52 protein-coding genes, 2 tRNA genes and 1 pseudogene (1 of these 55 only partly in view) are annotated in these 55,932 nt (G+C 66.2%); 27 read left to right on the top strand and 28 right to left on the bottom strand.

Annotation, left to right across the window (positions count from 1 at the left end; translation table 11 throughout):
* Positions 1-398: the 5' portion of a LysE family translocator gene (locus OC446_RS17790; protein WP_262030363.1), read on the bottom strand. Its footprint begins 229 nt before the window's first position; the window shows 398 of its 627 coding nt (coding positions 1-398); it begins with the start codon at positions 396-398; its stop codon lies off the left edge, out of view.
* Between the two features lie 188 nt (positions 399-586).
* Between OC446_RS17790 and OC446_RS17785 the strand changes: the two genes are divergently transcribed.
* A complete protein-coding gene (locus OC446_RS17785) occupies positions 587-2,368 on the top strand; it encodes an ABC transporter ATP-binding protein (protein ID WP_262030358.1) in 1,782 nt (593 codons plus the stop codon).
* Positions 2,369-2,496: 128 nt separating this feature from the next.
* Here the strand turns inward: OC446_RS17785 and OC446_RS17780 are convergent, their stop codons facing one another.
* The gene (locus tag OC446_RS17780; RefSeq protein ID WP_262030357.1) at positions 2,497-3,219 is read right to left on the bottom strand and encodes a fused DSP-PTPase phosphatase/NAD kinase-like protein; all 723 of its coding nucleotides are present in this window, start codon (positions 3,217-3,219) and stop codon (positions 2,497-2,499) included.
* Positions 3,220-3,585: 366 nt separating this feature from the next.
* Between OC446_RS17780 and OC446_RS17775 the strand changes: the two genes are divergently transcribed.
* From OC446_RS17775 to OC446_RS17735, 9 genes are all read left to right on the top strand, one after another.
* Positions 3,586-3,867 carry an acyl carrier protein gene (locus tag OC446_RS17775; protein WP_009490841.1) on the top strand — a complete coding sequence of 94 codons (282 nt, stop codon included), beginning with the start codon at positions 3,586-3,588 and terminating at the stop codon, positions 3,865-3,867.
* A 199-nt stretch (positions 3,868-4,066) separates the two neighbouring features.
* Complete coding sequence (locus OC446_RS17770) at positions 4,067-4,528, top strand: 3-hydroxyacyl-ACP dehydratase FabZ family protein (protein WP_262030356.1); 462 nt, start codon at positions 4,067-4,069, stop codon at positions 4,526-4,528.
* Positions 4,528-5,652 (top strand): beta-ketoacyl-ACP synthase, encoded by a 1,125-nt coding sequence (locus OC446_RS17765; protein WP_262030355.1) that lies wholly within the window; start codon positions 4,528-4,530, stop codon positions 5,650-5,652. Before OC446_RS17770 ends, OC446_RS17765 begins: the two co-directional genes overlap by 1 nt.
* Before the next feature lie 10 nt (positions 5,653-5,662).
* Positions 5,663-6,943, top strand: a complete 1,281-nt coding sequence (locus tag OC446_RS17760) for a beta-ketoacyl-ACP synthase (protein WP_262030354.1) — start codon at positions 5,663-5,665, stop codon at positions 6,941-6,943.
* 3 nt (positions 6,944-6,946) lie between these two features.
* The gene (locus OC446_RS17755) at positions 6,947-7,693 is read left to right on the top strand and encodes an SDR family NAD(P)-dependent oxidoreductase (protein WP_262030353.1); all 747 of its coding nucleotides are present in this window, start codon (positions 6,947-6,949) and stop codon (positions 7,691-7,693) included.
* Between the two features lie 79 nt (positions 7,694-7,772).
* Positions 7,773-8,483 (top strand): hypothetical protein, encoded by a 711-nt coding sequence (locus OC446_RS17750; RefSeq protein WP_262030352.1) that lies wholly within the window; start codon positions 7,773-7,775, stop codon positions 8,481-8,483.
* Between the two features lie 360 nt (positions 8,484-8,843).
* Positions 8,844-9,866: a zinc-binding dehydrogenase gene (locus OC446_RS17745; RefSeq protein ID WP_262030351.1), complete on the top strand. Its 1,023-nt coding sequence runs from the start codon at positions 8,844-8,846 to the stop codon at positions 9,864-9,866.
* Positions 9,867-9,992: 126 nt separating this feature from the next.
* A complete protein-coding gene (locus OC446_RS17740; RefSeq protein WP_262030350.1) occupies positions 9,993-10,925 on the top strand; it encodes a lipid A biosynthesis lauroyl acyltransferase in 933 nt (310 codons plus the stop codon).
* A 56-nt stretch (positions 10,926-10,981) separates the two neighbouring features.
* Positions 10,982-11,737, top strand: a complete 756-nt coding sequence (locus OC446_RS17735; RefSeq protein WP_262030349.1) for a DUF1223 domain-containing protein — start codon at positions 10,982-10,984, stop codon at positions 11,735-11,737.
* A 41-nt stretch (positions 11,738-11,778) separates the two neighbouring features.
* On the opposite strand, the gene OC446_RS17730 is transcribed toward OC446_RS17735, so the two are convergent.
* Genes OC446_RS17730 through OC446_RS17720 form a run of 3 tightly spaced genes read right to left on the bottom strand, consistent with a single transcriptional unit; the run spans position 11,779 to position 13,819 of the window.
* The gene (locus OC446_RS17730) at positions 11,779-12,390 is read right to left on the bottom strand and encodes a TPM domain-containing protein (RefSeq protein WP_262030348.1); all 612 of its coding nucleotides are present in this window, start codon (positions 12,388-12,390) and stop codon (positions 11,779-11,781) included.
* Complete coding sequence (locus tag OC446_RS17725) at positions 12,391-13,209, bottom strand: TPM domain-containing protein (RefSeq protein ID WP_410055089.1); 819 nt, start codon at positions 13,207-13,209, stop codon at positions 12,391-12,393.
* A gap of 4 nt (positions 13,210-13,213) precedes the next feature.
* Positions 13,214-13,819, bottom strand: coding sequence for a LemA family protein (locus OC446_RS17720; RefSeq protein WP_410055088.1), 606 nt, complete (start codon positions 13,817-13,819; stop codon positions 13,214-13,216).
* Positions 13,820-13,965: 146 nt separating this feature from the next.
* On the opposite strand from OC446_RS17720, the gene OC446_RS17715 reads away from it, so the two are divergent.
* Positions 13,966-14,607: a LysE family translocator gene (locus OC446_RS17715; protein WP_262030346.1), complete on the top strand. Its 642-nt coding sequence runs from the start codon at positions 13,966-13,968 to the stop codon at positions 14,605-14,607.
* A gap of 285 nt (positions 14,608-14,892) precedes the next feature.
* On the opposite strand, the gene OC446_RS17710 is transcribed toward OC446_RS17715, so the two are convergent.
* The 5 genes from OC446_RS17710 to OC446_RS17690 form a co-directional block, all read right to left on the bottom strand.
* Positions 14,893-15,378 carry a hypothetical protein gene (locus tag OC446_RS17710; RefSeq protein WP_262030345.1) on the bottom strand — a complete coding sequence of 162 codons (486 nt, stop codon included), beginning with the start codon at positions 15,376-15,378 and terminating at the stop codon, positions 14,893-14,895.
* Positions 15,375-15,791 (bottom strand): hypothetical protein, encoded by a 417-nt coding sequence (locus tag OC446_RS17705; RefSeq protein WP_262030344.1) that lies wholly within the window; start codon positions 15,789-15,791, stop codon positions 15,375-15,377. Before OC446_RS17705 ends, OC446_RS17710 begins: the two co-directional genes overlap by 4 nt.
* Positions 15,792-15,913: 122 nt before the next feature.
* Positions 15,914-17,227, bottom strand: coding sequence for a 23S rRNA (adenine(2503)-C(2))-methyltransferase RlmN (rlmN, locus tag OC446_RS17700; protein WP_262030343.1), 1,314 nt, complete (start codon positions 17,225-17,227; stop codon positions 15,914-15,916).
* Positions 17,228-17,502: 275 nt separating this feature from the next.
* Complete coding sequence (locus tag OC446_RS17695) at positions 17,503-18,198, bottom strand: hypothetical protein (protein WP_262030342.1); 696 nt, start codon at positions 18,196-18,198, stop codon at positions 17,503-17,505.
* Between the two features lie 301 nt (positions 18,199-18,499).
* Positions 18,500-18,847 carry a YkvA family protein gene (locus tag OC446_RS17690; RefSeq protein ID WP_410055090.1) on the bottom strand — a complete coding sequence of 116 codons (348 nt, stop codon included), beginning with the start codon at positions 18,845-18,847 and terminating at the stop codon, positions 18,500-18,502.
* A 120-nt stretch (positions 18,848-18,967) separates the two neighbouring features.
* On the opposite strand from OC446_RS17690, the gene OC446_RS17685 reads away from it, so the two are divergent.
* Positions 18,968-19,753, top strand: coding sequence for an SDR family NAD(P)-dependent oxidoreductase (locus tag OC446_RS17685; protein ID WP_262030341.1), 786 nt, complete (start codon positions 18,968-18,970; stop codon positions 19,751-19,753).
* A gap of 6 nt (positions 19,754-19,759) precedes the next feature.
* Here OC446_RS17685 and OC446_RS17680 read toward each other — a convergent pair whose 3' ends face one another.
* The 7 genes from OC446_RS17680 to OC446_RS17650 form a co-directional block, all read right to left on the bottom strand.
* Positions 19,760-20,164 carry a GFA family protein gene (locus OC446_RS17680; protein ID WP_262030340.1) on the bottom strand — a complete coding sequence of 135 codons (405 nt, stop codon included), beginning with the start codon at positions 20,162-20,164 and terminating at the stop codon, positions 19,760-19,762.
* 3 nt (positions 20,165-20,167) lie between these two features.
* Positions 20,168-20,476 carry a 4a-hydroxytetrahydrobiopterin dehydratase gene (locus OC446_RS17675; RefSeq protein ID WP_262030339.1) on the bottom strand — a complete coding sequence of 103 codons (309 nt, stop codon included), beginning with the start codon at positions 20,474-20,476 and terminating at the stop codon, positions 20,168-20,170.
* Positions 20,477-20,535: 59 nt separating this feature from the next.
* Positions 20,536-21,552 carry a YeiH family protein gene (locus OC446_RS17670; protein WP_262030338.1) on the bottom strand — a complete coding sequence of 339 codons (1,017 nt, stop codon included), beginning with the start codon at positions 21,550-21,552 and terminating at the stop codon, positions 20,536-20,538.
* Between the two features lie 228 nt (positions 21,553-21,780).
* Entirely contained in the window at positions 21,781-22,371 is a 591-nt protein-coding gene (locus tag OC446_RS17665; protein WP_262030337.1) for a histidine phosphatase family protein, read from the bottom strand.
* A 36-nt stretch (positions 22,372-22,407) separates the two neighbouring features.
* Complete coding sequence (thpR, locus tag OC446_RS17660; RefSeq protein ID WP_262030336.1) at positions 22,408-22,944, bottom strand: RNA 2',3'-cyclic phosphodiesterase; 537 nt, start codon at positions 22,942-22,944, stop codon at positions 22,408-22,410.
* A 136-nt stretch (positions 22,945-23,080) separates the two neighbouring features.
* A complete protein-coding gene (locus OC446_RS17655; protein WP_262030335.1) occupies positions 23,081-27,904 on the bottom strand; it encodes an NAD-glutamate dehydrogenase in 4,824 nt (1,607 codons plus the stop codon).
* A gap of 117 nt (positions 27,905-28,021) precedes the next feature.
* Positions 28,022-28,363, bottom strand: coding sequence for a winged helix-turn-helix transcriptional regulator (locus OC446_RS17650; protein WP_009493677.1), 342 nt, complete (start codon positions 28,361-28,363; stop codon positions 28,022-28,024).
* Between the two features lie 95 nt (positions 28,364-28,458).
* Between OC446_RS17650 and OC446_RS17645 the strand changes: the two genes are divergently transcribed.
* Together OC446_RS17645 and OC446_RS17640 are read left to right on the top strand one after the other, a co-directional pair.
* On the top strand, positions 28,459-29,475 hold the full coding sequence (locus OC446_RS17645; protein WP_262030334.1) for a zinc-binding alcohol dehydrogenase family protein: 1,017 nt from the start codon (positions 28,459-28,461) through the stop codon (positions 29,473-29,475).
* A gap of 475 nt (positions 29,476-29,950) precedes the next feature.
* Positions 29,951-30,331 (top strand): DUF2794 domain-containing protein, encoded by a 381-nt coding sequence (locus tag OC446_RS17640; RefSeq protein WP_262030333.1) that lies wholly within the window; start codon positions 29,951-29,953, stop codon positions 30,329-30,331.
* 102 nt (positions 30,332-30,433) lie between these two features.
* On the opposite strand, the gene OC446_RS17635 is transcribed toward OC446_RS17640, so the two are convergent.
* Together OC446_RS17635 and OC446_RS17630 are read right to left on the bottom strand one after the other, a co-directional pair.
* Positions 30,434-31,678: an MFS transporter gene (locus OC446_RS17635; RefSeq protein WP_262030332.1), complete on the bottom strand. Its 1,245-nt coding sequence runs from the start codon at positions 31,676-31,678 to the stop codon at positions 30,434-30,436.
* 8 nt (positions 31,679-31,686) lie between these two features.
* Positions 31,687-32,223, bottom strand: a complete 537-nt coding sequence (locus OC446_RS17630) for a GNAT family N-acetyltransferase (protein WP_262030331.1) — start codon at positions 32,221-32,223, stop codon at positions 31,687-31,689.
* A 112-nt stretch (positions 32,224-32,335) separates the two neighbouring features.
* Between OC446_RS17630 and OC446_RS17625 the strand changes: the two genes are divergently transcribed.
* Positions 32,336-33,811: an MFS transporter gene (locus tag OC446_RS17625; RefSeq protein WP_262030330.1), complete on the top strand. Its 1,476-nt coding sequence runs from the start codon at positions 32,336-32,338 to the stop codon at positions 33,809-33,811.
* A 61-nt stretch (positions 33,812-33,872) separates the two neighbouring features.
* Here the strand turns inward: OC446_RS17625 and OC446_RS17620 are convergent, their stop codons facing one another.
* The 3 genes from OC446_RS17620 to OC446_RS17610 all read right to left on the bottom strand — a co-directional run bounded on the left by OC446_RS17620 (position 33,873) and on the right by OC446_RS17610 (position 38,179).
* Complete coding sequence (locus tag OC446_RS17620) at positions 33,873-34,655, bottom strand: Bax inhibitor-1/YccA family protein (protein WP_262030329.1); 783 nt, start codon at positions 34,653-34,655, stop codon at positions 33,873-33,875.
* A 229-nt stretch (positions 34,656-34,884) separates the two neighbouring features.
* Positions 34,885-37,473 (bottom strand): ABC transporter permease, encoded by a 2,589-nt coding sequence (locus tag OC446_RS17615; RefSeq protein WP_262030328.1) that lies wholly within the window; start codon positions 37,471-37,473, stop codon positions 34,885-34,887.
* 13 nt (positions 37,474-37,486) lie between these two features.
* Positions 37,487-38,179: an ABC transporter ATP-binding protein gene (locus tag OC446_RS17610; RefSeq protein WP_262030327.1), complete on the bottom strand. Its 693-nt coding sequence runs from the start codon at positions 38,177-38,179 to the stop codon at positions 37,487-37,489.
* Positions 38,180-38,250: 71 nt separating this feature from the next.
* Here OC446_RS17610 and OC446_RS17605 point away from each other — a divergent pair, with 71 nt between their 5' ends.
* The 3 genes from OC446_RS17605 to OC446_RS17595 all read left to right on the top strand — a co-directional run bounded on the left by OC446_RS17605 (position 38,251) and on the right by OC446_RS17595 (position 40,474).
* The gene (locus OC446_RS17605; protein WP_262030326.1) at positions 38,251-38,934 is read left to right on the top strand and encodes an arylesterase; all 684 of its coding nucleotides are present in this window, start codon (positions 38,251-38,253) and stop codon (positions 38,932-38,934) included.
* Positions 38,935-38,999: 65 nt separating this feature from the next.
* A complete protein-coding gene (locus OC446_RS17600) occupies positions 39,000-40,043 on the top strand; it encodes an aldo/keto reductase (protein WP_262030325.1) in 1,044 nt (347 codons plus the stop codon).
* A 110-nt stretch (positions 40,044-40,153) separates the two neighbouring features.
* Complete coding sequence (locus OC446_RS17595; RefSeq protein ID WP_262030324.1) at positions 40,154-40,474, top strand: heavy metal-binding domain-containing protein; 321 nt, start codon at positions 40,154-40,156, stop codon at positions 40,472-40,474.
* 7 nt (positions 40,475-40,481) lie between these two features.
* Here the strand turns inward: OC446_RS17595 and OC446_RS17590 are convergent.
* From OC446_RS17590 to acs, 3 genes and pseudogenes are all read right to left on the bottom strand, one after another.
* Positions 40,482-41,882: pseudogene (locus OC446_RS17590) on the bottom strand (MFS transporter); the annotation flags it as partial.
* A 183-nt stretch (positions 41,883-42,065) separates the two neighbouring features.
* Complete coding sequence (locus OC446_RS17585) at positions 42,066-42,572, bottom strand: L,D-transpeptidase (protein ID WP_262030322.1); 507 nt, start codon at positions 42,570-42,572, stop codon at positions 42,066-42,068.
* 126 nt (positions 42,573-42,698) lie between these two features.
* On the bottom strand, positions 42,699-44,657 hold the full coding sequence (gene acs, locus OC446_RS17580) for an acetate--CoA ligase (RefSeq protein WP_262030321.1): 1,959 nt from the start codon (positions 44,655-44,657) through the stop codon (positions 42,699-42,701).
* A 258-nt stretch (positions 44,658-44,915) separates the two neighbouring features.
* On the opposite strand from acs, the gene OC446_RS17575 reads away from it, so the two are divergent.
* From OC446_RS17575 to OC446_RS17565, 3 genes are read left to right on the top strand one after another with little or no spacing between them, the layout of a single operon-like run.
* On the top strand, positions 44,916-46,601 hold the full coding sequence (locus tag OC446_RS17575) for a calcium-binding protein (RefSeq protein WP_262030320.1): 1,686 nt from the start codon (positions 44,916-44,918) through the stop codon (positions 46,599-46,601).
* A 54-nt stretch (positions 46,602-46,655) separates the two neighbouring features.
* Positions 46,656-46,898, top strand: a complete 243-nt coding sequence (locus OC446_RS17570) for a hypothetical protein (RefSeq protein ID WP_262030319.1) — start codon at positions 46,656-46,658, stop codon at positions 46,896-46,898.
* Positions 46,899-46,909: 11 nt separating this feature from the next.
* Positions 46,910-47,533 carry a DUF1287 domain-containing protein gene (locus tag OC446_RS17565; RefSeq protein ID WP_262030318.1) on the top strand — a complete coding sequence of 208 codons (624 nt, stop codon included), beginning with the start codon at positions 46,910-46,912 and terminating at the stop codon, positions 47,531-47,533.
* Here the strand turns inward: OC446_RS17565 and OC446_RS17560 are convergent.
* From OC446_RS17560 to tsaD, 3 genes are all read right to left on the bottom strand, one after another.
* Complete coding sequence (locus OC446_RS17560) at positions 47,530-47,943, bottom strand: EVE domain-containing protein (protein ID WP_262030317.1); 414 nt, start codon at positions 47,941-47,943, stop codon at positions 47,530-47,532. The genes OC446_RS17565 and OC446_RS17560 overlap by 4 nt on opposite strands.
* A gap of 70 nt (positions 47,944-48,013) precedes the next feature.
* Complete coding sequence (locus OC446_RS17555) at positions 48,014-49,009, bottom strand: NAD(P)H-dependent glycerol-3-phosphate dehydrogenase (protein ID WP_262030316.1); 996 nt, start codon at positions 49,007-49,009, stop codon at positions 48,014-48,016.
* A gap of 177 nt (positions 49,010-49,186) precedes the next feature.
* Positions 49,187-50,242 (bottom strand): tRNA (adenosine(37)-N6)-threonylcarbamoyltransferase complex transferase subunit TsaD, encoded by a 1,056-nt coding sequence (gene tsaD / locus OC446_RS17550; RefSeq protein WP_262030315.1) that lies wholly within the window; start codon positions 50,240-50,242, stop codon positions 49,187-49,189.
* A 120-nt stretch (positions 50,243-50,362) separates the two neighbouring features.
* On the opposite strand from tsaD, the gene hemC reads away from it, so the two are divergent.
* The 6 genes from hemC (at position 50,363) to OC446_RS17520 (ending at position 55,838) form a co-directional block, all read left to right on the top strand.
* Positions 50,363-51,304, top strand: coding sequence for a hydroxymethylbilane synthase (hemC, locus tag OC446_RS17545; RefSeq protein ID WP_262030314.1), 942 nt, complete (start codon positions 50,363-50,365; stop codon positions 51,302-51,304).
* On the top strand, positions 51,301-51,999 hold the full coding sequence (locus tag OC446_RS17540; protein ID WP_262030313.1) for a uroporphyrinogen-III synthase: 699 nt from the start codon (positions 51,301-51,303) through the stop codon (positions 51,997-51,999). The genes hemC and OC446_RS17540 overlap by 4 nt, the downstream gene beginning before the upstream one ends.
* A gap of 176 nt (positions 52,000-52,175) precedes the next feature.
* Entirely contained in the window at positions 52,176-53,876 is a 1,701-nt protein-coding gene (locus OC446_RS17535) for a hypothetical protein (RefSeq protein ID WP_262030312.1), read from the top strand.
* Between the two features lie 15 nt (positions 53,877-53,891).
* Positions 53,892-55,493: a heme biosynthesis HemY N-terminal domain-containing protein gene (locus OC446_RS17530; RefSeq protein WP_262030311.1), complete on the top strand. Its 1,602-nt coding sequence runs from the start codon at positions 53,892-53,894 to the stop codon at positions 55,491-55,493.
* A 79-nt stretch (positions 55,494-55,572) separates the two neighbouring features.
* A tRNA-Thr gene (locus OC446_RS17525) sits at positions 55,573-55,648 on the top strand.
* A gap of 114 nt (positions 55,649-55,762) precedes the next feature.
* A tRNA-Ala gene (locus tag OC446_RS17520) sits at positions 55,763-55,838 on the top strand.
* Positions 55,839-55,932: the final 94 nt, after the last annotated feature.

Here is a 55,932-nt window from a genome sequence, read left to right as displayed (position 1 = left end):
AGGAAGGCGATGAAGAAGGTCAGGCCTTTCGGATTGAGCGCCGTGACGAGCCAGGCATGGCCGAGCATCCTGAGCGCGGATGTCGCATCCGTGCGTGGCTTGGCGTCGAGTGCTCCGCCGGCCCGCCAGAGCTTGATTCCGAGCCAGACGAGATAGGCGGCCCCCACCCATTTGAGCACCGTGAACAGGGTGGCCGAGGCGGCCAGCAGCGCTCCGAGGCCGAGGAGCGACAGGGTCATGGCGGTGAAATCCCCCAGGGCGACTCCGACCGCCATAGGCAGGGCGGTGCGCCAGCCCTGCCCGAGGGCATAGGACACGACCAGAAGGATGGTCGGCCCGGGGATGACGAGCAGCACGGCGGAGGCGGCCGTGAAGGCGAGCCAGGTTTCGAGCGTCATGGCGGATTCCAGTGCGACGATAACGCCATGCAGCCACGGAACGGCGGCTCTGTCGAGAGGGAAAGCAGGCCCGACCGGAAGCGGTACGGCCATATCCATCGATCTTCGGCCGGCGGAGGATTTGCCGCCCGGGGCCTTTGCGTGCTAACCGCGAACCTCACGAAATAAGAACTTCCTTAAGGCAGAGCATGGCCCGCAAGAGCCTCCTCCGGGGCGACACCCTTCCCTTGATCAGCCGCCTGTGGCGCGACTGGATGCGTCCGCACGCGAAGACCCTGGGCTTGGTTCTCCTGCTGGTGGCCCTGGTGTCGATCGCCACGGGATTCTATCCGGTCCTGATCAAGACCGCCTTCGACGCCTTCGAGACGAAGGACGCGCAGGCCATCCTGCTGGCGCCGCTGTTCGTGATCGCCGTCACCTCCGTGAAGGGCTTCTCGCTGCTCGCCCTGACGATCCTCACCAACAAGGTGGTGACGCGGATCGAGGCGGACATGCAGACGGCGCTCTACGGCCATCTGATCGAGGCCGATCTCGCCCAGATCGGGCGCGAGAGCCCGGCCGCCCTGACCCAGCGCTTCACCACGGATTTCGCTTTCATCCGGGAGGCGCTCACCCGTCTCTCGACGGTATTCCTGCGCGAAATCACGACGATCATTGCGCTGGTTGCCGCGATGCTCTGGATCGACCCGGTCCTGACCCTGGTGGCCGCCGTCATCGCGCCTTTCTTCGCCTATCCGGTGAACCAGATCGGCCGCAAGCTGCGCCGGGTCGCCGTCACGACCCAGGAGCAGACCGGCCTGATGGCGAGCCTCATCACCGAGAGTCTGGCCGGAACCCGCATCGCCAAGACCTACGGGCTCGAGCGCTACCTCAAGGCCAAGGCCGCCCGGACCTTCGACGACGTACGCGACCTCAAGATGAAGGCGGCCAATGCCCGCGGGCGGATGGATCCGATCCTGGAAACCGGCGGCGGCGTCGCCGTCGCTCTCGTGCTCATGCTGATCGGCCGCCGGATCATGTCCGGCGACAGCACGGTCGGCGACTTCACGGGCTTTGTCAGCGCCCTCGTCATGGCCGCGCAACCGATTCGGGCGCTCGGCAATCTGAACGCCATCGTCCAGGAGGCTGCTGCGGCGCTGCACCGAACCTTTACGGTGATGGATGAGACGCCCCGGATCCAGGACAAGCCCGGAGCCCGGCCGCTCGTGCTGGAAGGCGGCGAGATCCGCTTCTCGAACCTCACCTTCTCCTACGACGGCGAGGCGGTGGCGCTCGATCACGTCGATCTGGTGGCCGAAGCCGGCCAGACCACGGCCCTGGTGGGCCGCTCCGGCTCGGGCAAATCGACCCTCCTATCCCTCGTGCCGCGTCTCTACGACGTGAACCAGGGCGCCGTCCTGATCGACGGGCAGGACGTGCGGGACGTGACCCTGGCCAGCCTGCGTCGCGCCGTCGCGGTCGTGAGCCAGGACGTGATCCTCTTCGACGACACGATCCGGGCCAACATCGCTTTCGGGCGGCCGGATGCGACCGAGGAGGAGATCGTCGCGGCCGCCAAGGCCGCCGCGGCCCACGACTTCATCCTCAGGCAGCCGGACGGCTACTACACGTCCGTCGGTCCCGGCGGCGGACGCCTCTCGGGCGGCGAGCGCCAGCGCATTTCGCTCGCCCGCGCCTTCCTGAAGAACGCCCCGATTCTGCTGCTCGACGAGGCGACGAGCGCCCTCGATTCCGAATCGGAGCGCCTGGTCCAGGACGCGATCCGGCGCCTCATGAAGGGCCGCACCACCCTGGTCATCGCCCACCGCCTCTCGACCGTGCGCAACGCGGAAAAGATCGTCGTGATGGAAGGCGGGCAAATCGCCGAGACGGGCTCGCACGAGGCCCTGATCGCCCAGAGGGGCGCCTATGCACGCCTCCACCGCCTGCAGCTCTCCGACGACGAAGAGCCGAGCCTGGCGGTGTCGTAGGATCTGCCCACGCCACGTCATCACCGGGCTCGTCCCGGCTATCCCGATTCCGTGAAGCGCTGCGCTTTTCCGAACGAGATCACCGGGACGAGCCCGGTGATGACGTGGAGGGGCAAAACCCGGACCGCCTATTCCCGTCGCATGATCCTGTCGACCAGGAGGCTCGACCAGAAGCTCGGGCGGAAGTTCCGCTCCAGGGTCTCGGCATCGTACCGGGTCTCGATCCAGGTCAGGAACGGGATTCCCTGGGCCTCGCCCTCGCGGCGGTAGAGATCGAAGAACTCGTCGAGGATGCCCGTCTTCGAGAAGCGGAAATGGCCGAAGCGCACGGAGAGCTGGCGCTGGGCCTCGTCGATGGACTTGCCTTCGAACACGATGAGGTAGAGCGCCGCGACGAAGCCCGCCCGGTCGGCGCCCGATTTGCAGTGCAGGACGGCCGGGTACTCGATCGTGTCGAAGAATTCCTTGGCGGACAGCAGGGTTTCCCGGTCCGGCGCCCCGCGGGAGCGGACAACGAATTCCACCAGATGGATGCCGAGCCGCTCGCAGGCCTCCTTCTGGAGCTGCCAGGAGCCGTGCTCGCGGCCGCCGCGCAGGTTGATGATGGTGCGCACACCCTCGGCCTTGAGGGCGGCAATCTGATGCGGGGCGGGCTGGGCCGAGCGCCACAGGCGGTCGGTCACCCGGTGCTTGTTGAGGTAGAAGAGACGGAAAACCCCATGATCGGCCAGGAGCATGTGGGCCCAGGCGCGCAGGCGCCCGGACAAACCCTCGACGGGCCGGTCCCAGCGCGCGATGCGGGCCATGCGGCGTGCATAGCGGATTTCAGGCTTGAGGAACCGGTTGAACACGTCGATCCAAGCAATCTGTCGTCAATGTAAGATCATTCGGGTTTCGGCCGAAGGCGGCCCTTATCGGCGATGGGGGCAGAATAATCAATCGCATCTCCCTCAAGTAGTTGCCGCAGGCGGAAAAGAAGCCTCCGCACAATACCTTCCTCAAGGGTTGCGCCTCGAATAAATCCCGAAAGGACAAATCCACTTTTGGGTCCGATGCTCCCGGAATGCAACCAATCGGTTGCCGGTCTGCGGCCGGTCGTGTAAGGGGTGCGTTTCGAAACAACCCTCCTTGACGAGAAGAGCGGCTGGACACCGGGCCTTGAGAGCTTGCCGGCGCTGGATCGTTGAGACCAACAAGCAGTTCAGGAGAGCGGCGTCATGTCGTCCACCTTCGAGACCGTCGCCGGCATCATTTCAGAGACCGCCGATATCCCGCGCGAGCAGATCACCCCCGAGAGCCATGCCATCGAGGATCTCGGCATCGACTCCCTGGCCTTCCTCGACATCGCGTTCGCCATCGACAAGGCCTTCGGGATCAAGCTGCCGCTGGAGCAGTGGACGCAGGAAGTGAACGAGGGCAAGGCTCCCGCCGAGGAATACTTCGTCCTGAAGAACCTCGTGGCGCGCATCGACGCCCTCGTGGCCGCCAAGCAGGCCTAAAAAGACAAGCAAGCCATCCCGGCGGGCCGATTTTTCGATATGCTACCCTGGGATGGGAGGCGCGACGCAGCCCTCCTCCCCCTTGTGGGGAGGAGTTGGAGGTGGGGTGGTAGCGCCACGTTGATCCAGTTTTGCGCTGACACCCCCACCCCTAGCCCCTCCCCACAAGGGGGAGGGGGAACAGGTTCCGCAAGAGACAATGCGCCTCGAATATTTTGAAATGATCGACCGGGTGACCAGCCTCGACCGCGAGACGAAGCGGATCGAGGTGACCTCCACGGTGCCCATGGAAAGTCCTGTTTTCGAAGGGCATTTCCCCGGCCATCCCCTCGTGCCCGGCGTGCTCCTGACCGAGACCATGGCCCAGGCTTCCGGCTATCTCGTGCTCGGCCTCATGGGCTTCACCCACATGCCGTTCCTCATGGCCGTCGACAAGGCCCGCTTTCGCACCTTCGTCGGACCGGGTACGGTGCTCACCATCCAGGCCCAGCTGGAGCATGAGGGTTCGGGCTATGCCGTGACCAAGGCCAAGATCTTGGCCGAAGGCAAGCCGATCTGCGATGCGGAGCTGCGGTTCAGGATCATGCCTTTCCCCGAGGGCATGGACGGCCAGATGCGCGCCCAGGCGCGCCGCATCGGCCTTCTGGAGGAGACAGTTTGATGCGGGATGTGGTCATCACGGGAATAGGCCTCGTATCGGGTGCGGGCGAAGGCCTGGACGCCCATCTGGCGGCGCTCGCGGCCGGCGGCGCTCCGAACACGGATACGACGACCTTCGAGCCCTTCCCGGTCCATCCGGTGGTGGCGCTCGAATGGGACCGGCAGATCCCCAAGAAATCCGACCAGCGGCAGATGGAGGCCTGGCAGAGGCTCGGCTGCTACGCGGCGGGCCTCGCCCTGGATGCGGCCGGCGCGAAGGACGACGCAGCCCTGAAAGGCCGGATGCAGCTCATCGTCTCGGCCGGCGGCGGCGAGCGGGATTACGCGGTCGACGGGCAGATCCTCACGGGGCTGCGGCAGGCTAAAGATCCGGGCGTCTTCCTCAACGAGCGCCTCATGGGCGACCTGCGCCCGACCCTGTTCCTGGCGCAGCTGTCCAATCTCCTGGCCGGCAACATTTCCATCGTCCATGGCGTGACGGGCGCTTCGCGCACCTTCATGGGCGAGGAATCGAGCGGCGTGGATGCGCTACGCATCGCCCGGGAGCGGATCGCTTCGGGGCAGGACGATATTTTCCTCGTCGGCGGCGCCTACAATGCCGAGCGGGCCGACGTGCTCCTGATCTATGAAATGGGCGGCTTCCTCTGGAAGAAGCCCTATGCGTCCGTCTGGGAGCGCCCCGCCGAGGGCGGCGGCATGATCCTCGGTTCCGGGGCCTGCTTCCTGGTGCTCGAATCCCGCGAGCATGCGGAGGCGCGGGGCGCCAAGCCGCTCGCCGTCGTGGCGGGGATCGCGTCCGACCGCGCCCGCCGCCGGGCGGGCAGCGTCGAGGAAGCGCTCCACGCCCTGGCGAAGCAGCTCGGGGCGAAGCCCGACCTGGTGCTGTCCGGCGCTACTGGCATCAAGGACATCACGGAAGAGGAGCAGGCGGCCCTGAAGGACATCGCGCCCGGCGCGGCCGTCCATGCCACCGGCAATCTCGTCGGCCATACCATCGAAGCGCAGGCTGCCACCGGGGTGGCGCTCGCCGCAGGACTGATCGCCGAGGGGAAAGCCGGCGAGGCTCTCGTCACCTCCGTCGGCCATTGGCGCGGCGAAGGCGCCGTCCGGCTCACCAAGGCTTGAGGAGAAGGCAATGGCACTCCGCGACAGACAGGGCCGTCCCCTCGTCGCCGTCACCGGCATGGGCGTGGTCACGTCCCTCGGCCAGGGCAAGGACGATACCTGGGCGGCTCTGACGGCCGGCAAATCCGGCATCCACCGCATCAACCGCTTCCCGACGGAAGGCCTGCGCACCACGATCGCGGGTACGATCGACCATGTCGACGTGGAGCCCTTCTGCGCCCCCATGCTGTCCGAGCGCCTCGCCATGCTGGCGGCCGAGGAAGCCGTGGGCCAGTCCGGCCTCGCCCGGGAGGATTTTCCCGGGGCGCTGTTCATCGCGGTGCCCCCGGTCGAGATGGAATGGCCGCAGCGCCAAGCCCTGGCCGAGGCCTCGGGCCAGACCGGCGACATCACCTACAAGGATCTTCTGAAGGCGGCGGGTTCCGGCCGCTTCAAGCCCTGGCACGACCTCTTCATCTTCGGCACGGTGGCCGACCGGGTCGCCGACCGCTTCGGCACCCGAGGCTCGCCGATCTCGCTCTCGACGGCCTGCTCGTCCGGCGCCACGGCGATCCAGCTCGGCGTCGAGGCCATCCGGCGCGGCGAAGCCGATGCGGCCCTGTGCATCGGCACGGACGGCTCCGTGAATCCGGAATCTCTTATCCGCTTCTCCCTGCTCTCGGCGCTCTCAACCCAGAACGAGAACCCGGAAGCGGCCTCGAAGCCGTTCTCCAAGAACCGGGACGGCTTCGTCATGGGCGAAGGCGGGGCCGCCCTCGTGCTGGAAAACGCCGAGAGCGCGAAGGCGCGGGGCGCCACCATCCTGGGCTACGTGCTCGGCTGCGGCGAGAAGGGCGACGGCTTCCACCGCACCCGATCCTCGCCCGACGGTATGCCGGCCATCACGGCGATCCGCCAGGCCCTGGACGATGCGGGCGTTTCCCCTGAGGACATCGACTACATCAACGCCCACGGCACCTCGACGCCGGAGAACGACAAGATGGAGGCCATGAGCTGCACCGCCGTGTTCGGCGAGCGCATGGCGGGCCTTCCGATCTCCTCGAACAAGTCGATGATCGGCCACACGCTCACGGCCGCCGGCGCGGTCGAGGCGGTGATGTCGCTCCTGACCATGGCCACGGGCCGCATTCCGCCGACCATCAACTACCAGGTGCCCGATCCGGCGATCCCGCTCGACGTGGTGCCGAACGTGGCCCGCGACGCGAAGGTGAACTACGTGCTGTCGAATTCCTTCGGCTTCGGCGGCCAGAACACCTGCCTCGTCTTCGGGGCCGAGCCGAAAGGGGCTTAAACCATGACCCGGGTTCTGGTGACGGGCGGCGGCAAGGGTGTCGGCGCCGCCATCGTGCGGGCGCTCGCCGCCGCCGGCCACGATGTGGATTTCACCTACCGGTCCTCCGGCGAGGCTGCGAAGGCCTTGGCCGGCGAGCTGATGCAGGCCCATCCCGGCCGGAGCATCAAGGCCCATGAAGTCGATCTCGCCGACAAGGCCGCCCTGGAGGCCTTCTGCGAGACCATCGAGGGCGAGAGCTTCTTCGGCCTGGTGCACAATGCCGGCCAGCCCTACGACGCGCTTGCCGCCATGATGCAGCAGGACAAGGCCGAAGCCGCCATGCAGGTGAATTTCTGGTCCTTCACCCGCATCGCCAAGGCTCTCATGCGCGGCATGATCCGCGCCAAGGCGGGCCGAATCGTCGCCATCGGGTCGGTGGCGGCCCTTCAGGGCAATCCGGGCAATGCCGCCTATGCGGCCTCGAAAGGGGCGCTGATCTCCTATTGCCGCACGCTCTCCGTCGAGACCGCCAAGCGCGGCGTCACGGTCAACGTGATCGCGCCTGGCTTCATCGACACGGACATGATGGCGCCCTACGCGGCCTATCGCGACAACATGGAAAAACAGATCCCGGCCGGACGCTTCGCGAAGCCGGAGGAAATCGCGGGTCTCGCCGCCTTCCTCATGTCCGACCCCGCCGCCTACATCACCGGCACGGTGCTGCCGATCGACGGCGGCCTGACCTCGATGCTGGGCGTGCATCGGTAGGAATTCGCAATACTAGAGCGCTCGTCTAATCTCCAGTTTCATAAAGGGGGTTGGCATATCCTTTGAGAAAATTGGTTTAATGCTCTTCTATTTCCTGAACCGTATGTGGTTTGCTCTAAAGCGCTACTGTGCGCTCAAAAGAGAAGAAGCAAAACCTGTTATACTAAAAGATGTTTGGGGTATTTGGGAAAGCTATGAACCCACTGAAAACTTACAGTCGATTAAGTTGACGGATCGCCATCTTGCCTTGATCCGCCGAACTCGGTTCGGATGGAATATGGCGAATGATACAGTCGAGGTTGGAGCGCCCTGCGTAGATGCTTCTAGTCCCTATGGATCGGGAAATATCCTAAGCGACATTGCTGAGGTATTTGGCGCCGGTTCTCCGGCGGAACTCGCACTGCAGCATGCAAGGATGGCTGGTATCCTTAACCTCTTTTTTCAATCTGCACAGATCGACCCTGGCCATTACGATATTGGGGGCCAAGATTTCAATCTAACTACTGATCACATCATCCTTGCGCGTTGTCTTCCCTTCTTTTGGAAGGTTTCTGCCCCGAAATTGTTCAAGGCGGATCTTTGGCCAGTCCCATCCTGCGATCCCGTGCGCCCTTATGGGCTTTGTAGTTATTTCGAGCGTGACATGGCAGCCTGTCTAGGTTGGCTTGGTGAAGACGATAGCCGTGAACTAAGCGATGACGAGTTCTCGAAGCTAACTCAAATGCATACCGAGATGGCAGATGTGTTCCAGGTCATGGCTGCCTATGCTCGCATTGAGGCCGAAGTCTGACCCGTTCTCTAGCTTCTACTCAAAGACATTTGAGGAGCAATCTACCGTCGGAGAAAGAATCCGGGATGAATTTGACCTTTCTCTTGATCAGGGTCCGGGAGCCGAGATCGGCGCGAATGATCGGACGATGTCATCGTGGCAAAAGGCTCAAAACAGAATCACTCGCCTTTTCGCAGCTTGCCCTGGAAGTCGAGAGGGTTAACGAGCCTTGCATCGATTTGTGAGCCATACAAAACTTGTCATTCGTCTGCTCACACTTTAATCCGCCCAACGGATGTATCCGTTATGGCCGGGCTTGTACCGGCTATCCACGTCTAATCCCACTGAAAGATGTGGATTCCCGGAGTAGGATTTTTACCCATGCGCTCTCTCCAACTCTTCGGCGACCGTGATCTTCGCATCACCGAGATGGAAGCCCCGCCGCTGCCCGCCGCCGGGGAGGTGCAGGTCCGGGTCAAGGCGCTCGCCCTCAATTTTCTCGATGTCTGGGGCTTCCGCGGCATGGCCTTCGCCAAGCGCAAGATGCCGCAGGCGGTGGGCGTGGAGGCCGCGGGCGAGATCGCGGCCTTGGGCGAGGGCGTCACGCGCTTCAAGGTGGGCGATCCGGTGACCATGTACGGGGCCGAGACCTGCGGCCATTGCAGCGCCTGCCGCAAAGGTTGGGACAATCTCTGCGAGAACGTGGCCGGCATCATGGGCTTCCATATCGACGGCTTCGCCCGCGAGCTGATCAACCGGCCCGAGCGGCTCGTCATCCCGGTGCCGAAGGGCGTTTCCTTCGAGCAGGCGGCCTGCGCGCCCATCGGTTTCGGCACCGTCCAGCACATGCTGTTCGACAACGCCAAGCTGGAGCCGGGCGAGTCGATCCTCGTCCATGCGGGCGGCTCGGGGATTGGCACGGCGGCGATCAAGATGGCCAAGGCCATCGGCTGCACGGTCTACACGACCGTGGGTGACGACGAGAAGGGCGAGAAGGCCAAGGCCCTGGGGGCCGATTATGTGATCAATTACCGCACCGAGCGCTTCGAGGGCGAGGTGCGCCGCCTGACCAAGCGCAAGGGCGTCGACGTGGTGTTCGAGCATGTGGGCGCCGAGACCTGGAACGGCTCGCTGTTGTGCCTCAAGCGCGGCGGACGCCTCGTCACCTGCGGCTCGACGAGCGGCGTCTCCACCACCATGAACCTGATGCAGCTCTTTCAGCAGCAATACCGGATCTTCGGCTCCTTCGGCTGCCGGATCGAGAACATCGCCCAGTCGCTCGACAAGATGGCCGGCGGCATGACCCCGGTCATCGACGCTGTCTTCCCGCTCGACGAATTCCAGAAGGGCCTCGAGCGGCTCGAAGGCCGCAAGGTCTTCGGCAAGGTGATCGTGACGTTCTGACCTCATACAACCGGCCGCGTCATCACAGATCTTGACGAAACGGGCTCCCCGCGAAAAAGACGCGGGGCCTTTTCTTTTTCCAAGCCCGGCCTCTCGCCGGCTCTTCGCGCCAGGAACCGAAACGACGTGCACCAACCCCACCGCTCCCGCAACCTCGCCTCGCGACTGATCGGAACGGTCATGGTCGGCGTCGTGCGCGGCGTCTTCGCCTTCTCGCGGCTTCTGGGCCCGGAGCGCTCGGGCGCCGTGGGGGCTGCGCTCACCCGCACCTTCGGCCCGCTGCTGCGGGCGCACCGGACGGCGCTCGCCAATATCCGGGCGGTCTATCCGGAGAAGTCCGAGGCCGAGGTGAAGGCCCTGGCGCTCGCGGCTTGGGACAATCTCGGCCGCACGGGCGGCGAATATCCCCATCTCGGCCGCTTGTTCGATTTCGACCCGGACAGCACGGCGCCCGGCCGCACCGAGGTCGACGGCATCGATCACTTCCTCTCCCTGCGGGACGACGGCAAGCCCGGAATCATCTTCTCAGCCCATCTCGCCAATTGGGAGCTGCCCGCCATCTGCGCGGCGCGTTTCGGGCTCGACACCACGGCGGTGTTCCGCGCGCCCAACGATCCGGCCATCGCCCGCGTCCTGCACGAGATCCGCAGCGAGACCATGGGCAACCTGGAGGCGGCCCGCCAGGGCGCGGCCTTCGCCATGCAGGGCGCCCTGGAGAAGGGCGGCCATCTCGGCATGCTGATCGACCAGCATTTCACCCGCGGCGTGATCGTGAACTTCATGGGCCGCCCGGCCCTGGTGAACCCGATCCTCGGCAAGTTCGCCCGCCGCTTCGACTGCCCGGTTCACGGGGTGAGGGTCATTCGCCTGCCCAACCACCGCTTCCGCCTGCAGCTCACGCCGCCGCTCGACCTGCCCCGCGATCCCGACGGGCAGATCAACGTGCAGGGCGCCATGCAGGCCATGACCGCCGTAGTGGAGGAATGGGTGCGGGAATATCCGGAGCAATGGCTGTGGATGCACCGCCGCTGGCGGGTTCCGGCCAAAGCATCCGCTTAGATTCCCCTTCTCGGTCGACGCTCAACGTAACGTGAGTTTCCCTCAAGGTCGATTTCGTGTTCGATAGCGTCACCATGGCGTTCCGTTTGACACTGACTTTGGCGGCCCTCGGCCTTGCCGCTCTCCTTCAACCTGCTCTGGCGGAGCCGCCGCGTGCGGTCGTCGAGCTGTTCACGAGCCAGGGCTGCTCCTCCTGCCCGCCGGCGGACGAACTCCTGGTCGAGTATTCCCGCCAGCCGGACATCATCGCCCTGTCCCTGCCGGTGAATTACTGGGATTATCTCGGCTGGAAGGACACGCTCGCCCATGTAGCCTTCACCGAGCGGCAGAAGGCCTATGCCCATTCCCGCAGCGACCGGCAGGTCTTCACGCCGCAGATGATCGTCAACGGCAAGAAATCCTGCATCGGCTCCGACCGGGGCCAGATCGAGAAGGCCATCCAGGCGACGTCGAAGGGGCGCAAAACCCTGCCGGTGAACGTGACCGTCGACGAGCGGAACGGTCGTGTCACGATCCTCGTCGAGGAGACCCCGGACACGGCGCACCGGGCGGCCGAACTGTGGGTCCTGCCTGTCCTGAAGGCCCAGACGGTTCCGATCGAGCGCGGCGAGAACCGGGGCAAGACGATCACGTACGCCAATGTGGTGCGCGGCCTGAACCGCGTCGGGGAATGGCTCGGCGGCTCGGCCCGGTTCGAGGTGCCGCTCGAGACCGCCCGCAATGGCGGGGACGCTTACGTGGTGCTGCTCCAGAGCACCGATGCGGCCCGTCCCGGGATCATCCTGGGAGCCGCCAAGGGTCCGGGGCTCTAAGGCATCGGGCCCGCTTCCCACATTTGCGTGCGATGCTCTCGCTACGGCAGCACGATCACCTTGTTCGGCAGCTCGTCCACGTCGTCGAGGCGGGGCGGGGCGTGTTCCGCCAGGATCGCGCCGGTCCGTCGGATCGCCTGGAGGAGCCCTTCCGTCATTCGCCCATCCCGGATCGCGCCGGTCAGATCAGCCACGAGATCGGCCCAGATCTCCTCATCGACACGGTCCGAGATCCCCGTATCGGCCAAAACCTCTGCGTGATGCTCGGCGAGCGCCAGGTAGATCAGCACGCCGGTCTTCTCCCGGGTGCGGGTGAGCCCCCGGCGCAGGAACTCGCGCGAGGCCGCCTCGTGGCCCTGCGTCCGCTTGATGGAGCGCGGCACCAGGGCATAGCGCAGCCTGGGCCAGGAGAGGACGAGACTCAGGGTCAGAGCCACCGCGAGCTGGATCAGGAAGATCCGCGACGTGCTCACTCCTGTGAACCAGATCAGCGGCCAGGGGGTGACCAGGGCCGCGAGAAGCGCCCAGAGGAGCGGGAATTCGCGGTAATGGCCCGCCTGCTCGGCCAGCACGACCACGACCTCGCCGGAGGTGTCGTCCTCCACGTCGCTGATTGCCTGGGCGAGGCGCGCCTGATCGTCGGGTGAAATCATCTACCAGCTCCCTGAGGCGCCGCCGCCTCCCGACGAGCCGCCCCCTCCCGAGAACCCGCCTCCGCCGGACCAGCCACCGCCACCGCCGCCGGACCATCCGCTCCCGCCCGACCAGCCGCCGGGCGTGACGATCCAGGGACCACGGCGCCCCCGCCTGACGGCGCCGGCCCGGCCGGCGCCCATCATCCGCGAGATCAGGAAGAACAGGATCAGGAGGATGACGAAGGCGACGACGGGGTCGATGCTGGTGGTGTTGTCCTCGCGCACCTCGGCCCTCCGGTGCCATTCCTCCGCATCGCCGGTGAGGATCGACAGCATGGCATCGACGCCCGCACCGATGCCCCCGGCGAAATTGCCCTTCTGAAACTGGGGCGCAATGGCGGTCGTGATGATGACCTTGGACAGCGCGTCCGTCAGCGCCCCTTCCAGGCCGTAGCCGACCTCGATGCGGACCTTCCGCTCCTGCGGCGCCACCAGGAGCAGCGCGCCGTTGTTGTTCTTCTTCTGCCCGAGCTGCCAGTGTCGGAACAGGCGGTTGGCGTAATCCTCGATCGGGTAGCCTTCGAGGGAGCGCACGGTGGCGACCACCACCTGGTCGCTGGTCTTGTCCTCATGGGCCTTCAATTTGGCTTCCAGGGCCGACCGCTCCTCGGGCTTCAGGAGATTGGCCGCATCGACCACCCGGCCGGTGAGGGGAGGGAAGATCTGGGCGAGAGCCGGGAGGCTGGCGAGCAAGAGGATGAAAAGAAGCGACGCCATGAGGAGCGCCTGAACTCTCTCCCCCCTCGCGGGGGAAGGGAAAGACCGGGTGCTTCTCATCCGCTTAGAACTTCACCTCGGGCGGACGATCGGAGCCGGGCGTGGCGGTGAAGGTCTCCATGGGCTTGGCGTCCGGATAGACGATAGCGGCGATCCAGCGGCCGGGAATCGTGCGCAGCTCCGTGTTGTAGGCCTGCACGGTCGCGATGTAGTCGCGCCGCGCCACCGCGATGCGGTTCTCCGTGCCCTCGAGCTGGGATTGCAGGGCCAGGAAATTGGCGTTCGATTTCAGCTCCGGGTAGCGCTCGACGGTGGCGAGCAGGCGGCCGAGGGCACCGGACAGCTGGTTCTGGGCTTCCTGGAACTGCCGGAACTTCTCCGGGTCCGTGACCGTGGAGGCGTCGACCTGGATCTGCGTGGCCTTGGCGCGCGCTTCCGTCACCTGGGTCAGCACCTCGCGCTCCTGCTGGGCGAAGCCCTTCACGGTCTCGACCAGGTTGGGGATCAGGTCGGCCCGGCGCTGGTACTGGTTCTGCACCTCGCTCCAGGCGGCCTTGGCCTGCTCCTGCAGGGTCGGCACATTGTTGATTCCGCAGGCGGACAGCCCGAACGCCAGAAGCATGCCCGTGAGGGCGACGCGGATCCGGGTGGGTAAAAGCAGGGCCTTCATGACTGTCCTTCTCGCGATATGGTTCCATGAACCTTTGCCGGGATCAACAGATGGAGCAGAGGCGGCCTTTCAACAAGCGGCTTTTCGGTGGCCGTGCACACGCGATTGAGGCATGATCCGGCCGTTGCACCGCTCGGATCCGTCCCATGGCCTTCCTGCCCGATATAGGCACCCTGCTCACCTATACGCTCGCCGCGACCCTCCTGTTCATCACGCCGGGGCCGGATATGAGCCTGTTCCTGGCAAAAACCATGGCCGGCGGACGCCGGGCCGGCTTGGCCTCGATGCTGGGCGCGATGGCGGGGTGCGGCGTGCATACGCTGCTGGCGGCGCTCGGCCTCTCGGCCCTGCTGGCGGCCTCCGTCACGGCCTTCACGGTGCTGAAGATCGTCGGCGCCCTTTACCTGCTCTGGATGGCGTTCGACGCCGTGCGCAACGGCTCGGCCCTGCATGTGAAGGAGGAGGGGCGGGCGGAGGTTTCGTTCTGGAAGACCTTCTTCATGGGCGTGGGGATCAATCTCACCAACCCGAAGGTCGTCCTGTTCTTCGTGACCTTCCTGCCGCAATTCGTGGACGCGTCCGATCCGTATGCGGCCGACAAGCTGCTGTTCCTGGGCCTCTATTTCATCGTGCTGACCGCCCCCATGGGGGCGCTCCTGATCCTCGGGGCCGACAAGGTGATCGCGCTCCTGCGCGGGCACCCGAAGCTGATGCGGGGGATCGATTATTCCTTCGCCGGCCTGTTCTCGGCCTTCGCCATCAAGATCCTGACGGCGTCGGCGCGGTAGAGCATCGCGCGCAAACGTGGGAGCCGGTTTCACGTGGAAAGATGCGCAAAGCCAAAGCCTTGAAGCATCGAAGCTGACTTCGAATGCGCGTCCGATGCTTGCAGAGGGTGCATATGCGGTGGAGGAGCCCGCATCGTCCGATTGGACTAGGGCCTCACTCGTCCAACAAGCCTAATTGCGCGAGAAGCGATATCGATACACAGTATCAATACTGGCCCGACGGTCAGGTCCTCCCGAAACTTCGGGGGCGGTATGGGGGGCATGCCGCCTCCCTTTTCTTTTGCCTCATTGGTTCTTGGCGATAGGGACAGGACGGTCTGAGTTCCGTCCGACAATCGCCCAATAGACGAGGCCGGCGACGGCGCCCGTGAGGCCGAGGACGAGGCTCACATGCAACTCCGCCGGCGAGCCGACCCGCGCGGCGCCGCGCAGGATCCAGGGCACGGCGGCCGTGAGGATACCTGTTGCAAGCGTGTACCAGAGGAGGCTGCGCATCCCCAGCACCTCGCTGACGATGGCGATCATCAACGGCGGGAACACCAGCAGAGTGAACACGATCCGGCCTACGGCCAGGAACGCGTCCGTCACGACGGGCCCGGGGTCGTCCGCCGAGAACACCGCGTCCAGCAGGGACCAGAAGCCGACGAAGACCGTGTCCCCCGTCAGCATATTCATCACCGGATCGACGATGCTGGCGATGAGCAAGAAGGTGCCACTCGCCCCGATGGCGATGAGGAGCGCGAAGGGAATGAGGAGAAGCCAGCGGATCATAGAGAGGTTATAGGGCTTTTGCCCTCAGGTTTCTGCCGGATTGCGATCAGCCAATAGATCCAGCCGCAGATGGCGCCAGCGAGCATCCCCGCGACAGGGAATATCCAGTCATCCTTCTGAGCGATCAGAAGGAAGGGCGCGAGAAAGCTGCATCCAAGCGCGGCACCGCCTGTGATCATCGCCTTTCGTGACCTGAGGCCGAGGGCTTCCAGCCAACCGCTTACAAGGCCGCCGATCAGGAAGACCGGAACACCGAACCAGAGGAGAGCTATAGTCCCCGCGCCGATAGCGAAACCGAGTGCATCAGATATGCGAGCGTCAGCCAAGCCATTTTGAAACAGCGCGGTGAACAGCAAACAGAGATAGGGAGCCGCTATGGTAGCAACGAGCAATCCTCTGAATATCGGTGTCATCTCGTGCTACGACCATTGAGCTTCGACGCGGCAAATGCAGTGAGATCATAAAGCAATGATGCCACTGAAACAATGTCGCATTGACGGCGTTGCAGAGATGGTCCAGGACAGGACTTAGCGTCCTACTCCCCGTTCCCCACCGCGTAGACGCCTTCCGCCCCGATGCCCTGTTCGGCCATCATGCGGGCGCGGGCACGCAGCTTCTCGGTCTCGCTCTTGAGCTGGCCGCAAGCCGCGAGGATGTCGCGGCCGCGGGGGGTGCGGACCGGGGAGGCGTAGCCGGCCCGGTAGACGATCTCCGAGAAGCGCTCGATCCGCTCCCAGTCCGAGCATTCGTATTTCGAGCCGGGCCAGGGGTTGAACGGGATCAGGTTGATCTTCGCCGGAATGCCCTTCAGCAGGCGCACGAGCTCGCGGGCATCGGCGTCCGAGTCGTTCACGCCCTTGAGCATCACGTATTCGAACGTGATGCGGCGCGCGTTCGACAGGCCCGGATAGGCCCGGCAGGCGTCGAGCAGCTGCTTGATGTCGTATTTGCGGTTGATCGGCACCAGCTCGTCCCGCAGCTCGTCCCGCACCGCGTGGAGCGAGATGGCGAGCATCGTGTTGGCTTCGGCGCCGAGGCGCTCCATCTGCGGCACGACCCCGGAGGTGGAGACCGTGATGCGGCGGCGGGACAGGGTCAGGCCCTCGCCGTCCGACATGACGTCGATGGCGGCGATCACGTCGCCGATGTTGTAGAGCGGCTCGCCCATGCCCATGAACACGATGTTGGACACGAAGCGTCCGCCATCGGTGGGAACGAAGGCGCCTTCCGGCGGGGTGGCGTCCGGCCAGTCGCCGATGGAATCGCGGGCCACGATGAGCTGGGCCACGATCTCGGCCGAGGTCAGGTTGCGCACGAGGCGCTGGGTGCCCGTGTGGCAGAAGGAGCAGGTCAGCGTGCAGCCAACCTGGCTCGACACGCAGAGCGTGCCGCGGTCGACTTCAGGAATATACACGCACTCGATCTCGGCGCCCTTATCGAGCGGGCCGGTGGAGGGCATGCGGATCAGCCACTTGCGGGTGCCGTCCTTCGAAACCTGCTCGGACACGACCTGAGGGCGGGCGAGGGTATAGGCGGCTGCCAGCTTGGCGCGCAGTTCCTTGCCCACATTGGTCATCTCGGAAAAGTCCCTGGCGCCCCGGAAATAGATCCAGTGCCAGAGCTGCGCGACGCGCATCTTGAACTCGCGCTCGGGCACGCCGATGGCCGCCAGCGAGTCCTTGAGCTGGTCGCGGGTGAGGCCGACGAGCGAAGCGCCGCCGGGGGCGGCTCCCGCCGCCACGGTCACCTCGGCGGTCTTTTCGATGAACCCGGCCGCGCGCGCGGCATCGCTCACGGCCACGGGGGCTGCATTGGGGTTGCGCTTGGCGATGTCGAGCACCGTCGCCATGGGAAATCTCGTGCCTCGTTGTTGGGAGTTGGCGTGCCTTATAGCACGATTGCGCCGAAACCGTGAGCCTCAAACGCAAAATTCCGGACGCACGCGCATTGTGCGGACCCGAAGGGCCGCGTCAGCGAAAAGTGGTCCCGGTTTTCCGCTAGAACAATGCGCTCTTCAAAAAGCAGAGCATCGGATAGATCCCAAAAGTGGTTTCCAATTTTGGTCCGATGCTTGAGCCCGGAACATGCTCATAGATGTGCCAATTTTCAATCGTGCGGAGCTTTTTAGGACGCGCATTCCTTGCGGGCGTGCTCGAGCGCTTTGCCGAAGCCGTTCAGGGAATAGCGGTCGGTCAAGCTCGAACCGCGGGCCGATTGCGTCTTCACGGTCACGGTTCCGCTCCTCGCCATGGTGGCGATAGCCTGGCCTTCCTCGGCGGGATTCTTGAGCCAGGCATTCGACGCCTTGGTGATCAGGGCATAAGAGGCATTGCCCACGGCGGCTTCCGCCGCGCCGTTCTCCTTGGCCGCGAAGCCGAGCACCAGGGCGACCTCGTTCTTCACGTTCTCCGCCGGGCGGAAGGACACGAAGAGATAGGCCGGATCCCGGTTCACGTTCTTCGGCAGCCGGTCCTTGGGCTGGCTCAGCGCATAGCAGATCTTCGAGCGGCCGGTCTGGGCCGTATAGACGCCCCAATCGCCGTAGGAGGTGAGAAGCGATGCGCCGCCCGGGCCTGTGGCGGCCTGCGTCGCCTTCGCGGCACCCGCGCCCGCGGCGGCTCCGGCGGCCGCTGCGGCGGCAGGCTTCGCCGGATTGGTCTTGGCAGCCGGGGCGGGCTTGGCGGCCGGCTTCGCGGGGGCCGGACGGGTCGATTGCTGCCCACGCTGGGGTTGAGCCAGAGCGGCAGGCCCGGTTCCGATGACGAACAAGGCGGAAAGGATGCCCGCGGCGATGCCGCGCTGGAAAGATGCAGTAATCATGGGGCGGACCATACAGGCGGATGGTTAAGAACTTTTCACCATCTCCGTTAAGGCTGCGCCAAGGGCTTGGCGATGCGTCGAAACGTGGCGGCAGGGCTGCGTCCATGCCTATGACCCAACCGCGACTCAATAAAAAAGGGCCGCCGAAGCGACCCTGAGGTGGACGAATAAAGCTTATTCGTCTTGCAATTGCCAGGAGATGGAAATGACTTCAACGCAACAAGATCTTTATAGTCTATCCATAATAACATTGCAATAAGTCAATATTCTTTGTTTGGAATATGATCCTAAATGGCGTAAGCTAAGCTTCGTCCGCTGTATCCTTCAGGGCCTCACGCGCCTTTTCCCTGTGTTCTTCCGTAATGGAACCAGCCACTTGGGTGATCGCGGCGGCCAGAACAGCTGCGTCATCGGCAAAGCCCAGCAGCGGCAGGAAGTCGGAGATCGCGTCGGCAGGGAAGACGAAATAGGCGATCGCCCCGAAGAGAATCAGCTTCACCCGGCGCGGGGTCGACGGATCGGTGGCGCAGAAGAACGCGGCTACCAAGTCCTCGGCGAAGGGGATCTTGCCGGCAACCCGCTTCAGCTTGGCCCAGAACCGGCGCTTCAGGCCTTCTTCGTCCCGGGTCTCCTCGCGTATGGCCTCCATCTCGGCCTTGGTGAAAGGCTTCATGAAGGGTGCGCTCATATCCTGTGCTCCTTACGATCCTGTGCGTTCCCGTTGCGTCGAGGATAGCTTAAGACGTCTCCCGATGCAGGGAGAAAAGCCATGAAGCTCGACAAATTGATGGCGGCCGTCGTGACCGGAGGGGCCTCCGGCCTCGGCGAGGCGACCGCGCGCATGCTGGCCGCCAACGGCGCGAAGGTCGCCATCCTCGATATGAACGCCGAGCGCGGCGAGGAGGTTGCCCGCGAGATCGGCGCGGTGTTCTGCAAGGCCGATGTGACCGACGAGGCGTCCATCGATTCGGCGCTAGCCGCGGCGCGCGCCGCCAACGGCGTTGAGCGCATTCTCGTCAACTGCGCGGGCATCGCGCCGGGAAGGCGCACGGTCACGAAGAAGCGCGAGACCGGCGAGCTGATTCCCCACGACGTGGCGAGCTTCCGCCGCGCGGTCGAGATCAACCTGATCGGCACCTATGCGATGATCGCCAAATGCGCCGCCGCCATGGCCGGGCTCGATCCGGTCACGCCCGACGGCGGGCGCGGCGTCATCGTCAACACCTCGTCGGTGGCTGCGCAGGACGGACAGATCGGGCAGGCGGCCTATGCGGCCTCCAAGGGCGGCGTGCTCGGCCTGACGCTGCCCGTCGCCCGCGACCTGTCGGGCTTCGGCATCCGCGTGATGACGATCCTGCCGGGCCTGTTCCACACGCCGCTCTTCGAAGGCATCGCGGAGGATTACCGCAAGGCGCTCGAGGCCAACGTGCCGTTCCCCTCCCGCCTCGGGCGGCCGGAGGAATACGCGACCCTGGTGAAGGCCATCATCGAGAACGACATGCTCAACGGCGAGGGCATCCGCCTCGACGGCGCCCTGCGCATGCAGCCGAAATAGCGACGTTCAGGATTCCGCGCTCCGGTTCTCGGGAAAGCTCTCGAGATCCGGGGTGCGGAGCCAATGCTCCCGGCGCTTGGCCCAGGCCTCGTAGGTCGGCGTGAACAGGTTCGGCTCGTCGAAGGCTCCGAGCCTGAGTTCGATCTCGCTGCCGCAATCCCGGTCGAAGACCTGCGAGCCGCAGACGGGGCAGAAGCAATCCTCGACGGCCGGTGTCGCGGACCAGCTCCGGAACTCGCCCGAGATCGTGACCTGATCGGCCGCGAAGATCACATAGGCGCCGAAGGGGCTGCCGGTGATCTTGCGGCAGGTCATGCAATGACAGAGCCCCACGCGCTTCGGCTCGCCTCGCGTGGTGAAGGTCAGCTGCCCGCAGGCGCAGCCTCCGGTGCGGATGCGCGTCTCGGTCATGGCTTATCTCTTCATCAGTCCTGCCGCCATCTGGTCCATGCGCTGCGCCAGTTCGATGTCGCGGCGCGTCAGGCCCTTGGCGTCATGGGTGGCGAGCGTCACCTCGACCCGGTTGTAGGTGTTCGACCATTCCGGATGGTGGTTCATGGCCTCGGCGGCGAGCGCCACCCGGGTCATCCAGCCGAAGGCCGCGCTGAAATCGTCGAAGACGAACCGCTTGGTGATCGCGTCGCGGCCCTCCACGAGCGCCCAGCCGTCGAGGGCCGGCAGGAGTTCGGAACGTTCTGATTCGGTCAGGCGGGGCATGAGCATGCTTCATCCTAAGGAAACACAGGCCTTAGTGATGAAGCACGGACGCAAGGTTTCAAGAGTTACACGATGCCGAGCAGCCGGATGAGGCCCAGGCTGATGGCGATCAGCACCAGGAGCGAGAGCGTGACCGCGAGCGTCACCCGGGCGCCGACGGTCCGCAGCACCTTGAGGTCCACCCCGAGACCCAGTGCCGCCATGGAGATGACGGTGAGCAGCGTGGCCGTCGGCACGATGGCCCGCAGGATCATGTCGGGCACGAGGCCGATGGAGCGCATGAGCGCGAGCCCCAGGAACCCAAGGATAAACCAGGGCACGAGCCGGTTCCAGGCGAGGCTTGGTTTCGCGTCCGCCGTGCCGCGTCCGGCGAGGAGGGACAGCGTGATCACCACAGGCCCCAGCATCAGCACGCGCACGAGCTTGACCAGGGTCCCGAGCTGGGTGCTGACGAGGCCGACCGGCACGGTGGCAGCCAGCACCTGCGGCACCGCATACACGGTCAGGCCCGCGAGCACGCCGTATTGCGTTGCAGACAGGCCGAGCACCGGCATCAGCAAGGGCAGGGTGAGCACGACGATCACGCCGAGCACGGCCGTGAAAGCGATGGAGGAGGCCACATCCTCCGGCTTCGCGCCGATGACCGGCGCCACGGCGGCGATTGCCGAGTTGCCGCAGATGGAATTGCCGCAGGCGACCAGGATCGCCATGCGCCGGGGCAGGCCGAGCCAGCGCCCGAGCCCGTAGCTCGCCCCGATGGCGAGCGCTACCACGATGGCAATGCCGAGGATGAGCCCGAACCCCGCATCGAGCACGGCCTGAAAGCTGATCGAGGCGCCGAGCAGCATCACGGCGAATTCGAGCAGGGTCTTGGCGGAAAAGCCAATGCCGGGAGCCCAGCGCCTGTCCGGTGTCCAGAAGGTTCTCACGACGGTGCCGATCAGGATCGCGATGACGAGAGCCTCGAGCCAGGGCCGCCCGGTCCAATGCTCCTCGATCGCTTGGAGGCCCATGGCCGCGAACGCGACGGCTGCGCACAGAATGATGCCGGGCGCCAGTTGCGCGATGCGGGGGGAGATCATGGAGACGCTTCAGTCCTGGGTTTCGCCCAGGGGCTAGTCCCAAGGCCCGCAGGATGCAAGCGCGAAACGCACCGTTGTCATTCCGGGACGCCGCAGGCGAGCCCGGAACCTATAACCGCTGACGTTTGAAGGATTGGAGAGCAGCGTTGCACTTCTTCCTGCAACGCCGGCGGTTATGGGTTCCGGGCGCTCGCTAACGCTCGCCCCGGAACGACACTGAAGCCTCTCTCAATCCGCAAACCCGTCTTCGATGGCCCGCCAATCCTGGGTCAGGACAAACGAATCGCGGTCGATGACGATGAAACATCCGCCGCCCGGATGCTGCGGGCGACTTTCCTGGCCGATCTCGACCTTCTGCAGATGCGCCGTCAGCAGGCATCCGACCCCTCCGTGGGAGACGACGACGATGTCGTCGGAGGTCTCGTCGTCGCGCAGGATCCGCTGGATGGCGTTCACGATGCGGGTCTGTGCGTCGATGGCGCGTTCCCAGCCGCGGATGCTCTCGTGCGGGCGGCCGAAGAACTCGCGCACCACGTCCCAGAATTCAGGCGGCGCGATGTAGCCGGTGGCGGACCGGTCGTTCTCGCCCAGATCCTCGTCGGTCTCGTAGGAGACGCCGAGGGCCTCCGCCACGATGGCGGCGCCGTCCATCGCCTTGCGTTCGGTGCTGGAATAAACGGCCGACACGTCCCTGTCCGCGAGCATTTCCGCGAAACGCTCCATGCGGGCGCGACCGGTGGCGTTCAGGGGCCATTCGGGAACGGGTTGGGCGGGGTCTATGACCACTTCGGGGTGGGTGATGAAGATGAGCGAAGTCATGGAGGATACGTAACAGCATCCACTGCCGCCGTCGAGCTAGCCTAAGGGGTAGGCCGCCTCGACGATATAGGGCCCGCCACCGATGGAAGCCCGTGAGGAATACAGGACGAAGCGGTCGGCCGTGAAGGTGAGCTTCGGGAAATGACCCCGGGTGGCGATGTATTCCGCCACATCCACGGGCGAGACGTTGCGCAGCCGCGCCAGGGTCACGTGCGGGGTGAACCTGCGCGTCTCAGGCGGCAGACCGACCTGGCGCACGAGGCGCTCCTGCTCGGCCTGCAGCTCGTTCAGAGCGTCGTTGCCGGCGACGCGGGCGAAGACCGCCCGTGGCTTCCCGCCCCCGAAGGTGTCGAGTCCCTCGATCGTGATGACGAGCGGCGCGCGCTGGCGTCTTTCGCCCAGGATCGACGTAACGTCGTCCGCCATGCGCTCGTCGATATCCCCGATGAAGCGCAGGGTGAGGTGATAGTTTTCGGGGTCGATCCAGCGCGCGCCGGGAAGACCGCCGCGAAAGCCCGAAAGCGCCAGGCCGATCTCGGTCGGGATTTCGATGCCGGTGAACAGACGGGGCATGCGACACCTCCCGGGCTGCTGCTGTGATTGAGACGACTGGCGAGAGGGGTTTGTTCCGCGTCGGATCGAGCCCGGACGTCATGGCCAGCACAGGGCCGGCCATGATGGAGAGGTCCGCTTTCGCTTCCGTGCCGCCTCAGCTCATCCGCGCGAGATCGCCGAGGAGGCTCGCCGCGACGGTGATCTTCGACAGGGTCAGGCCCGACGAGACGATGCCGTCGACCGCCGTGCGGATGCGGTTGACGTCGGCGCCCCGCTTGTCGCTCCAGGCCCGCACGGCCTCGGCGCCGGAGAGGTCCTGCGACGCCACCTCGGCCGTCAGGCCGCGATGGGCATAGGCGATGCTGTCGATGGCGCGGTCGAGGGCCAGTCGGTCGAAGTAGTCGCTGACGGTGATCTCCTGCGCGGCCCCGATGAGCGCTCCGAGGCGGAACGACGCTTCGAGGGCGAAATGGGTGCAGGCGATGTCGCTGACGGGCTTACCGGTCTTGTGCGCGGTCTGCACGATGTCGGGCGCGGCCACGAGATCGGGCAGGGCCGCGATGCGGCGCGCCAGCTCCTCCGGCGTGCCCGCATCCACCAGGGCCTTCGTGCGGGCGTGCCACGCCTCCTGCGCCTCGGGCGAGAGTGTGTCGGTGAGGCTGCGCTCCACCTCGGCGATCCCGGCCCGATAGGTGCCGATGATCTCGTCAAGGGAATGGTTCACGAAATCCACGTTGCGGATGAACCAGACGATCCGGTTCATCAGGAGATCCTGAAGCTCGCCATAGAGATGCAGCTGCATCGTGCCCGGCACGACACCGTCGAGCGCGTCGATGGCGACGTTCATCTCGGTGAGGCCGAAGGAATCGCGGGTGGCCGCGTAGGCAGCCGCGATGGTCGGGGCATCCGCGCCGGTCTGGTCCACGAGGCGGGCCACGATGGTCGGCCCACCCCGGTTGATGATCGCGTTGGCGAGCTGCGTCGCGATGATCTCGCGGCGCAGGCGGTGGGTGGCGATCGCATCCGGGAAGCGCTCGCGCATCTCGGCCGGGAAGTAGCGGTCGAGCTCCTTGCCGAGATAGGGATCGTCCGGAACCGGGCTCTCGAGCAGCTCGTCGTGCAGCGCCAGCTTGGCATAGGCGAGCAGCACCGCGAGTTCCGGACGGGTGAGTGACTCGCCCCGGCGGGCGCGCTCCGTCAGGTTGTTGTCGTCGGGCAGGTACTCGACCGTGCGGTTGAGCCGCCCTTGCGCCTCCAGCATGTGCATGAGCCGGCGGGCGAAGCCGAGATCGGCGGCGCCGCGCTGCTCGGAGAGCGAGAGCGCCAGGGTTTGCAGGTAGTTGTTGCGCAGCACGAGAGCCGCCACGTCATCGGTCATGTCCGCCAGGAGTTCGTTGCGTTGCTCCTGCGTGAGGCGTCCGTCGCGCTCTGGCGTGGTAAGGGCGATCTTGATGTTCACCTCCACGTCGGAGGTGTTCACGCCCGCCGAATTGTCGATGGCGTCCGTGTTGAGGCGAACGCCGCCCTGCGCCGCCTCGATGCGCCCGCGCTGCGTCATCCCAAGATTGGCGCCCTCCCCGATCACCTTGGCGCGCACCTCAGGGCCGGTGATGCGGATCGCATCGTTGGCGCGGTCGCCCACCTGCTCGTCCGTCTCGATCGAGGAGCGGATATAGGTGCCGATGCCCCCGAACCAGAGCAGGTCGACGCGGGCTTTCAGGATCGCGTTCATCACCTCGGCCGGTGTCGCCTGCGGCTTGTCGATGTCGAGGAGCGCGCGCATCTCGTCCGAGAGCGGGATGGACTTGGCGTTGCGCGGGAACACGCCGCCGCCGGCTGAGATCAACGCCTTGTCGTAATCCTGCCAGCTCGAACGGGGCAGATTGAACAGCCGCTCGCGCTCCCGGTACGAGGCTTCCGGATCCGGGTTCGGATCGATGAAGATGTCGCGGTGGTCGAAGGCCGCCACGACCTTGAGCGCCCGCGACAGCAGCATGCCGTTGCCGAACACGTCGCCCGACATGTCGCCGACGCCGGCCACCGTGACGGGTGCCGTCTGGATGTCGATGTCCATCTCGCGGAAGTGGCGCTTCACCGCCTCCCAGGCGCCGCGGGCCGTGATGCCCATCTTCTTGTGGTCGTAGCCCTGGCTGCCGCCGGACGCGAAGGCATCGCCGAGCCAATGGCCCTTCTCGATGGAGAGCGCATTGGCGATGTCCGAGAAGGTGGCCGTGCCCTTGTCGGCCGCGACCACGAGATAGGGATCGTCGCCGTCGTGCCGTACGGTGTCCGGCGGGGGCACGATGCTGTCGCCGACGATGTTGTCGGTGAGTTGCAGCAGGGTGCGCACGAAGATGCGGTAGCTCTCCGTGCCTTCCGCCAGCCAGGCCTGCCGGTCGCTCGCGGGGGGCAGGTGCTTGGGCACGAAGCCGCCCTTGGCGCCCACCGGCACGATGACGGCGTTCTTGACCTGCTGCGCCTTGACGAGGCCCAGCACTTCCGTGCGGAAATCCTGCGGACGGTCGGACCAGCGCAGGCCGCCGCGCGCCACCTTGCCGAAGCGCAGGTGCACGCCTTCGACGCGCGGCGAATAGACGAAGATCTCATAGAGCGGCTTCGGCAGGGCCAGGCCTTCGACGCGGGCGCATTCGAACTTGAACGCAATGGTCTGGCGCGGCAGGCCGTTCTCTTCGAGCTGGAAGAAATTGGTCCGGATCGCGGCTTGGATCAGATTGACGAAGCGGCGCAGAATTCGGTCGTCGTCAAGGCTCGTGACCTCTTTCAGCTGGTTCTCGATGCGCTCGCGGATGACGGCCTCGGCGGCCGCGCGTCCGTCGTCCGTGCGCGGATCGAAGCGCGCATAGAACAGCTTGACGAGATCCGCCGTGATGGCGCCGTGGCGGGAGAGCGTCTCGGCGATGTAATCCTGCGCGTAGGTGACCTGGATCTGGCGGAGATACCGGCCGAAGGCGCGCACCATGGCGACGTCGCGCCAGCCGAGGCCCGCCTCCAGGACGAGGCGGTTGTAGCCGTCCGATTCCGCCAGTCCCCGGAAGAGCGCGAGGAGCGCCGCTTCGATGAGGGCCTGGATCTCGTCGATCTCGATCGCGCCGCCGGAGGCGCGCTCCAGGGTCATGTCGTGGAGCCACACCCGGTGCGCGTCCGAGAACGCGACCCGGTAGGTTCGCTCGTTGACGACGCGGAAGCCGAGGTTTTCCAGAAGCGGCACGCGCTCCGACAGGGGCAGCGACATGTTGAGCGAGAACAGCTTCAGGTTCACGCGGGTTTCGTCGTCGGCTTCGCGGCGATAGAGGTCGACGGCGCGCGGCCGCGCCTCCGAGAGCTGCTCCAGGAGGGCGATGTCGGCGATGGCCTGCTCGGCCCCGAAGGCCTCGCGGTAGGCCGCGCTGAAGGCTTCGCCGTAGCGGGACGCCAGAGCTCTGGCGCGGGCGCCGCCGACGCTGGCGTCGAGCGCATCGCGCAGCGCGTCGCTCCAGGTGCGCACGATGGCGGAAATGCCTTTTTCCAAGGCTTCGCGCGGCACGTCCGGGGTCGCGCCCTCGTCGCGGCCGATGATGTAATGGGTGCGCGCGAGCGGCCCTTCCGGGTAATCCGGATAGGAGGCGGAGACGCGCCCGCCGTAGATGCCGGCCAGGAACTGGCCGATGCGCTGGCGCGCCTGGGTGTCGTAGCGGTCCTTGGGCACGAAGACGAGTACCGAGACGAAGCGGTCGAACTCGTCCACGCGGGCGAGCGCCCTGACCCGCGGGCGCTCCGACAGGTTCATGATCTCGATGGCGAAGTGATAGAGCGTGTCCTCGTCGATCTGGAACAGCTCGTCGCGCGGATAGCTTTCGAGCACGTTGAGGAGCGCGCGGCCCGCATAGCTCGCCGGATCGAAGCCCGCCCGGGCCACGATCTTCTCCACCTTGTGGCGCAGGTAGGGCACCTCGCCGGTGGTGTTGGTGTAGGCGCTCGCCGTGAACAGGCCGACGATGCGCAATTCGCCCCGCAGATGCCCGCTGTCGTCGAACAGCTTGACGCCGATATAGTCGAGATGCGCCCGGCGATGGACGCGCGACTTCACGTTCGCCTTGGTGATGATGAGCGCCTTCGGGCGCGCCAGAAACGCGCGGATTTCCGGCGTCATCGCGACCAGCTCGCGGCCGCGGCGCAGCACGCGCACGGACGGGTCGCGCAGAAGGCCGAGGCCGGAGCCCTCGACCGGATCGGCCGCCGTGTCGCCGGAGGGCAGGCGATATTCGCGAAGACCTAAGAACGTGAAGTTGTCCCGCGCGATCCAGTCGAGGAACGCGATGGCTTCCTTCACCTCGTCCTCCGGCAGGGGCGGGGGGTTGAGACGGTAATTATGAACGATCTCGGCGATGCGCGAGCGCATGCCCGGCCAATCGTGGACCGCGACGGACACGTCCCGGTGGACGAGGCGCATGGCCTCGATCAGGCGGGTGCGGGTCTCGGGATCGTCGAGGCGCGGCAGGTGGATATGGATGAAGCTTTCGCGCTTCACGCCGAGGCGCAGGGCGGCCGTGGCCTCGCCTACAAGGCGCACGAGAGCGCCGCCCGCATCCCGCTCAACGGCAAGGATCGGGTGAGCGACGAGCAGCGGCTCGTAGCCCTCGTCCACGACCTCGGCGAGAGTCGAATCGAGCAGGAAGGGCATGTTGTCGTTGACGATTTCCAGCACCGTCACGTCCTGGCGCCGGCCGTCACGCTCGATCTCGAAGTCGAACAGGCGGATATCCGCCCCGTCGGCGGTCCGGGAGGCCTTGAGGTGCTCGAAGGCTTCCGCCGCGAGATCCGCCAGGGTCTTCGGCGAATAGGGCGCGAGATCCTCGGACGGGACGCGGCCGTACAGGTCGCGCACGAAGGTGGGTGGAGTGGCCTTATGGCCTTTTTCCAGCACGGCGACGGCTTCCGCCGTCAACTCGCTTCCGCTGGTGGGGGTGTCCAGCTTCATGCGCGCATCCTCTTATAGATCTGGTCGCGGGAGCGTTGCCACAGTGCGGCAGGTTGCGCAACACAAGCGTCGGGTTCTGAACAAAGCAGGGTAAAATTGTTGCATCGCACAGGCACTTTACGCTGCCTTTGCCTCCTCCGACGACAGATTCGCGTCCCCCCATTCCTTCATGGCCATCAGCACCGGCTCGAGCGACCGGCCGCGCGTCGAGAGCGTATATTCGACCCGGGGCGGCACCTGCGCGTAGACGGTGCGCACGATGAGGCCGTCGGCCTCCAGCTCGCGCAACTGGTGGGTGAGCATCCGTTGCGTGATGGACGGAATGAGCCGGCGCAACTCGTTGAAGCGCAAGGTGCCGCGCAGGAGCTTGTAGAGCACGATGATCTTCCACTTGCCGTCGATCAGGCTCATCGTCCTCTCGACGGAGCAGCCCTGCATTCTCGGCGCCTTCTGCGGCATCACGGTATCCTTTTCGACACTATGGGCTGTTTTTGTGCGTTCTTGCGGTCCTCAACACTATGCTCAACTATGTCGCCGTCAACAGGAGACATGCCATGCGCGCCGTCGGTTATCAGCAATCCCTTGCCATCGATCAGGACGCTTCCCTCGTCGACATCGACCTGCCCCGCCCCGAGCCCGGACCGCGCGACCTGCTCGTCGAGATCAGGGCGGTGTCCCTGAACCCCGTCGACACGAAGGTCCGCATGCGGGCGCAGCCGGAGCCGGGCGGCTGGAAGGTCCTGGGCTTCGATGCGGCCGGGATCGTCCGAGGGACCGGAAAGGACGTGTCCCTGTTCAGGGAAGGCGACGAGGTGTTCTATGCCGGCGCCATCACGCGCCAGGGCACCAATGCGGAATTCCATGTGGTGGACGAGCGGCTCGTCGGCACGAAGCCGAAGAGCTTGAGCTTCGAGGAGGCCGCCGCCCTGCCGCTGACCACCCTGACGGCCTGGGAGACCCTGTTCGACCGGCTGGAGGTCAAGCGCCCGGTGAAGGGAGCGGCCAACGCCGTCCTGATCGTGGGCGCCGCCGGCGGCGTCGGCTCCATCGCGGTCCAGCTCGCGCGCAAGCTCACGGACCTCACCGTGATCGCCACCGCGTCACGTCCGGAGACGCAGGCCTGGGCGAGGGAGCTCGGCGCCCATCACGTGATCGATCACGGCAAACCGCTCGCCGCGCAGGTGGAGACCCTGGGCATCGGCGCGCCGGCCTTCGCGTTCTCGATCACTCACACGGAGAACCATTTCGCCGAGATCGCGAAAGCCCTTGCGCCGCAAGGCCGCTTCGCCCTCATCGACGATCCGAAGACGCTCCTCGACATCAGCCTCATGAAAGGCAAGAGCATCTCGATTCACTGGGAATCCATGTTCACCCGCTCGACTTTTCAGACCGCCGACATGGAGCGGCAGCACGAGATCCTGAACGAGGCGTCGCGCCTCGTGGATGCGGGCACGATCCGGACGACGTTGGCCGACATCATCGGACCGATCAACGCGTCCAATCTCAAGCGCGCGCATTCCCTCGTCGAGAGCAACCGCACGCGCGGCAAGCTCGTCCTGTCGGGATTTTGAAATCGTTCCGATCCTTAGGCCAAGCGAAGCGAGGGAAGGGGATCCACGAACAAGCGCAACGTACTGGATCCCCTTCCCGCACTGCGTGCGCCGGGGATGACAGCGGCATTCGCTGCATGTCCGTTGCGGAATGAAAGCATCCATCAACCAAAAAAGAGGGCTTTGCGATCTGGACCATCGCAAAGCCCTTTGAATAGAGAAAAGGCTGCCATGAAAGGCAGCCCTGTGCCTCGAGGGTGGCCCGGCCCTTCGTACGACTCAGAGGGCTGGGGGGCTGACGTGTCCAAGCCGTTCGATGAGCCGGGCCGTCGAGGCAACTTAAGCATTAACGGCATTCAGTGAGGCTCCATCACGGCGCGATTGAGGCAGGAATATGATTTGCAAAAGAACCCGTGGTTCATTGTGTCGTCATGGGTTGATCCCTTAGCCGCCGAAGCCCATCATCAGGTCATGAAAACGAGACATGGGAGGCTTCATGAGCGAAGGTGACATCGCGGAGCCGTTGCGCGGCGGCTCGATGCAGGGTTCGGCCCACATCGTTCCTTTCCCCGCCGCGCCGAGACAGGTGTCCTTCGACCGTTCCGAGTTGCAGGCCATTCTCAATCTCTACGGCCGCATGGTGGCGGCCGGTGAATGGCGTGATTACGCCATCGATTTTCTGCCTGACAAGGCCGTCTTCTCCATCTTCCGGCGCACGTCCGAAATGCCCCTCTACCGGATCGAGAAGGACCCGAAGCTCGCCAAGAAGCAAGGCGCTTATTCGGTCATCGTCTCGACGGGCCTGGTCCTCAAGCGCGGACACGAGCTCGCGCGCGTGCTGCGGGTGCTCGACAAGCCGAAGGTCGTGTCGGCTTAGCGCATCGGACGGATCCAGAGGGCCGCCTCATCCGATGCGCCAGCCAAGAGAAGGAGCATCGGATGAATCCCAAAAGTGATGTCCACTTTTGGGTCCGAGGCTCTAGCGCTCAAGGTCCTCGGGAAGGGCCAGAAGCCAGAGGGTCGATGCGACCACCCCGAGCGCTCCGGTCCACAGGACCGTTCGGATCCCGACCCAATCGGCCGCAAAGCCCGCGCCTAAGGCGGCCACTAGGCCAAGACCGCCCGTCAGCAGATGCAGTGTTCCGGCTTCCCGTCCGCGCAAAGCGTCTGGCGTCACCTTCTGGCGTAAGACGGTCGTGTTCGTGGCGAAGACCACATAGAGACCATCGCTCAGGAGCTGAGCGATGCATAAGGATGCAACGGCCACCCACAGAGGCCCCTGGGCCAGCGGAATAAAACAGATCATGACGCCGTAGATCAGCAGCGACCCGATCAGGAGACTGCGTAAACGAAAGCGCCGACCGGCCCAGGCCGCGAACTGCGCCCCGATCAAGGCGCTGATCCCGCCCAGCGCCACGATGAAGCCGAGGATTCCTGGCTGAATGCTCAGGTCACGCACTGCGAACAGCACATAAAGCGGCGCAAAGAAGCTCAGGAAGAATGTGAGGCTGGCGGAGCACAGCGTCAGCGGCCTGAGGACCGGATGCCCGAACACGAAGCGCAGGCCGTCTCCCGTTTCGCGCCACAGATCGGGCGCATGCTCTCCGGTGACGAGAGGCGGCTCCCGCCGCGTGATGGAGGCCAACAGCAGGGCCGACCAGACATAGGACAAGGCATCGAACAGGATCGCAACAGGCGCAGTGACCAGTTGAATGGCGGTTCCCGCCAGAGCAGGGCCGGCGATTTCCGCCAGCGAATCGGTGGTGGCGAGTTTGGCGTTGCCTTCCAGAAGCTGATCGCGGTTCACCAATGTCGGCAGATAGGCATTGTCCGCGGTCTGGAAGAACATGGACAGGAGGGCCACGGCCGCCGATACGCCCATGACCTGCCCGATCGTGATGGACCCGAACCAAGCCATGGCCGGAAGCGTTGCGAGAGCTGCGGCTCTCAGGAGATCGGCCACGATGAGCACGCGTCGGCGCCGCGTTCTGTCGATCCACGTCCCGATGAACGGGCTGAGCAGAACCCCCGGCAGAAGGCTCAATGCCACGAGCAGGCCGAGATCCGTCGCGGAAGCGTCGAGCGTCAGGGCCGCGATGATCGGCAACCCCTCACGGGTGAAGCGCGCGCCGATGGCCGAAAGGGTCTGCGCTCCCCAGAGCCGCAGGAAGTCGGGATTCTGCCATAGACCCGTCTTCGGCAGGCGAATGATCGTCGATCTCATCGACAATCTCAGGCGACTGGCCGCGTCGGCGGCTCGCCCGTGCCGCGCCCGAGCGGGCGCTGCATCAGCACGGTGGAGAGCCAGCGCCCGTGCTTGTAGCCGATGCCCTTGAGGATGCCGACAGGCTCGAAGCCCAGGCTCTGGTGCAGCCCGATAGAGCCCTTCGATTCCTCGTCCCCGATGACCGCTACCATGAGGCGGAAATCCCGCGCCTCGCATTCCTCGATCAGGGCGGCGAGCAGCAGGCGCCCGATGCCGCGCCCCTGCGCGGACGGGGCGACATAGATCGAATCCTCCACCGTCGAGCGATAGGCCGGGCGCGTCCGGTAAGCGCCCGCATACGCGTATCCGAGGATCGCGCCGTCCTGTTCCGCCACGAGATAGGGATAGCCGCCATCGAGGATCGCGGCGCGGCGGCGCGCCATCTCGGCTCGGTCAGGCGGGTCGAGCTCGAAGGAGGCCGTGCCATGCTTCACCGCATGGGCATAGATGGCCGTGACGGCCTCGAGGTCGGATTCGGACGAAGGGCGGACGAGAATGCTCATGGGCGTTTTCTAGAGCATTTTCGGGGTGAGAAGGAATGGCATTCCTGCTTGGGAACGCTGTCTTTCCACCTCTCCCGTGGCCTGCCATGATGCCTTGTCGAAAGGCCCCAGCATGAGCGAGTTCAGTCCCGGCAAGACGCAAACCTTCGTGGTCTGGACCGCAATCCTGGCCTCCAGCATGGTCTTTGCCGACGGGGCCATCGTGACCGTGGCGATCCCGCAGGTGCGTGAGAGCCTGCAGGCCTCCCTATCCGAAATGCAGTGGATCACAAACGCCTATGCGCTGACGCTCTCCGCCTTCCTGCTGCTGGGCGGCGCGGCCGGGGATGCCTACGGGCTCAGGCGGGTCTTCATGGTCGGCATCGCGTGTTTCGGCCTGACCTCCCTGTGGTGCGGGCTGTCCGGGTCGGCCGGAATGCTGATCGCGGCCCGGACCTTCCAGGGGATCGGCGGCGCCCTGCTGGTGCCGGGATCGCTTGCCCTGATCAGCGCCCATTTCCCGAAGGAGGCACGGGGCCGGGCCATCGGCACCTGGGCGGCCGCCTCCGCCATCGCGGCGGCCCTCGGGCCGATCCTCGGGGGCTGGCTCATCGATATCGGCCCCTGGCAGGCGATCTTCTGGATCAATGGGCCCATCGCCGCGCTGGCGCTCTGGCTGTGCTGGACCCGGGTGCCGGAAAGCCCGGTCGCGTCGCAGGCCGCGATGGACTGGCTCGGCGCGGTCCTGGCTGTCGCGGCGCTCGGCCTCGTCGCCTATGGCCTGACGGCGCTCGGCGACCGGGGCAGCTACCGGATCGTCGCCATCCTGTCGACGCTCGCCGGCTTGGCCGTCCTCGGCCTGTTCCTGCGCCACGAGAAACGCTGCGCCGCCCCCATGATGCCGCTCGACCTGTTCCGCGTCCCCGCCTTCGCCAACGTCAACGTCCTGACCCTGCTGCTCTATTTCGCCCTTGGCGGCGCCCTGTTCTTCCTGCCGACCGCGCTGATCGAGGCCCATGGCTATTCGGCCGCCAGGGCGGGCTCGGTGTTCCTGCCCTTCACCCTGGTCATGGCCGTGCTGTCCCGGCTCGGCGGCGTCCTGGCCGACCGGTTCGGCACCCGCCTGCTCCTGACCGTGGGGCCGCTGGTCACGGGCCTGAGCTTCGCGCTCCTGGCCCCGGCCGTCCTGCATGGCGGTTATTGGGCTGCGGTCGTTCCGGTCATGGCGGTGCTGGGGCTCGGCATGGGGATCACCGTGGCGCCGCTTTCCACGACGGTGATGAACGCCGTCCCGGACGAGCGCATCGGCGTGGCCTCCGGGGTCAACAACGCGGTCTCGCGCGTGGCGGGGCTCATCGCCGTCGCGGGGCTCGGCATCGTCGCCACCCTGGGGTTCCGGCGGGCCGCCGCTTGGGCGAAACCGGAGATGGCGGATCTCTTCGCGCAGGCCAGCTTCGGCGCCCGGCCGCCGATGGCCGGACCGTCCATGGATGGTTCGGCGGACATCTATGCCGCGGCCATGATCGGCGGCTTCGGCCTGGTGACGCTGATCTGCGCCGCCGCGGCCGTGGCGAGCGCGTGGTTCGGCTACCGCTCGGCGCAGGCTTGATTTCAAAAGAAAAGCCCCGGCCTTTCGGCCGGGGCTCGGGGATCGTCCGATCCGTTCGTCCTTACTCGTTGCGGTTGCCCACGAGAGCGAGGAGGAACTGGAACATGTTGATGAAGTCCAGGTACAGCGTCAGGGCGCCGAACACGGAGGCCTTGCCGGCGGCTTCGCTATCGAAGTTGCCGTAGAGATACATCTCCTTCAGCTTCTGCGTGTCGTAGGCGGTCAGGCCCGCGAAGATCAGGACGCCGATCACGGAAATGCCGAACTGCAGGGCGCTCGACGCGACGAAGATGTTCACGATCGAGGCCAGGATCAGGCCGACGAGACCCATGATCAGGAACGAGCCCATGCCCGACAGGCTGCGGTTCGTGGTGTAGCCCCAGAGCGACAGCGAGCCGAAGGCCGCCGCCGTGATGAAGAACACCTGCACGACGCTCGCGCCGGTGTAGCGGATGAGAAGCGTCGAAAGCGAGGCGCCCATCACCGCAGCAAAGGCGAAGAAGGTGCCGCGGGCGGCCGACGCCGTCATCCGGTCCATGCGGAACGAGAAGAAGAAGATGAAGGCCAGAGGCGCCAGCGCCACGATCCACATCAGGGGCGAGCCATACAGCGTCGCGCCGAACTGGGTCAGGCCGACGCCACCCATCCGGGCGACTGCCTGAGACGGATCGCTCGTGGTGGCGAGCATGTTCACGCCAAGTGCGACCAGGGCCGAGATGGCAAGGCCCAGGACCATGTTGTTGTAGACGCCGAGCATGAAGGCGCGCAGGCCCTGGTCGACCTGTGCCGCCGTCCGGGCAAAGCCGGTGCCATAGGCGTTTTGGTTTTGCTCATACGGTTGCATCGGAGTCCTTTCTCGCGGTGTTCCGTGTGTTCCCTCGAATGGCCGAAATCCAGCCCTCGGCCGCCGCGGAATTCGGCGACATGCAAAATATGAGGGGCCGGCCTGCGTTGCGCAAGGGGCAACGCCAAGCTTCAACTCTTCGTGATGGAAGAAAAACGAGGAGCAGAGTAGATGCTGCTCCTCGTTCCATTTCCGCGTCTTTTTATAGCGCTCCCGCGCTGGCGGAGCCTCAAAGGTTTCTCAAGTAGAGCGCCGGTTTTTGACTTAGGATCCGCCACGTCCCCATGAGACCTAGACCCACGCTCACCAGAACGGCCAATGCAGAGGCCAAGACGGCGCCCGACAAGTCTAAAGTAAAGCTTAGGGACATCACCCGGGTGATGATGAAGTAAGCCGCAAGCGTCCCGGCCAGGAGCCCGAACACAGCCGTGGCGAGGCCCAGGAGCCCGTATTCGAGCGCGTAGGCCGAGATCAGCCGGGTGCGGGTCGCACCCAGGGTCTTCAGCACGACCGCATCGTAGAGCCGCGCCCGATGGCCGGCCGCCAGCGCCCCAGCCAGGACCAGAAGGCTCGCGATCAGCGCGATGGAGCTCGCGCCCCGGATCGCCATGACGAGCTGGGAGACCACGTCGTTCACCGCCTCCAGGGCATCCTTCACCCGCACGCTCGTGACCATGGGATAGGCCTGGGCGGAACTGCGCAGGATGCGGGCGTCGAGCGCCGCGTCCGAGCCGTGCGAGAAGGTGACGGTGGCCAGATGCGTGTGCGGCGCGCCCGCGAACGTATTAGGCGAGAACACCATGACGAAGTTGATCCCCATGGAGCGCCATTCGATCTCGCGCAGGTTGGCGATGGTGGCGCCGATGTTGCGCCCGAGCACGTTGACGGTGATCTCGTCGCCGATCTTCAATCCCAGGCCCTCGGCGATCTTGCGGTCGAAGGAGACGAGCGGTTTGCCGCGATAGTCTTCGGGCCACCACTCGCCCTGCACCACCTTCGAGCCTTCCGGCGGTTTGGTCGCGTAGGTGATGCCGCGGTCGCCCTCCAGCACCCAGGAGATGTCCTCAGGCGCCTTGACCTCGGCCACCGGCCGGCCGCCGAGGGTCACGAGGCGCCCGCGCATCATCGGCACCCGCTCGATGCGGGCCTCCGGGGCTTGGCCCTTCAGGAAGCTCTCGAAGGCGTCCGCCTGCTGGTTGGGGATGTCGAGGAAGAAGAAGCTCGGCGCCCGTTCCGGCAGGCTCTGCGTGAGCTGCCGCGTCAGGTTGGTGTCGATGACCGAGAGCGTCACGAGAAGCGTGATGCCCAAGCCCAGCGAGAGCACCAGCGACGGCGTGAGCGCGCCGGGCCGGTGAATGTTGGCAAGCGCCAGCCGGGGTGCGGTGCGGCGGGGGCGCGGCAGGCGGCGGGCCAGCGCCATGATCCCCATGGCCACGAGGCGCAGGAGCACGAAGGACCCGGTGGCCGCGCCCACGAACATCAGGGCGATCCGCCGGTCGTAGGCGGCGAGCAGGGACAGCCCCACGAGGGCCGTCACCGACAGGACGAGCGCCGTCAGGTAGCGCTTGCGCGGCCAGCGCCGCTCCGGGTCGATCTGGTCCCGGAACAGCCCCGACACCGGCACGTCATGGGCCCGGCCCAAGGGCGCCAGCGCGAAGACCAGGGCCGTGAGAATCCCGTAGAGCAGCGCGATGCCGAGCTCGCTCCAGGCGAGGGTCGGCTGGATCGGGATCGGCAGAAGATGGCCGAAGAGCCCGGTGACCACGAAGGGCAGCGCGGCCCCGATGGCCAGGCCGATGGCGATGCCGACCATCGCGATCAGCATCACCTGCGTGAGATAGAGCAGCACCACCTGCCCGCCGGGAGCCCCGAGGCTCTTGAGCGTGGCGATGGAGGCGCGTTTGCGGTCGATGAAGCCCCGCACCGCATTGGCGACGCCGACACCGCCCACGAGCAACGCCGTGAGGCCGACCAAGGTGAGGAACTGGGTGAAGCGCTCGATGTTGCGGGCGAAGCGCGGATCGGCGTTGAGGCGCGTGCGGATGTTCCAGCCGGCCTCCGGCAGGATGCGGTTCGCATCCGCCTCGATCTGCGTCAGGGTCTGCTCGGTCGATTGGTCGGGCGGCAGGGTGAGCCGGTAGGTCCAGCGCACGAGGCTGCCGGGCTGGACGAGGCCGGTCGCCTTCAACGCCTCCTGCGAGACCAAGAGCCGCGGGCCGAACCCGATGCCGTCGGCGATCTTGTCGGGCTCGGACACGAGGCTCGCCCGCAATTCCACATGGGCCGCCCCGACCGTCACCCGGTCGCCGACCTTGAGGTCGAGGCGCGCGAGGAGGGCCGGATCGACGGCGGCCCCGAAGGCGCCGTTCTTCTCGGCAAACAGCTCGGTGGGAGGCAGAGATGGATCGGTTTCGAGGGCGCCGACGGTCGGATAGCCCCCGTCGACCGCCTTCACCTCCACCAGCCCCGAGCCCTTCTCGCTGGCCACCGCCATGGCCCGCAGGGTGGCGATCACGTTGACCCGGCCCTTGGATTCGAGGAAGGCCCGCTCGGGCGCTCCCGCCTCGCGCTGGAGCAGGGAGAAGGCCATGTCGCCGCCGAGGATTCGCCGGCCCTCGCGGGAGATGCCCTCTGTGAGCGAGCGGGACAGGGACGACACGCTGGCGATGGCCGCGACGCCGAGCGCGATGCAGGCGAGAAAGATGCCGAACCCCCTCAGGCCTCCGCGCAGTTCGCGGAAGGCGAGGCGCAGCAGGAGAGGCAGGCGCGACGGGGAGGCGGGGCGACGCTCGGGGGTGGCGGGGAGGGAGCCGTGCATGACTGGATTGTCCTCAGGCCACGGCCGAGGCCGCGCCGGTCTCGACCTGACCGGAGCGCAGGCGCACCATGCGGTCGCAGAGCCGGGCGAGGGCGAGGTCGTGGGTCACGAGGACCAGGGTGGCGCCCCGGTCGCGCTTGAGGGCGAAGAGCAGGTCGACGATGGATTGGCCGGTCGTCTCGTCCAGGTTGCCGGTGGGCTCGTCCGCCACCAGGATCGCCGGATTGGGCACGATGGCGCGGGCGATGGCCACCCGCTGCTGCTCGCCGCCCGAGAGCTGCGCCGGGTAATGGTGCAGGCGATGGCCCAGGCCCACCGATTGCAGCTCGGCCTCGGCCCGCTCGAAGGCATGGCTCTCGCCGGCGAGCTCCAGGGGCAGGGCCACGTTCTCCAGGGCCGTCATGGTGGGGACCAGGTGGAAGGACTGGAACACGATACCGATCCGCCGGCCGCGGAACCGGGCGAGCGCATCCTCGTCCAGGCCCGACAGGTCGGTGCCGTCCACGATCACCTTGCCCGAATCCGGGCGCTCGAGGCCGGCCATGGTCATGAGCAGGGTCGACTTGCCCGAGCCCGAGGGGCCGATCAGCCCGACCGCCTCGCCCCGGTCGACGCCAAGGGAAATCCCCTTCAGGATATGCACCCGCGCGGCTCCGCGCCCGAGGCTCAAATCGACATCGTGCAGCGCGATGGCCTTGTCCTGCATACCCGTTCACCCGATCTGTTGGAGACTGTCCAAGACGTCTGTGTAGTTCTGCCTAGATGGGAAGCCTATCGATGAAGCGCCAATCCGGCCCATTCATGACGATCATTTTTGCGTGTGCGGCGGCCCTGGCCGGTCTGGTCGCCACTCTCCCGGCGCAAGCCCAAACCCAGGCCCAGCCTCAGGCCCAAACCCGGCCGATCCGCCTCGTGGCCCTGGGCGACAGCCTGAGCGCCGGCTACAACCTGCCGCAGGAGGCGGCCTTCCCGGTCGTGCTGGAAAAGGCCCTGAAGGCGAAGGGCTACAACGTGGAGGTCGCGAATGCGGGCGTCTCCGGAGACACCTCCTCGGGCGGTCTCGACCGGCTCGACTGGTCCGTGCCCGACGGCACCGACGGGGTGATCCTGGAGCTCGGCGCCAACGACATGCTGCGCGGCCTTGATCCGGCCGGGACCCGCAAGAACCTGACGGCCATCGTCGAGCGGCTCAAGAGCCGCAACATCCCGGTGATGCTCGCGGGCATGTACGCCTCGCGCAATCTCGGGTCGGATTATGTGCAGAAATTCGACGGCATCTATCCGGAGATTGCGAAGACCTACGACCTTGTGCTCTATCCCTTCTTCCTGGACGGAGTCGCCGGCGAGAAGTCCCTCAACCTGCCCGACGGGATGCACCCGACGGCCAAGGGCGTCGAGGTCATCGTCGAGCGCATGCTGCCCAGCGTCGAGAGCTTTCTCGCCCGCCTTGCCCAACGCTGAGCCCCCTCAGCGCCTCATTCCTGCCTGAACGCGGTAGATCACTTCGCCGCGAGGAGCTTAACCCTATGGAATACCGCCGCCTCGGCCGCACGGATCTCAATGTCAGCCTCATCTGCCTCGGAACCATGACCTGGGGTCAGCAGAATACCGAGACCGAGGGCCATGCGCAGATGGACTACGCCCTCGACCAGGGCATCAACTTCTTCGACACGGCCGAGCTCTACTCGATCCCGCCCCGGGCGGAGACGCAGGGCTCCACCGAGCGGTTCATCGGCTCCTGGTTCAAGGCTCGGGGCAGCCGCGACAAGGTGATCCTCGCCACCAAGGTGATTGGCCGCTCCGACAGCACCTGGTTTCGGGACGACGGCTCCAAGGGCGAGCTTTCCCGGGCACAGGTCGAGGAGGCGGTGAACAAGAGCCTGAAGCGGCTCCAGACCGACTATATCGACCTCTACCAGATCCACTGGCCCGACCGCCCCATGCCCTGGGGCTCGAACCCGACGATCTACCGCCATCAGGAGGGGAACTCCCACCCCATCGACGAGACGGTCGAGATCATGACCGACCTGGTGAAGGCCGGAAAGATCCGCCATTTCGGCCTCTCCAACGAGAGCGCCTGGGGCACCATGACGTTCCTCAAGCACGCGGATGCCAAGGGACAGGCGCGGGTGCAGTCGGTGCAGAACGCCTACAACCTCCTCAACCGTACCTATGAGGTGGCGCTGGCGGAGGTCTCCATGCGCGAGAACGTGAGCCTGCTCGCCTATTCGCCGCTGGCTCAAGGATACCTCACCGGCAAGTATCTCGACGGCGCCCGGCCGGCGGGATCGCGCACGACCCTGTTCAACCGCGGCCAGCGCTACGAGAACCCCACCGCCGAGGCGGCGATCCGCAAATACATCGCGCTTGCAAAGGAATTCGGCCTCGATCCGGCCCAGATGGCGCTCGCCTTCGTCAATTCCCGCCCCTTCCTCACGTCGAACATCATCGGCGCGACCTCGATGGAGCAGCTGAAGACGGATATCGCGTCTATCGACGTGACGATCACGCCGGAACTGGAAGAACGCATCAACGCGATCCACGTCGAACACTGCAATCCGTGCCCGTAAAGCCCTCTCGCGTCATGGCCGGCCTCGTGCCGGCCATGACGTGGCGGGTGGATCCCTGGTGACGTTCCTTCCTTCCCTTCCCATATGAAGCGGAGCAGAAGGAGACGTTCATGATCATCACCACCACGCCGACCATCGAAGGCCGTCGCATCGCGTCCTATCGCGGCATCGTCTCGGGCAAAGCGATCCTCGGCGCCAACGTGTTCCGTGATTTCTTTGCGTCGATCCGCGACGTGGTCGGCGGACGGGCCGGATCCTACGAGCGCGTGCTGCGCGACGGGCGCGACACGGCCCTGCAGGAGATGATCGAGGAGGCTCAGCGCCTTGGCGCTCATGCGATTGTCGGCGTGCACCTCGATTACGGCGCGCTCGGCAAGAACGAGGGCATGATGATGGTGTCGGTCAGCGGCACGGCGGTGACGCTGGAGTAAGCCGCGCTCACACGCGCTTCACGCCGCTCAACAGCCAGAACCCCGCGAGCAGGAACAGGATCAGCACCGCCGGCCCGGCGGCCTGCGTCTGGAACAGGGCTGTCGCCACGGCGACCGCGAGCGGCGCCATGAAGGACGTGACCTTGCCCGACAGGGCGAGCAGGCCGAAATAGCGGCCCGCTTCCCGGGCCGGGACGAGCCGGGCCAGCAGGCTGCGCGAGGAGGCCTGGAGCGGCCCCGCCACGGCCCCGATGACGAGGCCAAGCAGCACGAACAGCTTTTCGGGCGCGGAGGCGTAGAGGCCGTCCTCCGGACCAGGCGGGGCCGTCGGCACCATGAACAGGATGTGGTCGCGCCCGAGCGACAGCACGCCCACGCAGACCAGGGTGAGGATGAGAATCGCGCCCAGGATTACTGGTTTCGCCCCGATGCGGTCGTCGAGCCGCCCGCCGATGAGCGCCCCGAGGGTGCCGGTGATGGTGAGCAGGATGCCGAAGATGCCGAGTTCGATCGCCTGCCAGCCGAACACCCCGGCCCCATAGATGCCCCCGAAGGCGAAGAGCGCTACCAGGGCGTCCTGATAGACCATGTTAGCGATGAGGAAACGGCCGACGCTCTCGTGCCGCCGCGCATCCGCGATGGTGCTCCTCACCTGGTCGATCCCCTTCCGGGCGGCCTGCCCGAGGCTCATCCCCGAACGCGGGATATCGGGCGTGAAGAGAAACAGCGGCAGCACGAAGATGAGGAGCCACAGGGCCGAGAACGGTCCCGTGATCCGGTCGCCCTCGCGCGTCGCCGGATCGAGGCCGAACAGGGGATTTAGGCCGAAGACCGTCTTCATCGACGCGGGATCGGCGGCCAGGAACCCGAGCACGATCACGAGCGACACGAGGCCGCCCAGATAGCCCATCGCCCAGCCGGTGCCCGAGAGGCGTCCGTAGCGCTCCGGCGGCACGAGGTGCGGGATCATGGCGTTGTTGAATACGGCCGCGACCTCTACGGCGACCGTCCCGAAGGCGAAGCCGACGAGCGCGACCGCGATGGCATGGGGCTGCCCCGGCGCCGCGTACCACAGGGCGAAGGACGCGATGAACAGCACCAGGCCGCAGGATGCGATCCAGGGCTTCTTCGGCCCCGTCGCGTCGGCGATGGAGCCGAGGACCGGCGAGAGAAAGGCCAGCACGAGCCCGGCCGCCGCTGTGGCATAGCCCCAGAGGCTCTGCCCGCTCACCGGATCGGGCGCGAGCGCGGAGGCGAAATACGGCGCGAACACGAAGGTGGTGACCAGGGTGAAGAAGGGCTGGCAGGCCCAGTCGAACAGCAGCCAGCCGAGAATCGCCGGACGCGAGGCGTTCTGCGAAGGCGCAAGGGGATCGATGGTTTTCAAGGCGTCGGTTTCCAGGCTGAGGCTCGGTGGTCTTCTAGCACCGAAACACCCTGGACCAGGAGGCCTTGCCGTTCCGTTTCCTCGCGGGTGTCATCCCCGGCGGCCGAAGGCCGGGAAGGGGATCCATAGCGCTGCGCCGGATCGTCGATTCCCTTCCCCTCCGCTGCGCTCCGGCCGGGAATGACATTCTCTCACAGGGAGAGCCTACCGCTCCACCACCACGCGCGTTCCCACGCTCACCTGCTCGTAGAGATCGACGATATCCTCGTTGAGCATGCGGATGCAGCCGTAGGACGCGTAGGTTCCGATGGAGCTCGGGCGGTTGGTGCCGTGGATGGCGTATTCGTCGAGATCGAGAGTCAGCGCCCGGGCGCCCATGGGGTTGTTCGCCGCGCCGCCGGGGATCACGTCGGGCAGGCGCGGGTTGTCGCGCTTGACCTCCGCGGGCGGGGCCCAGGCGGGACGGACGTATTTGCCGTCGATCCGCGCCTCGCCGAACCATTGCTTGCCGGGCTTGCCGACCGCCACCCGGTAGCGCAGGGCGGTCCCGTCGCCGCGCACGTAATAGAGCCGCCGTTCGCCGGTCTTGATCACGATCGTTCCCGGCGACACGCGCCCCTCGAAGGGCACGAGCTCGCGGGCGGATGCGGCTGTCGCGGTGAAAACAGCCCCGACGATGGCCACCATGGCGAATACGGCGCGCGCGCCCATGTCCCGAACCCTCCTGCGAACGATGCACGAGGGTGAGACGCGAAAGATAAGGCTACGGTTCCGCTTTCGTCTCTGACGCCATCACCGGCCTTGTGCCGGTGATGGCGTGGATGATGACAGACCGGCTCACGCCGCCTGCGTGCGCTTGTTCTGCCGGTTGGTGATCAGGTCGTCGACGACGCCGGGATCGGCGAGCGTCGAGGTGTCGCCGAGCGAGCCGAACTCGTCCTCGGCGATCTTGCGCAGGATGCGGCGCATGATCTTGCCCGACCGGGTTTTCGGCAGGCCGGGGGCGAACTGGATCAGGTCCGGGGACGCGATGGGGCCGATTTCCTTGCGCACCCAGGCCACCAGCTCCTTGCGCAGCTCCTCGGACGGCTCCTCGCCAGCCATCAGGGTCACGTAGGCGTAGATGCCCTGGCCCTTGATGTCGTGCGGGTAGCCGACCACGGCCGCCTCCGAGACCTTCGGATGCGCCACGAGGGCCGATTCGACCTCCGCCGTGCCCATGCGGTGACCCGACACGTTGATCACGTCGTCCACGCGGCCGGTGATCCAGTAATAGCCGTCGGCGTCGCGCCGGCAGCCGTCGCCGGTGAAGTACTTGCCTGGATAGGTGGAGAAGTAGGTCTGCACGAAACGCTCGTGATCGCCGTAGACCGTGCGCATCTGACCCGGCCAGGAATCGGCGATCACGAGATTGCCCTCGGTGGCGCCCTCCAGCACCTTGCCGTCCGCGTCCACGATCTGCGGCTTCACGCCGAAGAACGGACGGGTGGCGGAGCCGGGCTTGAGCTTCGTGGCGCCGGGCAGCGGCGTGATCAGGATGCCGCCGGTCTCGGTCTGCCACCAGGTGTCGACGATCGGGCAACGGCCGTCGCCGACCACGCGGTGGTACCATTCCCAGGCTTCCGGGTTGATCGGCTCGCCGACGCTGCCTAAGAGGCGAAGCGACTTGCGCGACGTCTTCTTCACCGGCTCCTCGCCCGCCTGCATGAGCGAGCGGATGGCCGTCGGGGCGGTGTAGAAGATGTTGACCTGGTGCTTGTCGATCACATCCCAGAAGCGGGAGATCGTGGGATAGGTGGGCACGCCCTCGAACATCAGGGTCGTGGCGCCGTTCGCGAGCGGCCCGTAGACGATGTAGGAATGGCCCGTCACCCAGCCCACGTCCGCGGTGCACCAATAGACGTCGCCGTCGTGGTAATCGAACACGTATTGGTGCGTCATGGACGCATAGACGAGATAGCCGCCGGTGGTGTGCAGCACGCCCTTCGGCGTTCCCGTTGAGCCCGACGTGTAGAGGATGAACAGCGGATCCTCCGCGTTCAGCTCCTCGTAGGGGCAATCGTCGGACACGAGCTCGGCCGCCTCGTGGTAATAGACGTCCCGGCCCGGCACCATGTTCACCGCGCCGCCCGTGCGGCGCACGACGAGCACGTGATCCACCACGCCGGGCCCGACGGTCTCGAGGGCTGCGTCCACGTTCACCTTCAGGGGCACCTTGCGGCCGCCGCGCAGGCCCTCGTCGGCCGTGACGATGAAGGCGGATTTCGCATCCTGGATGCGGCTGGCGAGCGAATCCGGCGAGAAGCCGCCGAACACCACCGAGTGGATGGCGCCCAGCCGCGCGCAGGCCAGCATGGCATAGGCCGCTTCCGGGATCATCGGCATGTAGATCGTCACCCGGTCGCCCTTGGCGACGCCGCGGTTGCGCATGATGTTGGCCATGCGGCAGACCTCCGCGTGCAGCTCGCGGTAGGTGATCTTTTTGGATTCCGACGGATCGTCGCCTTCCCAGATGATGGCGACCTGGTCGCCCCGGGTGTGGAGATGCCGGTCGATGCAGTTATAGGCCACGTTGGTGACCCCGTCCTCGAACCAGCGGATCGCCACGTTGTCGGGACCGAAATTGGTGTTTTTGATCCGGGTGGGCTGCTTGAACCAGTCGATGCGCTTGGCCTCTTCCGCCCAGAAGACCTCCGGGTCCCTGATCGAGGCCTCGTACTTCGCGCGGTAGCCCGCATCGTCCAGATAGGCCCGATGCCGCCATTCCGCCGGCACGTCGTAGATCTTCTCGTCCATGGCGCTTCTCCCAGATGCTCCCATGATGGATTTAGAGCTAGGTTTACGGAAGAAGAGAGGGGCGGGGCAAGCGGGACGATGATCGGACTTTGGTCGCTGCTACTTTCGGGAGATAGGTTGGAATTTCCTTACCTAAAGGCAATCGACGAGATCAGAGAGAAGATCCGCTCTCGTCGCAGCCATGTGTGCTGCGGCACGTTGTGACAAAACAATATAACATATAAAGAAAGGAATAATTACGCCAGGAGGGAGTTGCCCATGACCGTTTATGTGATCGATGCCGCCCATCCGCTGCCGCCGACCTACGGGGAGCGGGAGAATGCTCTCAACCTGGGGGACGGCGACAAGGTCCTGCTGGCCGCCGGATCCGAAATCGCGGCCCACGGTATTCTCGCCCGTGGAATTTACGGGAACGCTAACACAACTCTGATACTGGACGGTCAGGTTTCCGGTGACGTCGGCGTTACGACGAACGGCACTGTCACGATAGGATCCGAAGGCCTCATATCCGCTATATCCGGCGGGGTTGTCTTTCACCCATTCGGGACATCGACGACCGACACCCTGAACAATTCAGGCCGCATCGAAGGCGGTGGTGCCGGTGTTCACATTTCAGGATCACATACGGTTATTTACAACTCCGGTGAAATTCATGGAGGCCATGGAATCCTGTTCGGTGGTCTATTGAACGCCCCAGCAAGCATTGTCCTAAACAACACGGGTCTCATTGAAGCGCGCTACCAGGGAGGGTTGGCCGTTTCGGGTGCACTTCATGGCTCGACAACAATTACCAACACCGGGCACATCGTCGGCGATATTGCGCTTGGGATCGGCGACGACCTGTATGATGGACGCGGTGGCACTATCGCAGGTCGGGTGCTTCTCCTGGGCGGAACCGATATCGCCTATGGAGGCGGCGGTTCTGAAGAATTCTCGCTTGGCCAACAATCCGCATATCATGGCTCCGCCTTCATTGATGGCGGTGGCGGCATCGACACCGTTCAATTCGGGGAGGCTACCAGCGCAGATCTTCGGATCTCGGACCGGCAGTCCCTCGATGGAGATTCATGGGCTATCCTGCGCGGGATCGAGAACCTTGCCGGCGGCAACTTCCAGGATCGCCTGACCGGCAACGACGGCGCGAACGTTCTCATGGGCCTCGGCGGTGACGACCGTCTCGACGGTCAGGGCGGCGCCGATCTCCTGACAGGCGGGGCTGGAAACGACACCGTTCTTGGCGGCGAGGGGACCGACATGGTCATCTTCTCAGGTCCCTCTTACAAATACACGATCACCACAGGGCCGGACGGCACGGTCACCGTGACGGACACGCGCGCGTCAAGCGACGGAATCGATCAGCTCACCGGCGTCGAATTCGCGATCTTCAGCGACCGGATCGTCGCGCTTCCGACAACTTCCACCGGTACGGGCTCGACCGGCGGCGGAGAGACGGTCACCCCAGGCGGCGAGAGCACAGGCGGCGGCTCATCCGACCCGATTCTCACGCTTGTCCGGCCCGAGGCGCCGACATCGCTCACACTCAAGGGCGGCAAGCGCGCTGACGTGCTCGTCGGTGGCGATGGAAACGATTACCTCAATGGAGGCTTGGGAAAAGACAAGCTCACGGGTGGAGACGGCCAGGACGTCTTCGCTTTCACGACCAAGCTCGGCGCCGCCAATCTGGACCGGGTGCTCGACTTCAGCACCGAGGACACGCTGGCACTCTCGTCCAAGGTGTTCAAGGGTCTGACCAAGGGCGGCCTTGCCAAGAGCGCGTTCCGGATCGGCTCCGAGGCCGTCGATGAGGATGACCGCATCCTGTTCAACCGCAAGACAGGCGTCCTGTCCTTCGACGCCGATGGTTCGGGAACCGAGCACAAGGCAGTGGCTTTCGCCAAGCTCGCGACCAAAATGCTCGGGGCGCACGACTTCCTGATCATTTGACGCGGCAGCGTAACCTCTGTCATCGCCACCCGGACCTGAGGCCGAGATCTGACCATGCGATTTGTTGTCTACTCTTTGATAGGTGCTGTGGCTGGCAGCTCGATCGGTGCTGCGGGAGGGTTTTTCGGGTGGCTTGAGGTCGTTAGAATCAAGAAGATCACCGGCGTGGCTGTTGCCGGGGGGATCTATTTTGGTTTCTATCTCATGCTGATCTTAGGCGCGCTTGGTATTGCTATCGGCGTATGGCGCGCCTGGATCTTCCGTAAGCGCGAAACCGCTGCCGCTCTCCAAGTATGATCAAGAGCTTCATGTCCTGGCGCATATACCGGGCGTTGCTGACAGCCTTTTTGCTTCTGCCCGCTCTGGTCACAGCGCCCTATTCGCGGGCCGAGACCATCGAGAATCCTTCCCTACGGCTGGTCAACGCTGCCCGGGCCCAGGTTGGTGTGACGCTCACCTACAATCCGGCTTACGTGCGCCTGTCCTATCCAGGCGGAGATGTTTCATCGGAGCAGGGCGTCTGTACCGACGTGATCGTGCGGGCTTATCGCAGAGCCTTGAACATCGATTTGCAGAAGCTGGTGCATGAGGACATGAAGACCTCGTTCGCGTCTTACCCCAGGCAATGGGGATTGCAGCGGCCCGATCCGAACATCGACCACCGACGCGTCCCCAATCTGCAAATGCTCTTGCGGCGCAAAGGCGCGTCGCTCGCCGTCACGTCCGATCCGGCGGATTATCGGCCAGGGGATCTGGTCACGCAGATGTTGCCCGGGAACCTGCCGCATATCGCCATCATCTCCGACAGACGCAGCGCCGATGGGACAAGGCCGCTCGTGATCCACAACATCGGCAGAGGAGCGCGGGAAGAGGACGGGCTCTTTGCGTTTCCCATCACGGGACATTACCGCTTCGTGCCGGTCTCGCCTTAAACCCCGCCCATCCGGCACACGATGGCCCATTCCTCGTCCGTCACCGGCTGCACCGAGAGGCGGGAATTGTTGACCAGGATCATCTTTTCGAGGCCCGGCTCCTGCTTGATCGCGTCGAGGGTCACGGGGCGCTTGAAGGGTTTGACGGCCTTGATGTCCACCATGCCGAACTTGCCCGTCTCGTCCGTGTGGTCGGGGTAGTATTCCTTGATGACCTCGACGATGCCGACCACCGCCTTGCCTTCGTTGGAATGATAGAAGAAGCCCTGCTCGCCTAATCTCATGGCCATCAGGTTCTGCTTGGCCACGTGGTTGCGCACGCCGTTCCAATGCGTGCCCTTGTCGCCTTCCGCGACCTGTTGGTCCCAGGACCAGACGGAGGGTTCGGATTTGTAGAGCCAGTGGGCCATGGACGCTTACTCGTTATGGATGTCGCATGATCTTGTCGGAAAACCGGTATCCACTTTTCCGGATCATGCTTCAATGCTCGGATTTGACCGGACGGTTCATCAGCGCATCGACCGCCTGATCGAGGGTCCACGCGCCGGACAGGACCTGCTCGACCGCTTCCGCGATCGGCATGTCGATGTTCTTCGCCCGCGCCAGGGCCACGAGGGCGCTCGCCGTCGCGGCGCCTTCCACCAGCCGGCCGCCGGCGGCTTCCGCGACGCTCAGGCCCTGCCCGAGGCGCTGGCCGAAGGCGAAGTTGCGGGACTGGGCCGAGGAGCAGGTGAGCACCAGGTCGCCGAGCCCCGAGAGCCCCATCAGGGTCTCTGCTTCGCCGCCATAGGCGCGGGCGAAGCGCAGCAGTTCCGCGAAGCCGCGGGCGATGAGGGCCGCCTTGGCGCTCTCGCCCAGGCCCTTGCCGGCCACGGCCCCGCACGCGATGGCGAGCACGTTCTTGGCCGCGCCGCCGATCTCGACGCCGCGCAGATCGGTGCGGTGATAGACGCGAAGGGTCGGGCCCGAGAGGGCGGTCGCCAGCGCCTCGGCCAGCGCCGCGTCCCGGCAGGCGAGCGTTACGGCGGTCGGCAGGCCCCGGGCCACGTCGTCGGCGAAGCTGGGGCCCGACAGCACCCCGACCGGCGAGCCGGGGCGCTCCTCTTCCACCACGTCGCAGAGGAAGGCGCGGGTCTCCCGCTCGATTCCCTTGGCGCAGAGCACCAGGGGCGTCGCGGCGGGCAGGACCGAGCCGAGGGCTGCGGCCATCTCCCGGGTGGTCTGCGCGGGCGTGACGAGCAGCACCGCGCGGGCGGAGGCCAGGTCGGCGAGATCGGCGGTCGGCCGGATGCGGTCGTGGAGTCTCACGCCGGGCAGGCAGCGCGCGTTGGCCCGCGTCGCCGCCAGGGTCGCCGCGTGATCGGGCGAGCGCATCCAGAGCACCACGTCGTTGCCCGCGATGGCGGCCGCATTGGCGAGCGCCGTTCCCCAGGCGCCCGCTCCGGCGATGCCGATGGTTTGCGCGGGGGCGGTCATGTCAGGGACTTTCGGCTGACGCCCATATCCACGGACCTCATCCTGAGGAGGATTGCGCAGCAATCCGTCTCGAAGGAGGTTCCAGAGAGCGCTGGAACCTCCTTCGAGACGCAGCCTGACGGCTGCTCCTCAGGATGAGGTAAGAGGGTTATGAGCATGCTTTCCAGAGCACCCACGTCACGCCTTCGCCCCGGCCTCGTCGCGGCTCGTGTCGAGCGGCCAGCGGGCGCGGGCGGGGGCGGTGATGTCGTCGATGAGGCCGAGGCGCATGCGCTCGACGCCCGCCCAGGCGATCATGGCGCCGTTGTCGCCGCAGAGCGCCAGCGGCGGGGCCACGAGCTTGAGGCCGGCTTCGACCGCGAGGCGCTGGAGCCCCTGGCGCATGCCCTGGTTGGCCGCGACGCCGCCCGCCACCACGAGGGCAGTCGGGTGGCCGGCGATCTCGCGGAAGGCGCGAAGCCCGACCCGGGTGCGGTCCACCACCACGTCCACGATGGCGGCCTGGAAGCCGGCGCAGAGGTCGGCGATGTCGCTCGCCGTCAGCGGCGCGATCTTCTCCGCCTCGATCCGCACGGCGGTCTTGAGGCCGGAGAGCGAGAAATTCGGCTCCGCACGGCCCTGCATCGGGCGCGGAAAGGCGAAGCGCTCCGGATTGCCCTTGGCGGCCTCCTGCTCCACATGCGGCCCACCGGGATACGGCAGGCCCAGCATCTTGGCGACCTTGTCGAAGGCCTCACCGATGGCGTCGTCGATGGTGGTGCCGAGCCGCACGTAGTCGCCGACGCCGCGCACCGCCACGAGCTGGGTGTGGCCCCCGGAGGCGAGAAGCAGCAGATAGGGGAAGCCGATGCCGTCGGTCAGCCGCGCGGTGAGCGCGTGGGCTTCGAGGTGGTTCACCGCCATCAGGGGCTTGCGCGTCACGAGCGCGATGGCCTTGGCGGTGGTCAGCCCCACCAGCACGCCGCCGATAAGGCCGGGGCCCGCCGCCACGGCGATGCCGTCGATGTCCTTCACGGAGCAGTTGGCGCTCTTCAGCGCCCGGGCCACGAGCCGGTCGATCACCTCCACATGAGCGCGGGCGGCGATCTCGGGCACGACGCCGCCATAGCGGGCGTGCTCGGCGATCTGGCTCAAGACCTCGTTGGAGAGGATCTCGCCGCGTCCGTCGAAGCCGATTCCGACCACGGCGGCCGCGGTCTCGTCGCAGGTGGTCTCGATGCCTAGAATGCGCATGATCGGGGGCCGCTCGATTAAGGTGTTGTCCGGGCTTCCGGCCCGGCGCTCCTCCCCCTATAGTCCGCCGCGCCGCACAAGATCAAACCAGATCGTTCAAGACAGGAGCACTCAGGCAGAATGGCCTCATCACCCACCCTGGTCATCGGTACGCGAGGAAGCCCCCTGGCCCTCGCCCAGGCCCACGAGACGCAAGACAGGCTGGTCGCCGCCCATGGTTCGACCGGGGATGGCTGGACCGTGGAGCACCTGCCCCTGTCGATCATCAAGACCACGGGCGATGCCATTCAGGACCGGCCCCTGTCCGAAGCGGGCGGCAAGGGGCTCTTCACCAAGGAGCTCGACATCGCGCTCCTCGACGGCTCCATCGATCTCGCGGTCCATTCCGCCAAGGACCTGCCGACGGCCCTGCCGGAGGGGATCGTCATCGCGGGCTTCCTGCCGCGCGAGGACGTGCGCGATGCCTTCATCAGCCACCGCTACAAGAGCCTGAGCGACCTGCCGCAGGGCGCCGTGGTCGGCTCCGCTTCCCTGCGGCGGCAGGCTCAAGTTCGCCGCCTGCGGCCGGACCTCCAGGTCACGCTGCTGCGCGGCAACGTGCAGACGCGGCTCGCCAAGCTCGAGCGCGGCGAGGTCGACGCGACGCTGCTCGCCATGGCCGGCTTGAGGCGCCTCGGTCTCACCGATCACGTGACCACCGTGCTCGAAACGGACGATTTCCTCCCGGCCGTGGGGCAGGGCGCCATCGCGGTCGCGGTCCGTGCCGAGGACGAGCGGGTGCGCGCGGCGCTCGCGCCGATCCTCGACGCGCCGACCGGCCACGCGCTCGCGGCCGAGCGGGCCTTCCTCACCATCCTGGACGGCTCCTGCCGCACGCCCATCGCCGGGCATGCGCGGCTGATCGGCGGCGATCTCGAAATCCGTGGCCTCGTGCTGCGTCCGGACGGCTCCGAATGCCTGGAGGCCGTCCGTCGCGGCTCGCCGGACGATGCGGCGGCGCTCGGGCGCGACGCCGGATCGGAGCTGCGCTCCCGCATGCCGCCGGACTTCCTGAAATCATGACGCGGATCCTCATCACCCGCTCGGCCGAGGATGCGAAGCGCACCGCCGGGAGGCTGGCGGCGCTCGGGTTCGAGGCATGCCAGGCGCCCGTCACCCGGATCGTTCCGACGGGCGATCCCGCGCCGCAGGCGCCTTACGACGCGCTGATCGTCACCAGCGCCCATGCGGCGGATGCCCTCGCGGTCCTGGACCGGCACAAGCCGGTCTTCGCCGTCGGCGAGCACACGGCCGAGGTGGTCAGGGCTGAAGGGTTCTCCCAGATCTCCGTGGCGGACGGCGACGCGGTGTCCCTGTCGCGGCTGATTCGCGAGCAGCTGCCGCCGGGTCTCGTCCTTCTCCACGTGACGGCGCGGCATCACAAGGAGGAGCCGGCCGCGTCCCTGCGCGGAGCCGGTTTCACCGTGCTGCAATGGGAGGCCTACGAGGCGAAGTCCGTCGAAACGCTTCCAGACGCCGCCGTCGAGGCCCTGCGCTCTGGCCAAATCGGCGCTGCGCTCCATTATTCACGGCGGAGCGCGGATCTCGTCGTCCGGCTGGTCGCGGAGGCGGGGCTGGCTTCGACCCTGGGGGCCTTTCCGCATCTGTGCCTGTCGGCCGATGTGGCCGTGCCGCTGACGGCGGTCGGCGCCGAGGTCCGGGTGGCGGAAGACCCTTCCGAGGATGCGCTTCTCAGGCTCCTCGATTCGCCCCGGTGAGGGCCGGCGGTGAGGAAGCTTTGCCATACGAGGGCAATCGTGGTCCGATGAGCCGTTCGTTTTTGGATCGTACCGCAGGAAGGGAACGAAACGCTGCGCCCAAGCTTGCCTCAATTGCATCTCACACTGACCTTTTGAAGATCCCGCGCCCGACGCGACCCGTGCAAGAGTGACCCGTGACCGATTCATCAGATCCCCGACGCCCGAAATCGTCCCGCAAAAAGCCCTCGCGTGAGCCGGCGACCATCGACCTGAAAGCGACCGTGATCGACGCAGGCGCCGCCCCGGCCACAAGCCCGGGCGCCGAGGCTCAGGACACCCTGGGTCCGGATACTTTCGGCCAGGATACGCTAGGGCAAGATACGCTAGGGAAGGACACCCTTGGGCCAGACACCCTCGCGGCCGGGGCGCCAGCCCATGAGATGCCGGCTCAGGAGACGATCGTCGCGGGTGCACCCCCAGAGGCGAGGCCCGACGAGACCATCGCGGCCGGCCGCGAGCCTCCGGCCGAGGACCTGGTGGCCTCGCCGGAAGCAACCCTCGATTCCGGGGCCGGGACCGACACGCTCCCATCCGGAGCCGCTATCGGCGAGACTGATAGGCCGGATGCCGGCCTGTCTGACAGCTCCTACCAGGGAGCCTCCACATCCCCGGGACGCGAGGAGGCCGTGCCTCCGCGTCCGGTTCCGGAGCGCCGCGGCTCCTCCGCTGGCGCCCTGATCGGATCCGGCCTGCTCGGCGGCCTCGTCGGGGCGGGACTCCTCTACGGGCTCCAAGCCTGGCAAGAGAATCCGGGGCAGGCACAGCCGATGGAACTGCGCTTGGCTCAGCTCGAACAGCGCGTCGGAGCGCTCCGGCAGCCCGCCCCCTCCGGACAACCGCAGGGGAACGTCCAAGCGCTGACCGAGCGCCTGAATGCACTCGAATCGGCCCGAGGCGACCTGGACCAGCGGCTCCAGGCGATCCAGGACACGGCCCGCCAGGCGGCGAGCCAAGCCCAGGAGGCCCTGAACCGTCCCATGCCCGAGGCACCCCAGCCTCCGCCGTCCCAGAACGAGGCGGCGCTCACCGACCTGTCCAACCGGCTGACCGAGCTGTCCGATGGCCTGTCGGGCCGCCTGTCGGCTCTGGAGGAGCAGGTCAAGGCGAATGCCCAGGGCACGGAAAAAGCCGCGAACGCGGCCCAGCAGCTCGACGGCCGCATCGCGGATCTGGACCGGCGTCTCGCCGACCAGGATCGCCGGTTCGGCGAAACGGAGCGCCGGTTCACGGATACCGACCGCCGGTTTTCCGAGCAGGAACAACGCCTTGCGACGCTCTCGCAGCAGGCCCAGGAAAACACTCGGAACGCCGAGGCGGCGAGCCAGACCGGGACCAAGGTCGTTCTCGCCGGCCGCCTGAACGACGCCCTCAACAGCGGCACCCCCTATGCCGAGGTGCTCGACGGCGTGAAGAAGGCCGGGGCCGACGCGAGCCGCGTCGCTCCCCTGGAGCCCTTTGCCGAAAAGGGCGCCCCGACGGCGGCGGCGCTCGCCCGTAGCTTCGACCCGGTGGAGACCGCGATCCTGCGCGAGAGCCGCGGCCCGACCAACAGCTGGTCCGACCGGCTCCTGCGCATGGCCGACCGGGTGGTGACGGTCAAGCCGGTGAACGAACAGGGCACCACGGGCGTTTCGGCTCTCGTCGTCCGTATCCGGCAGGCCCTGGATCGCGGCGACGTGGTGGAGGCCGCAGCCGCCTGGGATGCCCTTCCCGAGCCGTCGCGGCGGCTCTCCGAGGACTGGGGCCGGCAGGTCAAGGCGGTCGCCGAGGCGCATCGCGCTGCGCAGGCGATCAGCTCGGACGCTCTCGCCACCCTCAACCGTACGACGCAATAAAAGGATCTGCCCTGCATGTGGCGCGCTCTCGTTTTCATCGGTCTTCTCTGCGTCGCGGCCTTCGGCACGGTCTGGCTGGCCGACCGGCCGGGCACGGTCTTGATCACCTTCGGCGGTTACGAGATCCAGATGTCGGTGGCGGTGGCGGCCATCGCCCTGGCCGGCCTCGCCCTGGCCCTGGCCCTGCTCTGGTCCCTGGTGACCGGTCTCATCCAGCTCCCCACTCGCCTGACCTTCGCCTCGCGGGCGCGCCGCCGCTCCCGGGGCTACCAGGCCGTTTCCCGCGGCATGGTGGCGGTCGGCGCCGGCGACACCATCGCGGCCCGCCGCTATGCCAACGAGGCGGAGCGCCTTCTGGGCAAGGAGCCCCTGACGCTCCTGCTCAAGGCGCAGGCCGCCCAGGTCTCCGGCAACCGGGAGGTGGCCGAAGCCGCCTTCTTGCAGATGATGGACGAAGACGAGACGCGGGTTCTTGGCCTGCGCGGCCTGTTCGTCGAGGCCCGCCGTCGGGGCGATGCGGCCTCGGCCCAGCAATATGCCTCCGAGGCCGTGCGCCTGGCGCCTGCGGCCGCCTGGGCGAGCGATGCGGTCCTTGAGGCCCGTTGCGCCGAAGGGGATTGGCGCGGGGCGCTGGAAACCGTGGAGCGACGGACCTCGCTCGGCCTCCTCGACAAGAAGACTGCCCGGCGCCACCGCGCCGTCCTACTCACGGCGGACGCCCTGGAGCGGGTGGAGCGCGATCCCGACGGGGCGCTGAGAAGCGCCCAGGACGCGGTGAAGCTCGCGCCGGATCTCGTGCCTGCGGCCGCGATGGCCGGCCGCCTGCTCTCGCGCAAGGGCGATCTGCGTAAGGCCGCCAAGGTGGTCGAGGCCGCCTGGCGCAGCCTGCCGCATCCGGATCTGGCGGATGTCTACCTGAACCTGCGTCCGGGCGATTCGGGCCTCGACCGACTCAAGCGCGCCGAGACCCTCTCCCGCCTCTCCAACGGAGCGCCGGAAGGCCGCCTCGCCGTGGCGCGCTCCGCCCTCGAAGCCCGCGAGTTCGACCGGGCCCGCGATGCCCTGGAGCCCCTGCTGCAGGACCGGCCGAGCATGCGGGTGTGCCTGCTCATGTCAGATCTCGAGCAGGCGGAGCACGGCTCCACCGGCAAGGGCCGCGAATGGCTCGCCCGCGCGACCCGTGCCCCGCGCGACCCGGCCTGGATCGCCGATGGTGTCGTGTCGGACCACTGGGCGCCAGTCTCGCCGGTCACGGGCCGCCTCGACGCCTTCGTCTGGCAGGCGCCGCCGGACGTGCTGATCGCACCGGAACTGACCCTGCACGACGACGTGACGGCGGATCTCGACGACGAGGTCAGGGTGCTGCCCGTCACGGCCGCGCAGGAGCCCGCTCCGGCTCCCGTGAGCGAGCCCAGCCCTGCTCCCGCTCCCGCCACCGAGCCCCTTCCGGCAGGTCCCAAGGCCGATGCCGTCGTCGCCGGACCGGTCAAGGCGGAGGTCAAGGAGGAAGCGCCCGGTCCCCAGCCCGAGCCCGTGGTTTTCCCGACCACGCCGCCCGATGTGCCCAAGCCCAAGGAGCAGGCGTCGGCACGTCGCAGCGTTTTTTCGGTCTGGTAGGCCATTCCGGCCTTTCCCACCCTTGCCAAGCGACGGGGGAGCGGGTAAGAGGGCGCCTCTCGGATCGCAGCGTTGCGATGCCGCAATAGCTCAGCTGGTAGAGCACCTCATTCGTAATGAGGGGGTCGGGGGTTCGAATCCCTCTTGCGGCACCATCTTCTTCCTTGCCCAACAAGGACTTAGAAGTGGGTTGCCCTCGCGGCGGGTCGCAATTATGTGTTCGGGGACACCGGAGCGGCGCTCAATCGATGCGTTGCTCGATCAGGTTAGGGGCCATAGCTCAGCTGGGAGAGCGCTTGCATGGCATGCAAGAGGTCGGCGGTTCGATCCCGCCTGGCTCCACCAAATCTGATAAGGTGTAGATCTGACGAGGTGTCGGAGCGTGCGGGTGTAGCTCAGGGGTAGAGCACAACCTTGCCAAGGTTGGGGTCGAGGGTTC

The sequence above is a fragment of the Microvirga sp. Mcv34 genome (assembly GCF_024519725.1).
Taxonomy (GTDB): Bacteria; Pseudomonadota; Alphaproteobacteria; order Rhizobiales; family Beijerinckiaceae; genus Microvirga.
This window is presented reverse-complemented; position numbering and strand designations above follow the sequence as displayed.

Bases quoted from the DNA above. Each gene is read 5' to 3' on its own strand.
- OC446_RS17785 (WP_262030358.1), top strand. From the start codon at position 587: ATGGCCCGCAAGAGCCTCCTCCGGGGCGACACCCTTCCCTTGATCAGC.
- OC446_RS17775 (WP_009490841.1), top strand. From the start codon at position 3,586: ATGTCGTCCACCTTCGAGACCGTCGCCGGCATCATTTCAGAGACCGCC.
- OC446_RS17770 (WP_262030356.1), top strand. From the start codon at position 4,067: ATGCGCCTCGAATATTTTGAAATGATCGACCGGGTGACCAGCCTCGAC.
- OC446_RS17765 (WP_262030355.1), top strand. From the start codon at position 4,528: ATGCGGGATGTGGTCATCACGGGAATAGGCCTCGTATCGGGTGCGGGC.
- OC446_RS17760 (WP_262030354.1), top strand. From the start codon at position 5,663: ATGGCACTCCGCGACAGACAGGGCCGTCCCCTCGTCGCCGTCACCGGC.
- OC446_RS17755 (WP_262030353.1), top strand. From the start codon at position 6,947: ATGACCCGGGTTCTGGTGACGGGCGGCGGCAAGGGTGTCGGCGCCGCC.
- OC446_RS17750 (WP_262030352.1), top strand. From the start codon at position 7,773: ATGCTCTTCTATTTCCTGAACCGTATGTGGTTTGCTCTAAAGCGCTAC.
- OC446_RS17745 (WP_262030351.1), top strand. From the start codon at position 8,844: ATGCGCTCTCTCCAACTCTTCGGCGACCGTGATCTTCGCATCACCGAG.
- OC446_RS17730 (WP_262030348.1), bottom strand. From the start codon at position 12,390: ATGATTTCACCCGACGATCAGGCGCGCCTCGCCCAGGCAATCAGCGAC.
- OC446_RS17725 (WP_410055089.1), bottom strand. From the start codon at position 13,209: ATGAGAAGCACCCGGTCTTTCCCTTCCCCCGCGAGGGGGGAGAGAGTT.
- OC446_RS17720 (WP_410055088.1), bottom strand. From the start codon at position 13,819: ATGAAGGCCCTGCTTTTACCCACCCGGATCCGCGTCGCCCTCACGGGC.
- OC446_RS17715 (WP_262030346.1), top strand. From the start codon at position 13,966: ATGGCCTTCCTGCCCGATATAGGCACCCTGCTCACCTATACGCTCGCC.
- OC446_RS17710 (WP_262030345.1), bottom strand. From the start codon at position 15,378: ATGATCCGCTGGCTTCTCCTCATTCCCTTCGCGCTCCTCATCGCCATC.
- OC446_RS17705 (WP_262030344.1), bottom strand. From the start codon at position 15,791: ATGACACCGATATTCAGAGGATTGCTCGTTGCTACCATAGCGGCTCCC.
- rlmN (WP_262030343.1), bottom strand. From the start codon at position 17,227: ATGGCGACGGTGCTCGACATCGCCAAGCGCAACCCCAATGCAGCCCCC.
- OC446_RS17695 (WP_262030342.1), bottom strand. From the start codon at position 18,198: ATGATTACTGCATCTTTCCAGCGCGGCATCGCCGCGGGCATCCTTTCC.
- OC446_RS17690 (WP_410055090.1), bottom strand. From the start codon at position 18,847: ATGGAGGCCATACGCGAGGAGACCCGGGACGAAGAAGGCCTGAAGCGC.
- OC446_RS17685 (WP_262030341.1), top strand. From the start codon at position 18,968: ATGAAGCTCGACAAATTGATGGCGGCCGTCGTGACCGGAGGGGCCTCC.
- OC446_RS17680 (WP_262030340.1), bottom strand. From the start codon at position 20,164: ATGACCGAGACGCGCATCCGCACCGGAGGCTGCGCCTGCGGGCAGCTG.
- OC446_RS17675 (WP_262030339.1), bottom strand. From the start codon at position 20,476: ATGCTCATGCCCCGCCTGACCGAATCAGAACGTTCCGAACTCCTGCCG.
- OC446_RS17670 (WP_262030338.1), bottom strand. From the start codon at position 21,552: ATGATCTCCCCCCGCATCGCGCAACTGGCGCCCGGCATCATTCTGTGC.
- OC446_RS17665 (WP_262030337.1), bottom strand. From the start codon at position 22,371: ATGACTTCGCTCATCTTCATCACCCACCCCGAAGTGGTCATAGACCCC.
- thpR (WP_262030336.1), bottom strand. From the start codon at position 22,944: ATGCCCCGTCTGTTCACCGGCATCGAAATCCCGACCGAGATCGGCCTG.
- OC446_RS17655 (WP_262030335.1), bottom strand. From the start codon at position 27,904: ATGAAGCTGGACACCCCCACCAGCGGAAGCGAGTTGACGGCGGAAGCC.
- OC446_RS17650 (WP_009493677.1), bottom strand. From the start codon at position 28,363: ATGCCGCAGAAGGCGCCGAGAATGCAGGGCTGCTCCGTCGAGAGGACG.
- OC446_RS17645 (WP_262030334.1), top strand. From the start codon at position 28,459: ATGCGCGCCGTCGGTTATCAGCAATCCCTTGCCATCGATCAGGACGCT.
- OC446_RS17640 (WP_262030333.1), top strand. From the start codon at position 29,951: ATGAGCGAAGGTGACATCGCGGAGCCGTTGCGCGGCGGCTCGATGCAG.
- OC446_RS17635 (WP_262030332.1), bottom strand. From the start codon at position 31,678: ATGAGATCGACGATCATTCGCCTGCCGAAGACGGGTCTATGGCAGAAT.
- OC446_RS17630 (WP_262030331.1), bottom strand. From the start codon at position 32,223: ATGAGCATTCTCGTCCGCCCTTCGTCCGAATCCGACCTCGAGGCCGTC.
- OC446_RS17625 (WP_262030330.1), top strand. From the start codon at position 32,336: ATGAGCGAGTTCAGTCCCGGCAAGACGCAAACCTTCGTGGTCTGGACC.
- OC446_RS17620 (WP_262030329.1), bottom strand. From the start codon at position 34,655: ATGCAACCGTATGAGCAAAACCAAAACGCCTATGGCACCGGCTTTGCC.
- OC446_RS17615 (WP_262030328.1), bottom strand. From the start codon at position 37,473: ATGCACGGCTCCCTCCCCGCCACCCCCGAGCGTCGCCCCGCCTCCCCG.
- OC446_RS17610 (WP_262030327.1), bottom strand. From the start codon at position 38,179: ATGCAGGACAAGGCCATCGCGCTGCACGATGTCGATTTGAGCCTCGGG.
- OC446_RS17605 (WP_262030326.1), top strand. From the start codon at position 38,251: ATGAAGCGCCAATCCGGCCCATTCATGACGATCATTTTTGCGTGTGCG.
- OC446_RS17600 (WP_262030325.1), top strand. From the start codon at position 39,000: ATGGAATACCGCCGCCTCGGCCGCACGGATCTCAATGTCAGCCTCATC.
- OC446_RS17595 (WP_262030324.1), top strand. From the start codon at position 40,154: ATGATCATCACCACCACGCCGACCATCGAAGGCCGTCGCATCGCGTCC.
- OC446_RS17585 (WP_262030322.1), bottom strand. From the start codon at position 42,572: ATGGGCGCGCGCGCCGTATTCGCCATGGTGGCCATCGTCGGGGCTGTT.
- acs (WP_262030321.1), bottom strand. From the start codon at position 44,657: ATGGACGAGAAGATCTACGACGTGCCGGCGGAATGGCGGCATCGGGCC.
- OC446_RS17575 (WP_262030320.1), top strand. From the start codon at position 44,916: ATGACCGTTTATGTGATCGATGCCGCCCATCCGCTGCCGCCGACCTAC.
- OC446_RS17570 (WP_262030319.1), top strand. From the start codon at position 46,656: ATGCGATTTGTTGTCTACTCTTTGATAGGTGCTGTGGCTGGCAGCTCG.
- OC446_RS17565 (WP_262030318.1), top strand. From the start codon at position 46,910: ATGTCCTGGCGCATATACCGGGCGTTGCTGACAGCCTTTTTGCTTCTG.
- OC446_RS17560 (WP_262030317.1), bottom strand. From the start codon at position 47,943: ATGGCCCACTGGCTCTACAAATCCGAACCCTCCGTCTGGTCCTGGGAC.
- OC446_RS17555 (WP_262030316.1), bottom strand. From the start codon at position 49,009: ATGACCGCCCCCGCGCAAACCATCGGCATCGCCGGAGCGGGCGCCTGG.
- tsaD (WP_262030315.1), bottom strand. From the start codon at position 50,242: ATGCGCATTCTAGGCATCGAGACCACCTGCGACGAGACCGCGGCCGCC.
- hemC (WP_262030314.1), top strand. From the start codon at position 50,363: ATGGCCTCATCACCCACCCTGGTCATCGGTACGCGAGGAAGCCCCCTG.
- OC446_RS17540 (WP_262030313.1), top strand. From the start codon at position 51,301: ATGACGCGGATCCTCATCACCCGCTCGGCCGAGGATGCGAAGCGCACC.
- OC446_RS17530 (WP_262030311.1), top strand. From the start codon at position 53,892: ATGTGGCGCGCTCTCGTTTTCATCGGTCTTCTCTGCGTCGCGGCCTTC.